Here is a 57,671-nt window from a genome sequence, read left to right on the forward strand (position 1 = left end):
CTATTAAAATATTTAAGCTTATCGGGAGCTGCCGATTCGGCGTTCCTTCATACCTAGAGTCTACTATGGATTTAACTGCTATCCGTCAGCTGGCTGACGCCGACATGCAAGCCGTCAATCAACTGATCTACAAACAACTCGAATCTGATGTTGCCCTGATCAATCAATTGGGGTTCTACATCATCAACGGTGGCGGCAAGCGTATGCGGCCGTTACTGTCGATTCTGGCGGCCAGATCACTCGACTATAGTGGTGAAGCACACCTAAAGCTGGCTGCTATTATAGAGTTTATTCATACGGCTTCGCTGCTTCACGACGATGTGGTGGATGAATCTACTCTGCGCCGTGGACGGGAAACCGCCAACGCCCTGTTTGGCAACAGTGCCAGCGTGCTGGTTGGCGACTTCCTTTATACCCGTTCTTTCCAGATGATGACAGAGCTGGAGTCGATGAAGGTACTGCAGGTGCTGGCCAACACTACTAACGTACTGGCCGAGGGTGAAGTGCTGCAGTTAATGAACTGCAACGATCCGGATACCACAGAAGCCAGCTATATGCGGGTTATTTACTGCAAGACTGCCAAGTTGTTTGAAGCAGCAACCCGTCTTGCCGGTGTGCTGGCCGGCTGCGACAGCGAAATGGAAACGGCGCTGGCCGACTATGGCAAATACCTGGGCACCGCCTTCCAGTTAACCGATGACCTGCTGGACTACACTGCCGACGCCGAAGAGCTGGGCAAGAACATAGGTGATGACCTCGCCGAAGGTAAACCCACACTGCCACTCATCTACGCCATCGCCCATGGTACAGAGCCACAGCGGCAGATGATCCGCCAGGCGATTGAACAAGGTGACGGCACCGAGCATATCGAGGCGATAATAGATGCGCTCAACACCTGCGGCGCATTGGAATATACCCAACAAAGGGCCTATGAAGAGTCTGACAAGGCCATAGAAGCCCTTTCGGTGCTGCCTGAGTCCGACTACAAGCAGGCGCTGATAAGCCTAGCCAAAATCGCCGTAGCCCGCAGTCACTGATAGGCTTAAGACGACGGATTAAAACCCATCAGTTGAATTTGTTGAACCCAAGCAAAAAAAGGAGCGCTCAAAGCGCTCCTTTTTGTTTTTGGTTTGTTGTTTATGGTGTGATTACTGCTCAAACACCAAGTTGTCGTCGCGATAGTCCACCTTGATCGGCTGCCCTGGCAGTAACTCGCCTCTAAGCAGCTTTTGCGCCAGTGGGTTTTCCACCTCTTGCTGCAGTGCCCGCTTAAGCGGCCTTGCACCATACACAGGGTCGAACCCGGCTCTGGCGATAAAGCTCAGAGCCGCATCTGTGATCTCCAGCTCGAACTCTTTTTCTGCCAGACGTTGGCGCAGCGACTCGACCTGAATCGCGGCAATACTCTTGATGTGCTCGCTCTCCAGCGGGTGGAACACCACGGTTTCGTCGATCCGGTTGAGGAACTCGGGGCGGAAGTGGTGCTGCACCACATTCATCACCTGAGCCTTCATCTCATCGTAACTTTGGTGACTGAACTGCTCCTGGATAATGTCGGAACCCAGGTTCGAGGTCATAATCACCACGGCGTTACGGAAGTCAACCGTACGACCCTGACCATCGGTCAGGCGGCCATCATCCAGTACCTGCAGCAGTATGTTGAACACATCCGGGTGTGCCTTTTCCACTTCATCGAGCAGGATCACCGAGTAGGGACGACGGCGCACCGCTTCGGTGAGGTAACCCCCTTCCTCATAACCCACATAGCCCGGAGGCGCCCCGACCAACCTGGAGACTGAGTGTTTCTCCATAAATTCGGACATATCTATCCGCACCATGGCGCTCTCTGTGTCGAACAGGAACTTGGCCAGCGACTTACACAGCTCTGTCTTACCTACCCCGGTGGGGCCGAGGAACAGGAAGGAGCCTATGGGCCGGTTAGGATCGGCCAGACCCGCGCGGCTACGACGAATGGCGTTGGCCACGGCATCGACCGCCTCATCCTGACCTATCACCCGCTCATGCAGCGCCTCTTCCATATGCAGCAGTTTTTCCCGCTCGCCTTCGAGCATCTTGGAAACCGGGATCCCGGTCGCCTTGGAAAGTACCTCGGCAATTTCAACATCCGTGACCTTGTTACGCAGCAAGGTCATATCCTGCATCTCGGCCTGAGACGCCAAATCCAGCTGTTTCTCCAGCTCTGGGATGCGGCCGTATTGCAGCTCGGACATCCGGGTCAAATCACCGGCGCGACGCGCCACATCGAGATCCAGTCTGGCTTGCTCCAGATCCGCCTTGATATGCTGAGTACCCGCCAGCGCTGCTTTTTCTGTGTGCCAAATCTCGTTGAGTTCGGCCGCCTTCTGCTCCACTTCCACCAGCTCGCTGCGCAGGTGTTCGAGACGCTTACGACTGGCCTCATCGTTTTCCTTCGCCAACGCCTGCTCTTCCAGCTTGAGCTGAATGATACGGCGCTCGAGGCGATCCAGCGGCTCCGGCTTGGAGTCTATCTGCATTCGGATGCTGGAAGCGGCTTCGTCGATAAGGTCGATGGCCTTGTCCGGCAGCTTACGATCAGACACATAACGGTGGGACATGGTCGCCGCCGCCACAATCGCCGGGTCGGTGATCTCCACATGGTGATGCAGCTCGTAGCGCTCTTTCAGACCACGCAGAATAGCGATGGTATCCTCGACACTGGGCTCATCTACCAGGACTTTCTGGAAGCGCCGCTCCAGCGCCGCATCCTTCTCAATATACTGACGATACTCGTCCAGAGTCGTGGCACCGACACAGTGCAGCTCACCGCGGGCCAGTGCCGGCTTGAGCATATTACCCGCATCCATGGCGCCATCGGATTTACCCGCGCCCACCATAGTATGCAGCTCGTCAATAAAGAGGATCACCTGGCCCTCTTCCTGAGCCAGCTCGTTGAGCACAGCCTTGAGTCTTTCTTCAAACTCACCACGGTATTTGGCACCGGCCACCAAAGCACCGAGATCCAGCGACAATACCCGTTTATTCTTGATGCCTTCGGGCACCTCGCCGTTGACGATACGCTGCGCCAGCCCTTCGACAATGGCGGTCTTACCCACACCGGGCTCACCGATAAGCACAGGGTTGTTCTTGCTGCGACGCTGCAATACCTGCACTGTGCGGCGAATTTCATCGTCACGGCCAATAACAGGATCCAGCTTGCCCTGCTCGGCACGCTCGGTCAGATCTATGGTGTATTTCTTCAGCGCCTGGCGCTGATCCTCAGCATTGGGATCGTCCACCTTCTGGCCGCCACGCACGGCTTCGATGGTTTTCTCCATCAGCTCTTTGGTGGCACCGGCCTGCTTGAGGCTCTGTGCCAGGGTGTCGTTACCTTCCAGAGCAGCCAGAATAAACAGCTCACTGGAGATATATTTGTCTTTACGCTTCTGTGCCAGCTTGTCGCACAGATTCAGCAAACGTATCAGCGCCTGGGATAACTGAACATCACCGCCTGTGCCTTCCACCTGCGGCAAGCGCTCAAGTTCCTGACTTACCAGGGAACGCAGAGTGCTGACCTGGATACCGGCTTGGGTCAACAGCGGATGAATTGAACCGCCATCCTGATTCAACAAAGCCATCATCAAATGGACAGGTTCTATGAACTGATGGTCACGGCCAAGAGCCAGAGATTGGGCATCCGAGATAGCAAGCTGAAATTTATTGGTCATACGATCGAGTCGCATACAGCCTCCTGAAACTCTCAAAATAAGGTATTACTTTGTTAGCTTAAAGATGGGGATGCTTTAACTAATTTCAAGTCAGACGAATGAAATAACCACTCAATCAGTGAGCCAAATAAGCGAGGCCATACGGCCGGTACGACCGTCTCGGCGGTAGGAAAAATAGTCTTTGTTGTTATAGGTGCAGACATCCAAGGCATATACCTGCCGAACACCCGCCTGCTGCAATCTGAGCCTGGCAAGCCCCTGCAGATCGCCGAGAAACTTGTCCCCCTTGGTCACAAAGCAGTCGTCGGCCCTGGGGTCTTTATCGCAAAAAGCGGCGCGCACTTCTCCGCCGACTTCGAAGGCAGTTTTGCCTATGGCCGGTCCGAGGCAGGCGATAAGCTCAGAGCCGGGACGAAAACGGGCTATTCCCGCTTCGATGACACCATCACACAGACCGCGCCAGCCGGCGTGCAGCGCCGCCACCTGGGTGCCTGCACTGTCACACAGAAGTACGGGCAGGCAGTCGGCGGTCATCACCACGGCCACATGCGCCTTGCTGTCGCTATAGCTGCCATCGGCAATCCTTAGGGAGTCACGCGCCAGGTCGACGACTTCAGTGCCATGTACCTGCTCCAGCCATGCCGGCTCGCAGGGCAGAGCCAGCCGCTTTGCCAATAGAGCACGGTTGGCCTGCACAGATGCGGGATCATCCCCCACATGCAGCCCCAGATTCAGGCTGTCAAACGGCGGCTGGCTGACACCGCCATGACGCTGGGTCATGGCGATTCTGACATTGGCCGGCAGCGGCCAGTGGCAGCCGTACATGTTACAGATACTCCGGCGGATGCTCTTCGGTGTCTTTACGCAGCGCCTTGGTCAGCTCGACCATATCCTCGGGGATAGGTGCCTGCCAGCTCATCAGCTCACAGGTAATGGGGTGCACCAACTCCAGTCGCACCGCATGCAGCGCCTGGCGCTTGAAGTTTTTCAGCACTTCGAAAAAGGCTTCACTGGCGGCCTTGGGGGGTTTTGGACGACCACCATAGACGGGATCGCCCACCAACACATGACCTATATAAGCCATATGCACGCGGATCTGGTGAGTCCGGCCACTTTCCAGCCTCAAGCGCAAGCGGGTATGGGCGCGGAATTTTTCCGCCACACGATAGTGAGTCACAGCCGGCTTACCGCTGTGGTGCACCGCCATATGAGTACGCTTGGTGGGGTGACGCCCGATAGGCTCATCCACTGTACCACCGGCTGTCATGGTGCCCAGCACTATGGCTTCATACTCACGGGTAATGTCGCGCGCCTGCAGCGCCGCCACCAGATGAGTCTGGGCCTCAACAGTCTTGGCTACCACCATCAGGCCTGTGGTGTCCTTATCGAGACGATGGACAATACCGGCTCTGGGCACATGTTCTATCTCAGGGCAATGATGCAGCAGGGCGTTCATCAAGGTGCCATCACTGTTACCGGCACCGGGATGCACCACTAAACCCGCCTGCTTGTTGATCACCAATATATGGTCATCTTCATAGACGATATTCAGATCGATAGCCTGAGCCTCGGCGTGCACCTCTTCTTCCAGAGTGGCTTGAACCTCTATCTCCTGAGATTCCAACACCTTCTCTCTGGGCTTGTTTACCACAGTACCATCAACGGATACTTTGCCATCGAGGATCCATTCCTTGATCCTGGTACGGGAGTAATCGGGGAACAACTCGGCCAAAGCCTGATCCAATCTCAGACCGGTTTGGGTTGCTGATATCTCGCTTTTTAGATTAATCTCTTGCGTCATAGGAACCGTCCCCAGTTAATGGGGTCAAAAACTGTGTACTTTCTGGTACACTCGGAATCGGCCATTTTATCGTGAAATGGAAAAATTCTTAACTACAACTTACTCAAGAATCGAATTCAAGTATGCATAATATTGCCAAAGGCGCTGCCATAGCCTTTTTTTCGCTGGCCATTGTGGCCTGTAGCAGCAAACCGGAAGACGACTTAATTACCAGCAAGCTGTCTCCGGACGTTCTCTACTCCCAGGCCCGCACCTCTATGGAGCTGGGTAACTATACCAAGGCTGTGCGTTCACTGGAGGCATTGGATTCCCGCTTCCCCTTTGGCCCACACAAGACTCAGGTTCAGCTGGATCTGATTTATGCCTACTATAAGTTGGATGATACCCCGTCGGCAGTCGCCAACATCGACAGATTTATCCGCCTCAACCCCACCCACCCGGATATAGACTATGTCTACTATATGCGTGGACTGGTGAATATGCAGGCCGACAACTATCTGTTCCATGACATGCTCAATATAGACAGAAGCGACAGGGATCCTCAGTTTGCCCTCGATGCCTTCAAGGACTTCGAGCGCCTGATCAAGACTTATCCCAACAGCAAGTATGCGGCCGACGCCCAGAAGAGAATGCAGCACCTGAAGAATCGTCTGGCGCTGTATTCGGTTAAAGTGGCCGAATACTACCTGAAAATGAATGCCTGGAGCGCAGCCGCCATCAGAGCCCAGTCTGTAATGGAAACCTATCCAGGCACCCCATCGATAGAGCGCGCCCTTGAGATCATGGCCACCGCTTACGATGAACTGGGTCAGGAGCAGTTAAAGCAGCACGTACTCACTGTCATGCGTGCCAACTATCCGGGGAATGACCTCCTCAAGGATTAATCCCTTAACGCCCCACTTTAACGTGGGGCGTTTTGTTTTCAGGGCAAGACCAAGCCCAGCCCCCTTAAGCCTCAGGATCCGGCTTTACAGGTCGAGTTTTCGATTTGGCTAATTCACCCCTAGCCCAGTAATGGCGCGGCTTTCGCTCAAAAGCTAAGCAATATGCGCCTTTTCGAGTAAAACTTGCTCAAACACGCGATATTTTGAAATATTTCTCAGAAAAGAGTTGACTCAAAACCGTAAAAGTCTTTTAATGCACGCCGTCGCCCGAATAGCTCAGTTGGTAGAGCAGCGGATTGAAAATCCGCGTGTCCCTGGTTCGATTCCGGGTTCGGGCACCACCTTCAACTTTAAGGTGCTCAGGCGACTGAGGAAATTGCAAGGCAGTACAGTGCAGGTGTGGTGGAATTGGTAGACACGCCAGCTTCAGGTGCTGGTGCCCTCACGGGCGTGGAAGTTCAAGTCTTCTCACCTGTACCACTTTGCAATAATAGTTAGCTGTACGTTAGACTCTAAGTGTGCAGGTGTGGTGGAATTGGTAGACACGCCAGCTTCAGGTGCTGGTGCCCTCACGGGCGTGGAAGTTCAAGTCTTCTCACCTGTACCACTTTGCAATAATAGTTAGCTGTACGTTAGACTCTAAGTGTGCAGGTGTGGTGGAATTGGTAGACACGCCAGCTTCAGGTGCTGGTGCCCTCACGGGCGTGGAAGTTCAAGTCTTCTCACCTGTACCACTTTGCAATAATAGTTAGCTGTACGTTAGACTCTAAGTGTGCAGGTGTGGTGGAATTGGTAGACACGCCAGCTTCAGGTGCTGGTGCCCTCACGGGCGTGGAAGTTCAAGTCTTCTCACCTGTACCACTTTGCAATAATAGTTAGCTGTACGTTAGACTCTAAGTGTGCAGGTGTGGTGGAATTGGTAGACACGCCAGCTTCAGGTGCTGGTGCCCTCACGGGCGTGGAAGTTCAAGTCTTCTCACCTGTACCAATTAACACATAAAGAGTCGAAATGAAAACAGTGCAGGTGTGGTGGAATTGGTAGACACGCCAGCTTCAGGTGCTGGTGCCCTCACGGGCGTGGAAGTTCAAGTCTTCTCACCTGTACCAATTAACACATAAAGAGTCGAAATGAAAACAGTGCAGGTGTGGTGGAATTGGTAGACACGCCAGCTTCAGGTGCTGGTGCCCTCACGGGCGTGGAAGTTCAAGTCTTCTCACCTGTACCAATCATTTAAACCTCGCAATGCGAGGTTTTTTTGTGCCTCAAATTTGCCCCTCTCTCGTCTCACGCGTTTCATACTTTTTTGCTATACCTTTTGTATGGCTCAACAAATTGGAATGACAGGGCCTCATCCAAGGACAAGTTCCCTTCTGGACCAAGGTTCTCAAGCATGAAGTTACAACTGAAACACAAGATGTTGCTCGGTATGGCCGTGCCTCTTCTCTTGATGCTGCTACTGTGCGGTATCGCCATCAATATCATGAACCAAATCGACTCAGGGGTAGAAAATATCTACAGCGACCGGGTTGTCCCACTCAAAGATCTCAAGAGCATAGGTGATGATTACGCCGTCTTTGTTATAGACGCGATCAACAAGGCCAATGCCGGAGACTTCAGTGCCGAACAAGCCAGTACCGCGCTCAATGAAGCTGACAGAAGCATCAAGCAGAAATGGCAGGATTACACAGCCACTCAGTTGACCGCCAGAGAATCACAACTGGTCAATGAGGCCAAGCGGCTGTTTATTCCCGCCGATGAGCAGATAAAGCGTCTGCAAAACAAATTGGCCACCCTGAGCGGTAATATTCAGGGCCAGCTCAGCCAGGAAATTATTCCTCTCTATCAGGTGATAGATCCCATCAGTGGCAAGATTGCCGAGTTGGTGACCCTGCAACTTGATGTCGCTAAACAAGAAAGAGAGCAAACCCAAAACCTCTACTCCTCTTCCGTTGTGCTGTTTATCTCCCTGGTCAGTGTCGCCATTATTGCCAGCTTACTACTCAGTGTCTGGGTCAATCGCAGCGTCATGTTACCCATAGGCGATATTCTCACTCAGTTAAAGAAGATTCGCAGCGACTCGGACCTAACTGTGCAATTCAAAACCTTCAACGCCGATGAACTGGGGCAGATATCCGATAACTTAAGAGATGTAATATCTCACCTCAGAGGGATCCTCAACAATATCGCCAATGCCGCCAATACGGTCAGCGACTCAGCGACAGAGCTCTCCAGCTTCACCCAACAAACCAACGAGCGCATGCACAGACAACAGGCTGAGACAGAGCAGACGGCTACTGCCATGAATGAAATGACCGCCACAGTCTCCGAAGTAGCCCAAAGCACCACGGCCGCTGCCGACTCCGCCCACAGCGCCGATGCCAGTGCCGCCAATGGCGATTCAATAGTGCAGGAGTCGATTGCCAGCATGGTGGCCCTCTCAGCGCAAATTCAGGGTACAGCGCAGGTGATCACCCACTTGGCCAATGAAAGCCAAAACATAGGCAGGGTATTGGATGTGATTAAGGGAATTGCCGAGCAAACCAATCTGCTGGCACTGAACGCCGCCATTGAGGCGGCCCGTGCCGGCGAGCAGGGGCGGGGCTTTGCCGTAGTGGCCGACGAGGTAAGAACCCTTGCCAGTCGTACCCACAGCTCAACCCAGGAGATTGAATCCATGATAGCCACACTGCAGACAGGTGTGCAGGAAGCGGTGACGGCGATGGAGCAAGGCATCACTCAGGTCGAACAGGCCAACAGCAAAGCCAATATGGCCGGTGAGGCCTTGAAAGAGATAGTGGTGTCGGTCGATTCCATTGCCCAGCTCAATACCCATATCGCTACCGCCGCCGAAGAGCAAAGCAGCGTGGCCGAAGATATCAATCGCAGCATTATGGCAATCAGCGACATCACCCAACAATCGGCCCAGGCAGCCAACGAGTTAACCGAGTCGGTCAGTAACTTAAGCCATCTGGCGGAAAACATGCGCGCCGAAGTGGCCCGCTTCCGTCTCTAACTCTCTGAGGGCCCTTCGGGGCCTATTTTTTATCCCTGCCAACTCCAAGCCTTTTGTGAACCCAAAAACCTTTGCCGCCATTCCTGGCAGCCCCCTCGAAAAAGCCGTCTGCACAGCAGAGCAAGAAAATGCCACAACCGCTAAAGACTACGACTGCAACTAAAACAAAACCGCGGACATGCCGCGGTTTTCGCCTGTGCCTGGAAAACTAGATTTTGAATCGACTCACCGCCTGATGCAGATAGTCGGCGCGGTGACGAACCTCATCGGATGCCGTAGCATTCTCTTCTGCCGCCTGAGCCGACTCCTCGGCAATATCGCGGATCACCACCACATTCTTGTTCACCTCGGCGGCCACCATACTCTGCTCTTCAATGGCGGCAGCTATTTGAGTGCTCATATCCATAATATTGGTGACATCAGCATTGATCTGCGCAAGCAAGGTGCCGGCACTGGCCGCCTGCCTGGCACTCTCACCGCCCTGCTTTTGGCTCTGCTCCATAATATCCACTATCGAATGAGTACGGCTCTGCAGGGTTTGAATGATACCGGCAATCTCTTCGGTCGACTCCTGAGTTCGCATCGCCAAACTGCGCACCTCATCGGCCACCACGGCAAAGCCCCGCCCCTGCTCGCCGGCACGGGCCGCTTCAATGGCGGCATTCAATGCCAACAGGTTGGTCTGTTCGGCGATACCGCGGATCACATCCAACACACTGCCTATGGTCTGGCTGTCTTTTTCAAGTTCGGCCACCACCTTGGCAGAGTCATTTAGTTGTTGCGCCAAAGACTGGATCTTATTGATAGTATCTTCAACCTCAACCTGACCATCCTGAGCATTGTGGTGGGTCTGTTCCGCCTTACCGGCAGCCAGTTCAGTATTCTTGGCAATCTCGTCTATGGTAGCGCCCATCTCGGTGATCGCCGTAGCGACCATATCGGTTTCATTCAGCTGTTTCGACACGCCTTCCGAGGCGCTGATGGCATTGCGAGACAACTCTTCACAGGAATGGCGCATGGCATCCACTGATTCGATAACCTGTTCGATCAGCTTCTGGAAACTCTCCACCATGCTGTTAAAATGACGTCCTATCATGCCCAGCTCATCGTTGGAGCCCACATCACAGCGCAGCGACAGATCTTTTTGAAGCTCGATGCGGGAAATGACATCCGTGATACGCTCGACCGGCCTCATAATACTGCGGATAATCATCACAGTACTGACCACCAACAACAAAGCAATAAGACCAAATAGTGCCAACCCCAGCATGAAGCTGTACTGCTGCTCGTTTTCCACCTTGGCTATTGCCAACTCTTTCAGCTTGGTAGATGAGCTTTCCGTGGCAAAAATCGCTTCTCGCAGCTGCCCCATCATGCCCTTGGACTCGTCGAGCCCCAACTCCTGCTCCTTGGCCACCAAACTCTTAAAGCTTTGCTGATATTTGCTCATCAGTTGCTCAATATTGCTACGAACACTGAAGTCCAGCAAACTGGCATTGAGCTCCTCATTGAAACGTTCGATATTGGTATCAAACTTATTGAGGTAGCTGAGATCCCGCCGCAACATAAAGTCTTTCTCATTACGCCTCAGTTGCAGCATCAACACCATAAGCTCAGACACATTATGCTCTGCCACCAAGCTTTCGACATTGTGCACCGCTGAGCGTAGCTCACCGTAGAGGCCACTCTTGGGGTTCAGACCTATCTCACGCTGTAATTGCACCACCCCGGTAAACAACTGCCGGTAGTTGGCAAAATCACGATTAAAGCTGTTTATCGGCGCCTCGGGGAGATCATACTCCTTGAAGATCAGTGCCAGTTCTTGCATCAACTGCGCCGTGGCCTGTGCTTCCTGCTGATGTATCTCGACATACTTGAGATCCTGGCGGCCAAAAAAATCCTTCTCATTCTTGCGCATGCTTAATACTTCTTTGTCCAGCTCAACCACTTTCTGGATGGCGATGGACAGTTCTGTCTGCACCGAGCTGGAATATTGCTGCAGTGCAAACATCAATACCAAGGCGCCAATCGAAACGGCGGCACTCAGTAACAACTTATGGCGAATAAGCATGGTGTTACCTCAATAAAAAGAGTCACTCTAAAAAAATAGTCGCAATTCTGTCCCCGTGTCAGTTGAGTTAATCCGGTAACAAAAATGTCATCTTATATTGTCAATGATTAACCTATTGAAAAACAGTCACTAGCCTTGTCGCTGTGCAAAAAAAACTAAAATTTTTTCTATTAACTGAGTCAAAAAAACCGAAAGCGCCAAGCATCTGTCGTTCAAGGAAGGTTTTAACCCTACAAACAGCAATTGCATGCGATATTCAAAAATCAAAAGTGAATCCAAGAAAGCTCTAAAGTTCCCTTCCCCTTATCACAGGTTAGTGCCGAGCTCAGATTGCCAACTAGGATAGCTATCCAGGGGGATAGCCCCGAAAAACCCAAAAAAACGGAGAGCAAACAACTGATTTCGGTGAAGCTTGCTTAAGGAATATGCGAATAACCAAATAACGAAAACATCGAGTAGATTAACAATTACTTTTCCACCACCAGATAAATTCTTGGTTTTTTTAATTCTTTTTTAAACCTTTTAAGCGGGTCAAACTATCCAATTACCATGACTCGCCCAAACCATTAAGGACAGCCCAGTGAATGCCAGCCCGCAGCTGACAGAAACCAGATACCAGCAAGAAGTGGACTTCCCGCTGGTGCAGCGTGCCCGTTTGGGGGACAAGCTTGCCTTCGCCGAGCTCTACCGCCTGCACCATGGCAGAGTCTATGCATTGTGTTTGCGCCTGGCCGGCCAGGTGCCACTGGCAGAAGATATGACCCAGGACTGCTTTATCCGTGCCTGGGAGAAGCTGGACCAATTCCGCGGTGAAAGCAAATTCAGTACCTGGCTGCACAGCCTGAGCGTCAATCAGGCATTGAGCAGTTTGAAAAAACAGCGCAGCTTCTGGGCCAGATTTCTGCCTGTGACCACAGAGGCAGACACAGAAGAGTCGACCACAACCCACACGGAGGAAACCTCTGTGTTGGAGCGCAAGATCCTCAAGTTACCCGAGCGGGCCAGAGTCGTGTTTGTGCTGTTTGCCATTGAGGGCTACAGCCATGAAGAGATAGCCGCCATGATGGGCACAAGTACCGGCACCAGCAAGGCGCAGTACCACAGGGCAAGAAACTTGCTTCAGGAGATGTTGTCATGAACAAGCAGCCAACATTGGAACAACTGATAGAACAACTGCCACGGGAAAAAACACCCGAGCGCGACCTCTGGCCTGAAATCGCCGCAAGGCTGGAACAATCTCAGCCACCCAAGGCCGCAAAATCCAGCAACGGCTGGCGCAATCTGGCTATCGCCTGCAGCCTGCTGTTGGTGTCTCTGCTCGGCTATCAGGGCTTGCAGCAAACCCAAAGCCGCGTCGACCCACAGATGCTGGCCATGCTGGAGCAGTTGCAGTATCAACACCAACAACAAGTGAAACAACTGGAAGCCAGTGTCAATTTCGGCCAATGGCAAAAGGTCAGCATGACCACGCCGCTCAGTCGCGGCATAGATGAACTCAGGGAAGCCGCCACGCAGATATTCCAGGCACTAAAACAAGACCCGACCGATCAACAACTTTGGCAACTCTGGCTTTGGGTACAGCAAAGGGAGATAGAGCTGCTCACCCGGGGTGAACAACTGCCCACTCAACTCGACCAACAAGGAATCAGCATATGAACAAGATATCACTAACCCTACTCTCCTCAGCCCTGCTGCTGAGCCCGGTATTGCAGGCGGCCGAGAAGGCCGATCAAAGCGCGGCGCTGGAGTCCGGAGCTAAATTGAATATCAAGATCCAACGGGGAGAAGTGAAGATCCGCAGTTGGGACAAGGCTGAAGTCGCCATCAAGGGCAAGCTGGATGAGCTCAGTGAAGGCCTGGTGTTTGGTCAGCAGGGCGGCAGCTTTGTTATCGAAGACAAGCTGCCAAAGAGCTATAACAGCCGGGACAAAGACGGCTCAAAGCTGGAGATCTTTCTGCCCGCCACAGTCAATATGAAGCTTAAAGGCGTTTCCGCCGATTATGACCTTCAAGGATTGGAGGGTGAGATCAGCTCGGCCAATGTCAGTGGTGATATCAAGGGCCAGGATCTCAAAGGCAATCTGCAACTGACAACGGTTTCCGGCAGTATCATCACCCAGAGGAACCAGGGTGAACTGTATCTGGAAACCGTTTCCGGCGACATTGAGGATAAACAGAGTCTGGGCAAGGTGAGTTATCGCCTGGTGAGCGGCAAACTGAACGCCGAGAGTGATGCCATAGAAGTGGAGCTGGATCAGGTCTCGGGCAAGAGTCAGTTGACCCTGAAGGCTCCCGAGTCACTCAAGGCCAGAACCGTCAGTGGCGACTTGAGTATTGCCATGCAGAGCCTGGCCGGCAATGCCAATGTCGATAGCGTCAGTGGCGATATTGAACTCAAGTTTGCCAAACTGCCGAATGCCGCCTTTGATATCAGCGGTGGCCCAGGTGGCAAGATTGACAACCAACTGACTCAGGACTCACCGAAAAAAGCCAAGTACACCAAGGCTGAATCGCTGCAGTTCCAAAGCGGTTCCGGCCAGGCCGATGTCAGTATCAACACCATCAGTGGCCGGATTAAACTGCAGCAATAATCAGCTGTATCGCACCAAGGCCTCCGGCTGGCCTTGGTGCCTTTTCTTCAGCCTACCGAGGCTATCTCGGCTTCGGTCAGATAACGCCACTCACCGGGTTCCAGTTCACTATCCAGCTCTATGGCGCCGATTGACTCACGATGCAGGGCTTCCACTTTATTGCCCACAGCGGCAAACATACGTTTCACCTGATGATATTTGCCTTCGGTAATGGTCAACAAGACTTCGGTCGGGCTAATCAGCTGCAACTGCGCCGGCCGGGTCAGCCCCTCTTCCCGGTGCAGCGCCAGGCCGGCGGCAAATTGCGGGATCAAGTCTTCAGTAACAGGGGTGGCCAGCCACACCCGGTAGCGTTTGCCGCATTCCTTCTTGGGAGAGGTTAGCTTGTGTGACCACTGGCCATCGTCGGTAATCAACACCAGACCTGTGGTATCGGCATCCAGGCGCCCGGCAATATGCAGGCTCTCGGGCTTTTCGATCTCCAGTAGACTGATGACCGAAGGATAGACCTCATCCACAGTTGAGCAGATGGTATCGACCGGCTTATGCAACATCAGATATCTGTTGCCTATCAAGCTGATAGGTTCACCGTCGAAGCACACTCTCATGCCATCACGCACCTTGAAGCTGGAGTCCTTGACGATTTCACCATCGACACTGATTTCACCGCGGTGCAGCGCCTTCTTGGCCATGGAACGGGTCAGCTCTGTAGACTCACAGATAAATTTATCTAAACGCACTTGGCTATCCAACCTCTTGAGTTATGCCGTGTCAATTGCGCGCCATTATGGAGCCTGACAAGCTAAAGGGCAAAGACTGTCAAACGCTCACTCAAATAAGCGCCTGTAACCTTTGCTTACAACTCCCGCGCCGCAGAGGCTCGCTGTCGCCGCTGCGGGACTTGTTTACATTCCCGCACTAGCCTTAACATAGGCATCACTGCGGTTTTCCCGAACAAACGGGTGTGCAGCCAATCTGATAAAAATGCCCCCTCGCGGGACAGCAAAGAACAAAGAAAAGGAAACAGCATGAGAAAAGTACTCATTGGGGGATTGTGTGCCTCACTCATCGCAGGCCTATCTGCCTGTAATGACAAAACGGCTGAGACCCAGGCTGAAACAGCCAAACAGCCGGAAGTCGCCAAAACCGCAACTGCCGCCGCCGTCAGCCAAGCCCTGGGTTCGGGGATTGAATTTGCCAACTTTGACAAGTCTGTTCGTCCTCAGGATGACTTCTATACCTATGTCAACGGCGGCTGGATCAAGAACACAGAGATCCCGGCAGATCGCACCAGCACAGGCGCATTCTATGACCTCAGGGAAAAATCCCGTGACGATGTCAAAGCCATTATTGAAGAAGTGGCGCAGAGCAAAGATCTCAAGCCCGGCAGCGACGAGCAAAAAGTGGCCGATCTTTACCGCTCCTTTATGGACAGCGATACGCTCAACCAGTTGGGGATCAAGCCACTGGAGAGCGAGCTGGCAATCATAGATGCCATCAAAGACAAGCAAGCACTGGCGGCCTACTTCGGCAAGAGCCAAATTCTCGGTGGCGGCACGCCCATGGCCTTCTATATCGATGTTGATGCCAAGGACTCCAGCCGCTATGCCACCCATATCTGGCAATACGGCCTGAGCCTGCCTGAGAAAGACTATTACTTCAACGAAGGTGAGCGTTTCGTCAACATCCGCAAGGCCTTTGTTGAGCATATCGCCAAGATGTTCACCCTGGCCGGTTTTGCCGAGCCACAACAAAGCGCCGAAGCCATCATGAAGCTGGAAACCGCTATTGCCGCCAAGCATTGGGATGTGGTTGAAAGCCGTGACAGCACCAAGACCTACAACAAATTTGAGGTCAAAGAACTGTCAACATTGGCGCCGGATATCGACTGGAACGCCTACCTGACTGCGCTTGGCGCCGACAAGCAAGCCGATATCATCATCAATCAGCCCAGCTTTATCGAAGGCCTGAACCAGATAGTCAAAGACACAGATCTGGCGACCTGGAAGACATATATGCGTTGGCAACTGTTGACCCACTTCGCCTCAGATCTGAGCGAGCCGCTGGATAAAGAAAACTTTGAGTTCTTCGCCAGGACACTCAACGGCCAGGAAGAACAGGAACCTCGTTGGAAGCGCGGTGTAGCCAAGGTCAACAGCCTGCTGGGTGAAGTCGTGGGTAAAGTATACGTCAAGCGCCACTTCGCCCCTGAAGCCAAGGAGCGGATGGAGCATTTGGTGGAAAACCTGCGCGGTGCCTACGCCGACAGCATAGATGAACTTGAGTGGATGGGTGCAGACACCAAAGTCGCCGCCAAGGAAAAACTGGCCAAGTTCAACCCGAAAATCGGCTATCCCGACAAGTGGGAAGACTACAGCAAGCTGACTATCAAGGCTGACGACCTGGTCGGTAACGAGATCCGCGCCGGTGAAGTGGAACATCAGAAGCAACTGGCCAAGTTGGGCAGCCCCATAGACAAAGGCGAATGGCACATGACGCCACAAACCGTCAACGCCTACTACAACCCGACCATGAACGAAATCGTGTTCCCGGCCGCCATCTTGCAGCCACCTTTCTTTAATATGGCTGCCGACGATGCCGTCAACTATGGTGGTATAGGTGCGGTTATCGGCCATGAGATGGGTCACGGCTTTGACGATCAGGGTGCCAAGTTCGACGGCGAAGGCAATATGCGCGACTGGTGGACCGAACAGGACCTGAAAGAGTTTGCCGCCCGCGGCAAGGCGCTAATCGCCCAATACGACGGCTACTATGTGTTTGACGACCTGCACGTTAACGGCAGTCTGACCCTGGGTGAAAACATCGGCGATCTCTCAGGTGTCACCATAGCCTACAAGGCCTACAAAAAATCCTTGGCGGGCAAAGAGGCTCCGGTAATCGACGGTCTGAGCGGTGATGAACGCTTCTTCCTCGGCTTCGCCCAAATCTGGCGCGCCAAGATCAAAGAGGAAGCGATGCGCAACCGAGTGGCCACAGATCCTCATTCACCGGCCAAGTTCCGCGCCATAGGTTCACTGTCCAATATGCCGCAGTTCTACAGCACATTTGATGTGAAGCCAGGTGACGGCATGTATATTGAGCCGGCCCAGCGCGTGAAAATCTGGTAATTTTACGCTTGCTCAGAAAGGCGCCTCAAGGCGCCTTTCTTTTTAGATGAATAAAGTTTCATTTGAGGTTCAGCAAGGGTTCAGAGCCAAGTGCTACATTGGAGTCAAAGCCACTTAGAAGTCATTCTGGATGCGAGGCCCCATGACCCGATTATTCCGCACTTTCCTGGTTTTCCTGTTATTGCTTTCGGCGCGCACCGCCTACGCTCAGCCTTCAGAATATGAAGCTGAACTGAGAGAAGACAGCAGTTACAGCCTGCGCCAAAACTCGGCCATCCCATTCAATGCCCTCAAGAAACAAAGCTTCAGCGCCCCAAGGCAGCCCGTTTCCAGCCTCAATGCCCTCTATAAGCAGGCACCTATGGCACAAAATGAATTGCACAGTCTCCTGTCACAGGTAGCCAATCAGAGCGAGACCGAGCTGCTCCTTGCCAAAGTGAAAGAGCGTCAACGGGCCGAAGCCAAGGTGGCGCACAAGCTGAATAACGACCCCGCCGCCCTGACAGATCTGGTGCGAGCCACCCTGATAGCCGACAACCTTGATGACCTGCAGCTGGCCTTTGACACCCTGAATAAACAGGCCAATGTGCTACAGGTCAAAGACAGGTTTGCCCAGCCAAAGGCCTCTGGCTATCGGGATATCAACCTGCTGCTGCAACTGCCGAAAAGTGGCCTGATTGCCGAAGTTCAGTTGCACTTAAGGGAGATTGCCGCCATCAAAAACGGCGCCGAGCACCAAGTCTATGAAGAGGTGCAGGCGATGGAACATAAGGCTGCCCGCGAGCAAAGGCCGCTGAGCGAGCTGGAACTGGCCCGGATCCAGAAGCTGCGCCAGGAATCACACAAGCTGTACCACAAGGCCTGGTTGGGTTATAAACGCCAACAAACCCAGACTCTTGGCATAGAAAATACCATAGTCGCCTGACAAAGCTTGTCAGCGGCCAACAAGCCGCTATACTCCAGCGCATTGACCCTCGGCCAAAGCGTAAAATCATGCATGAAATCATAGAGCAACTGCAGGAACTGTCAGAGCAGGTTCCTGTACCGCTGGATCTGCCCGGCTTTGACGATCTGGTGGATATCGAAGAGCAAATACTCATCCCTCTGCCTGCGGAGCTGAAAGAATATCTGCTGCATGCCAGCGATGTTATCTATGGCAGCCTGGAGCCGGTGACCGCTGCCGATCCCCAGTCCCACACCTATCTGCCGGAAGTGACCTCCTATGCCTGGTCGCTGGGAATGCCCAGAGATCTGATTGCCATCTGCCAAACCGGTGATGACTTTTACTGCATAGATCAGGAAGGTGTGGTCTACTTCTGGAACCAGGACGGCCTGGATGAAGAAGATTGCTGGGAGTCATTCTGGCAATGGGTCGAAGACGTCTGGCTGCAAAGCTGACACAGGCCGGCATGCCCTGGGCGCCACGCCATCAGACACATAGAAAAAACAGGAAGCATTATGTCCAAACAATATCCGCTCAACGCCATCGAGTTTCAGTGCCTGCGCCAATCTCTTGGCTTGGGTACCGCCCAGGCCGCCGAGTTGCTGAAAGTCGATGAAGCCGAGTTGCTCTCCTGGGAAACGGGCGAGGCGCAGGTAAGCGAACTGGCCCAGAAAAAACTGCTGGAAATCGACGATATTATCGAGATGCAGGTGCTGAACACCTGTGATGGTATCGAGGCCATGTTCAAGAAAGAACCCAAGCGCCGTTTGGCCTTTGTGGTTTATCCCACCCAGGCGATTTACACCCAGTACAACCCTGAGTTTTTAAGCTCGTTGCCACTCACTGAGCTGTACAACACCGCCGCCTGGCGGGTCAAGAAAGAGTGCAAACTGGTGCTGGAAGTGGATATCAGCCTGGTGCCATTGGATGTGGAATCCTACAAGGCCTTTAGAGAGCAGCAAGGCGGGCTGGGTGAGAGCCGCGAAAGCCGCGCCAAGTGGGCGGCCGCACAGCTCTGAAATATCACGGCCCTGAAATACCGCGGCTTTGAAACCAGAGTTTGAATTAATCAGTTAAATTGGTGCTGGCTTTGTCCAGCGCCTTTTTCATTGCCGGACGCAGGTTAAGCCTGTCTCGGTAAGCCGCCAGTTTGGGCGGGATCTGCTGCTCAAAAATGGTGGCCCAGTTCAGGGTATGGGCCAGCAGTATATCGGCCACAGTCAATTCATCACCGAGCAAAAATGGGCTATCAGGCAGCCACTGTTCGGCAATGGCCGCGGCCTTGTTGAACTCCCATACGGCAGTGGCTTGAATCGCCGCCACCCGCTGCTCCTCCGGCAAGGCAAACCTGTGCTTGCCCATGGTCCATAACGGCTGCTCCAACTCGGTTATCACAAAGCTCAACCATTGATGATGATGCCCGGAGGCTGCCGTGCCTGGCTTGGGCAACAGACGCCCCTCACCGTAACGCTCGGCCAGATAGAGCATAATGGCCGCCGATTCGGTCAATACCAGACCGTCATCCTCGAGCACGGGGATTTTGCCGCAGGGATTAAGCGCCAGGAACTCAGGAGTGCGGTTCTGCTGCTTGGCCATATCAACAAAGTGAAACTCCCAGGGCAGTTCCAGCTCTTCCAACAACCAGGAAACCCGCAGCGCCCGGCTTCGCGGCGTGCCATAGAGTCGAATCATATTACTTTCCTTAAATTGCCCTGTCGCCATAGGCAATGGCTAACGCAGGTATGGTGGCAGAAAAGGCGCCCGCAGGCGCCATGATGATAAGGTCAACAACAAGATACTCCCACTTCCTCAAGCTTGTCACTCTGTCCTTATTTCTCGGCTCTTATCTCTCACCTCTTATCTCAACTCTCCAGCATCCGACCCTTGCCAGTTTGCCATCAAGGGCCGGGTGCCTGCCTCAGAAGTTAAGACTGACCTTGGTGTAGATGAAACGGCCTCTGGGGTTATGCACAGACATCACATAGCCATAGAGATCCGCATCGCCATCGCCTATGGCAAACGGCGGCTCTTCATCCAACAGGTTGTTGACCCCGAGCGTCCACTTGAACATCTCGTTGAAACGGTAGGAAGCCTGCAAGTCCACCAGGAACTGGGCATCCACCATACGTGACTTGTTCTCGGTAAAGTCGAGGGCGCCGTCGAAGTTGATGTCCGGCGTATCTTCAAATTCGCCTATGTAGCTGACATTGAGGTTGGCGGCAAAGTCGCCCATGGTCCAGTTAGTGCTGGCCAGCCAGCGGTACTGGGGATACTCATATTCGCCGGTATAATCCAGGCCGTCCTTTTCAAACTTGTCCAGATAGCTCCACTCAAGACCAAACTTGAGATCGCCATAGCTGTCCAGTTCCAGACCGTAGTGAGCCGAGATATCCAGGCCCTGTGCCTCCTGGGAGCTTAAGTTAACAAAGCTTGAGTGAATCACATCAAGCACCCCGAGCGGCTCGCCACCGGCGGGGGGCAGGCGCACACAGATAGCACTGTTTTGATCATTACAGTTGGCGGCATAGATATCGCCCAGAGGCTGCTCGTCTATCTTGTTGTCCTGGGTGATGTTCCAGATATCGAAGCCGATATCGAACTTCTGGCTCGGCGCCCAGATCATACCTATGTTCCAGGTTTCCGACTCCTCGGCGTCCAGATCCGGGTTACCGGCAAATACCGTGTTGTAATCCAGTACCTCACAGTCGGCCTCTGAGATACCCTGAGCGGCGCAGGCATAGGTATCTTTAAAGAAGTTACTCTTTTCCGAAGGGCCCAGGCCTATCTGGGCCAACGATGGTGCCCGGAATCCCTGGGCCCAGGAGGCGCGCATGCTCAAGTCTTCTGTCATGCCCCAATGGAACGCCACCTTGGGATTGGTGGTGGAGCCAAAATCGCTGTAATGATCGTAGCGCCCCGCCAGTTGCAGCTCGAAGCTGTCGGTCACCGGAATGGAAAACTCCAGGTAGGCGGCATACTGATCGCGCTCGGCCGCGGCGGAAACCGCTTCAGTCCCGAAGATAAGCCCGCGCTGGAACTGCTCATCGGGCACATCGCTGACATCCTCTTCACGATATTCCATCCCGGCGGCTAGCATGATATCCCTGTCTGCCAGGGTAAAGGCATGCCCCGAAATGCTGGCATCATAGGCGGTAATATGTGACTTGCCCTGACGCACCAGACTGGTGGTAATGGCATCTATCACCTCGGGTGAGTTGATGGTGCCGCCAAAGGGGTTGTAGTTGCCGAGATTGATTTGCTCCTGCAGATAGTCCACCCGCACCCAGCCCTGGCTGCGATCCCCTGTCTGGGTCGACTCACTGCGCCCCTTTTGGGCCGAGACTTCCCAGTCCCACTCCTTGAAGCTGCCGCGCAGACCGGCCACTAATCTCAAGCTGTCGGACTCGATATCCCAGCGGCGGGGACCGGCATCCACTGTGCGGAAGCGACCTATGTCAATATCCTGACCAAAAGGATTGTTGGGATGTGAACCGGGAACCGTCAAACCGGCGGTTTCATCCAGCGGTGTGGCGGCGCCACCGGCCTTGGAGGTATTGTGCTGAGCCGCCAACTCCAAAAAGGCGGTCAGGGCGTCACTCAGGTGATACTCAAACTGACCTATGGCGCCTATGCGCTCGGCCTCGGGGATCACCAAGTTATAGGGGCCATAATCGAACAGGCAGCTGCCGCTCGATGTGGCGGAATCGGCCGGACAAGCCGGATCTATGGTCTTGACGCCATTGACATAGAAATACCCGGGAAAGCCCCGCGAGGAACGGAAATCCTCCCCGCCCCAGGGCGACTGATTGGCGGTACCAAACTGCCCCATCTCATCGGCGCTCAGGGTCGAGTTGCTGAAGTAATCCAGGATCACAGACGCGCTGCCCTTGTCACTCATGGTGCCCCACACCAGACTGGCGGTCTTTTCGTTGTAATTGGGGCCATCTGTGGCGCCATAGCCGAGATTGACTTCAATGCCTTCGATGTTTTTCCTCAGCACTATGTTGACCACCCCGGCGATGGCATCCGAGCCATAGATGGCCGAGGCGCCGTCCTTGAGTATATCTATCCGCTCAATGGCCGATACGGGAATGCTGTTGATATCGACAAAAGAATTGCTGACCCCTTCGGCAAAGGCGCTGATGGAAACCCGGCGACCATTGATCAGCACTAAGGTTGCATCCGGCCCCATGCCACGCAGGCTGATGGCGGCGGCACCGTTGGCGGTAGAGTCCTGGCTGTTGCCGCGGGTGGAGAAAGTGCCGGCCCCGGCCGCCGGCATTCTTTCCAGCAACTGCTGCAGGTTGTCGTAGCCCATGTTGGCAATATCTTCCTTGCCTATGGATTGAATGGGCGATGGGCCTTCCATATCGGTACGTTTAATCCGCGAGCCTGTGACTTCGATACGCTCCACAGACTCCTCGGCCGCGAAGGATTCTCCGGTAGGGGTCAAGGCAAGTGCGACGGCGCAGGCACTCAGGACAAGGTGAGGTCTGTTCATAATTATCCCTAATTTTTTCAGCTGTTTTTGTGGAAAACAACCACGACTACAAACTTCCGTGCTGTCATATTTTTTTAACATTTACCGATTCAACTTAACTCTTTAATATCTAAAGTCAATGCCTCTACCCGAGGTAAATTTGATTTTACTGATATAGGAAGTCGCCATGTCCACAGCCGCCGCGCCACTGCTTCAGGCTCGCTTTGCCGATAATATCGCCAACATAAGCGCCGAGCTGACCGAGCGTAAGCTAGTGGTGCGCCGCGGCCTACTGACCCGCACCGAAAATACTGTGCCCTTGGATAAAATCACCGACATGGCGCTTATTCAGCGGCCACTGATGCGCCTGTTCGGTCTGAAGAAACTCAAGCAGGAAACCGCCGGACAATCCGGCAATGACGCCCTGATAAGCCTGGTTGGCATAGTCGATGCCGACGGATTTCGCGCCGCCCTGCTGGCACTGGTGTTTCTCAACCTGGGTGCCGGTATCATGCATGACTCAGGAGCCTCCTTTGCCGACTCGGGAGCCCAGTTTACCGGGCAGTTGATCTCCCTCTACGCCAGCGTGCTCGGGGAGTGGAGCCGTATGCTTATCGCCTTGGTGGCGCTGTTGTGTATTTTCTCCACCACTGTCACTGTGCTCAATGGTTACAGCCGCCCCCTGGATGCCGGTTGGCGCCTGCTGCTTGAGCGCCGCCCCAGCGGTAAACGCCTGGCGGTGATCCTGCTGGTTATGTCGCTGCTGGCCTTGCTGCTGTTCCTGTTCTTCAAGGGTGCCTTGCTATCACTGTTGGAATTGGTGATGATCCAGGCCTTTATGACCACCTGCATTTTTGCCTGGTTGAATCTACGGCTGATGAGTTCCAAAACCCTGCCGACTGAGATCCGTTACGGCAAGGGCATGCAACTCTGGGGCTGGCTGGGACTCGGTTACCTGTTTGGCTTTGCGCTGCTGTTTATCTATTGGTATTGCTACATCAAATAAGGAAGTTGCATGAACTGCTCACCGCTGGCAAAGCCGCGCTTTTTAGGGCCAAACCTCTCATCGACAGTCAAAGGCATCACCATGGCCTGCATGCTGGGATTCACTTTAAGCCTGAGCGCGGCGCCAGGGCCCAAACAAGAGCCGGCACCAGGCAAGGGTTCGGCGCCATCTGCCTGCCACAGCCAAGAGCTGACACAACAGCTACAGCTGATAATCAAGCAAAACCCCCTGCCCTTCAGCGGCGTAATCGAGTTAAGGCAAGGTAAAAAGGCACTGCTGAGCCATGCGGCCGGAGAAAGCCAGGGCAAACCCATCACCTCTGATAGCCAATTTGTGCTGGGTTCACTATCAAAGCAAGTGTTTGCCGTCTTGGTGATGCGGGCGATAGAAAGAGGCGATTTCAAGCTCAATGACAGCGCCGCCGCCCTGCTCGGCAAAAAGGCCGAACTGGATCCGGCCATCACAGTCGCCATGTTGCTGAGCCACACATCCGGCATAGGCATCCAAGGACAAGCCTTGCTGTTCACCCCGGGCAGCGATTTTAAATACAGCAATGACAATTATTGGCTGCTGGCCGAGATCCTCAAGCGTAACGGCAGCAGCAGTACTCAATTGCTGCAACGCTTCTTTGATGCCGAGGGGCTTGAGCTCAAGGCCCGCACCGGCAGTATTGAAAGTATCCAGGAACAGTTACCCCATCTGGCGATAGGAAGAACCGAGACAGACAGCGGCTTTGAGAGCGTGGCCGAGCAGTTGACTCTCACAGATAAGCTGCTGGCCAGCGGCGCCCTTATTGGCTCCGCCTCTGCCTTTGCCGACTTTCAGCAGGCCCTGCATCAGGGGCAACTATTGAGCCGTGGCGGCTATCTGCAACTGCTGGCGCCAAGAGGCAAACGCCCCCATCGTTGGGGCGAGCTGAATTATGCCGCCGGAATACAACTGAGCCCTGAGTTGCCCCTGGAGTTCAGCCACAGTGGTTACATAGCGGGTTATATCAGCACGGCGATTTATTATCCGGACTCGGGCTTCAATCTGCTGGTGCTGGAAAACACCTCTTGGTCACTCAAAGATATAGGCCGGGTGTTCGCCCTTCACGACAAGCTGCGACAAGCGGTGCGCGAAACGGCCGCGAACTGTCCACTGGAAAAAGCGGCAAATCTGCCCGGCTTTTAGGTATAATGCCGCAATACTGCGGAGCCTCCGCGCCTAACGCACCTAAGTCAATCGCCAGACAGTGTTAAAACTAAGCCGGGAGTCAAACCGGCCCAGGGACATTCATGACCAACAACGATATTCTGCGCCGCTTGCGCTTTGTCTTTAATTTCAACGACTCCAAGGTATTGCGTCTCTACGCTAAAATGAAGCGTGAAATGAGTGAAGCTGAGCTGGCCGGCCTGCTCAAGAAAGAAGATGAAGAAGGGTTCCGTCCCTGTGACGATCGCACCCTGTGCCAATTTCTCGATGCCGTGATCATCGACAAACGCGGCCTGCGTCCCGGCAGTGGCATTCCGCAGCCGCTATCCAGCCTGAACAACAACATCATCTTCAAGAAACTCAGAATCGCCTTGGAACTGAAAGAAGAAGATATTATTGCCATTCTTGAACTGGCCAACTTCCGTATCGGCAAGGCTGAGCTGAGCGCCCTGTTCCGCAACCCGGAGCACAAGCATTACCGCTATTGTGGTGATCAGTTAATGCGTAACTTTATCAAGGGCTTGTCACTTAAATATCGCGGTAAGTAAGCCAACAAGCAACGACTGATTTCTCCTTTGGAACCAGGCATCCGCCTGGTTCTTTGTTTTGTGTCGTTACCCTCTTAGGCTTAGGCCAATCCGGTTTGCCGCGTTTTAAACAAAATTTTTGCTCAAGCCCTCGCCCGCAGGCAACAAAGATCACATTTCGTGGTAATCTATGCGGATTTAGATCACAGCCCGTCATCCACCAACAAAGAACATAAAAGGTTAGCCATGGACGATAATAAACGCCCCTTATATCTGCCTTTTGCCGGTCCGGCTATTCTCGAAGCGCCGTTGATCAACAAAGGTAGTGCATTTACCGAGGAAGAGCGTATTTTCTTCAACCTCGAAGGCTTGGTGCCCTACGTGATTGAAACGATCGAAGAGCAGGCCTCACGTGCCTACGATCAGTTCAAGAACTTCAGCAATGATCTGGACAAGCATATCTATTTGCGCAATATCCAGGACACCAACGAGACCCTCTTCTATCGTCTGGTTCAGAACCACATCACAGAGATGATGCCTATCATCTACACCCCAACCGTCGGGTTGGCCTGTGAACGCTTCTCCAAAGACTACCGCCGTAACCGCGGCCTGTTTATCTCCTATCCGAACAAAGATCGCATCGACGACATCCTCAACAACTCCACCCGTCACAAGGTGAAGGTGATAGTGGTTACCGATGGTGAGCGTATTTTGGGGCTCGGCGATCAAGGGATCGGCGGTATGGGGATCCCGATTGGAAAGTTGTCGCTCTACACCAGTTGCGGCGGCATCAGCCCGGCTTACACTCTGCCCATCACCTTGGATGTGGGAACAGATAATCCGCATCTGCTGGAAGATCCCATGTATATGGGTTGGCGCCACCAGCGCATAGGCGGTGAAGAATATCTGGAATTTATTGAAGCCTTTATGCAGGCGGTTCATCGCCGCTGGCCCGAGGCCTTGATCCAGTTCGAAGACTTCGCCCAGAAAAACGCCATGCCGCTGCTGGAGCGTTACAAGGATAAATACTGCTGTTTCAATGATGACATTCAGGGAACCGCCGCTATCACAGTTGGCTCACTGCTCGCCGCCTGTAAGGCCGCCGGCACTCAGTTGAGCCAGCAAAGAGTTGCCTTCCTCGGCGCCGGCAGCGCAGGTTGCGGCATCGCCGAAGCGATTATTGCGCAGATGGTTTCCGAAGGGATCAGTGATGAGCAGGCCAGACGCCAGGTGTTTATGGTCGATCGCTGGGGACTGTTGCAGGACAATATGCCCAACCTGTTGCCATTCCAGCAAAAGCTGGCGCAAAAGCGCGAAGAGCTGCAGCAATGGAGCAACTTCGGTGACAACATCTCATTGCTGGATGTGGTCAACAACGGCAAGCCGACAGTGCTTATCGGGGTTTCCGGCGCCCCTGGGCTGTTCAGCGAGGAGATCATCCGCGCCATGCACAGCCACTGCCCAAGACCGATAGTGTTCCCGCTGTCCAACCCCACCAGCCGGGTTGAAGCCACGCCCAAGGATATTCTGCACTGGACCAATGGCCAGGCGCTGGTTGCCACCGGCAGCCCCTTTGAGCCTGTGGTCATAGACAACCAGACCTATGAAATCGCCCAGTGCAACAACAGCTATATCTTCCCGGGCATAGGCCTTGGGGTATTGGCCAGTGGTGCCAAGCGGGTCTCTGATGAGATGCTGATGGCCTCCAGCCGCGCCCTGGCAGAATGCTCGCCGCTGGCACTCAACGGTAGTGGTTCCCTGCTGCCTAAGCTGGAAGAGATCCAGAAAGTCAGCAAGCACATCGCCTTTGCCGTCGGCAAGGTCGCCATCGAGCAAGGCCACGCATTGCCGACTTCCGATGAGATGTTGCAACAGGCTATCGAGAGTAATTTCTGGCAGCCTGAGTATCGTCGCTACAAGCGCACTTCATTCTAAGAGCGTCCGCCCATAAAAAACCGGCATTAAAAATAATGCCGGTTTTTTTATTTAGCCATCGGCTATCACATCTCGAATACTGTTGAGCAAGCGCCTATCGGTACGGGCCTTTTTCAACTTGCGTACACTCTCTTTGAGCGCCGACTGTGAAATACGATCATATATGCCGCTATATTCCTGCTCGGCAATAGCCTCGTCGGTATCCGCCAACTGGGCGATATCCTGGGCCATCAAACTCAGTTGCAACCAGGCCGAAGCGATAAAAAAGCCGTGAAAATCGGCTCTGGGCAACAACTTGGCGGCACTTGGCGGCAGCTTGTCCCAAGCCTGTTTGAACTCAGACTCCTTATCATCCAGCAGTTGTTCAAACAGACTGTCATAGGCTTCTTTCAGCGCCGTCGGCAACTTATCCATAGGTAATACCTGAGAACAGATATTGATAGCGGCGCTTCGCGCCTGCTGCCGGTATTGAGCATCAACTTGAGTCATTGTGTATTCCGTCTAAAAGCGATTGGCGGCGAGTATAGCACCGGCATGAAACAGCAATCCATCTCCAATTGGCACCATGAAAATACCAAAAAGTCGGCGAAATAACGGAGCCAAGCGGGCTCAAAACCAGGTAACAGGCATTGGATGAAACCCTACTTGGTGCGCAAATTTAACGATTTATTACTGGTCAGCCAATGCCCTGGTGCGTATGCTTAGTAACATAATATAAACATATCTCTATCGGTAAGCGTGAAGTCATACTTTTTGAAATCAGCCTTCGCTCTGCTACTTTTGTCCGGCATGGTTCCGCTCGCTCAGGCATTGGATAACCCCGAGGCAGATAAGTTATTCAAACTGCTTGAAAATGGGCAGGTCAATAATGTTGCCAAGGTGGAGCAAACTCTGGAGCGGATAGCCCAATTGTTGGCAGATAAAGATCTTGATCGCCAAGTAAGACTCAGGCGCGCCCGCTGTTGGAGCTATGACATCAATAATAATGCCAAGGTTGATGCTGCAATAGATTACGCCAATACCCAAGAACAGATGGCTGAAAATCAAGCTTATCCGGAAGCCCTGACCGACTTTCGCCTGTGCCATGGTTGGTACTCTCAACTCAAAGGTAATATGGAGCAGGCCAAAGCCGACTATGACCAAGCCTTACAACAAGCCTACCAACTCGAAGACCGCCGGTTAATCGCGGATGCCCGCAGTATGCGTGGTGCCATGTATTCTTTTCAGGGCAATTTTGCTCTGGCATTGGAAGATCTTCTGACCGCTCAACAGCTCTATGAACAACTCAAACTGGATTATTGGAGCCGCTACAACTTGGTTGATCTCGCTACCAGCTTTCGTCGTTTCGGCGATCCGCAGAGTGCACTCAACTATTACCGCCAATTGGAACAGGCTTATCGCCAAGGAGGCCATGAAGAACAAGCCTATATTGTCAATGGCGAGATGGCCATAGCTCTCGAGGAATTGGGAGATTTCGAAGCGGCTGTAACCAAATTCCAGCAGTCTTACAACTATCTCAAACGACAAGGAATGACTGTCGAAGCCGCAGGAGTTTCGGTCAATATGGCAGGTTCGCTGTTGAAACTCGACAGAATAGAGGATGCCAAACAGGCATTGGAGCGCGCCAAACCATTTGTGACCGAGCAACAGGGTGGCTTTTACAGCTTTATGCAACTCTACAGTGCCGATGTGCTGCTGCGCCAAGGTCAGGCGGAACAAGCTATGGTCCCCTTGGCCAAGGCAGAACAGAGTTTTCGGGATATCAGTAATGACAGGGGATTGGCCGAACTCTATCTGCTCAAAAGTGAAGTATTGGCCGCACAGGGACTTTGGCAAGAATCAACAAACGTGCTCAAATCATATATCTCCCTGCATTCTGAACTGGATAGTAAGCTTCAGTCATACCGCACCACAGAGATGCGTACCCGCTTCAATGCCGACCGCATGGCAAAAGAAAACCAACGTCTGCTGGAAAGCGAGCGTCTCAAAGAACAGGAGGTGCAGATACTGCAGCAAAACCGCCTGTTGCAGCTGGCGGTGCTGATCCTTGCCAGCATCATTATTTTCATTATGGCGATTCTGGCCTATAAACAAACCGGAAGGTCACGTCAATTTCAGAAGATAGCCCATACGGATCATCTCACTCAGTTGGCCAACCGACGCTATACCTATCAAAGGGGAGAAGCGTTATTCAATCAGGCCAAACATTCAGGCGTACCTATGTCTGTTATTCTGTTTGATGCCGATAACTTCAAGGATATCAACGACCAGTTTGGTCATGATGGCGGTGATAAGGTACTGCAACACCTGGCGAGCGTGAGCCAAACGCTTATTCGTGAGCAAGATCTACTGGGGCGGATCGGTGGTGAAGAGTTTCTGCTGCTGTTGCCGGAAACCAGTCGAGAAGAATGCCTGAAGATTGCTGAGCGTTTACGTCAAACCTTGGCAGAGTCAAGTCCAGAGGCGCTTGCAGGCGAGTCCAGAGTCACCATCAGTGCCGGGGTGGCGACTCTCAATACCGAGTTACAATTTTCAGAGCTGCTGAAACTGGCAGATAACGCTCTATACCGCGCCAAAAATAAAGGGCGTAATAGGGTAGAAAGCGCCTGAACCTCCCCCACCAATCAGTAATTCAGTGGCTATGCCATAACACTTCAGCCTCAGGCAGTGACGCCTTTGCTCCAAACCATTCAAAATACAGAGCATCAAATTCGCCACTTCGCTGCAATGCCAGCAGCGCCTTGTGCCAGGCTTCGACTCGCGCAGGATCTGTGCCACTGGAGAACGCCAGATATAACCGCAAGTGTGCCAATTCCAGCACAGGTCTCACAGCAGTCAACGGTTGATCCAATTGCCGCAAGACGCCCTGAACCGCGATCTCTGCCTGACACCAATAACGCACCCGCTTATGCAGCAACTGCCTGGCCGAATACTGAGGAAACCCCGAGATTAGCAACCGCTCATCCGCAATATCCCTCAACAACCTTTGCGCCGGAGAGTGACGATAAATCGCTATATTACCGGCCGCAGCCGCCTGTGATAGATCTGCCGGAGTGAAATCATCATCCATGCGAGCATAAAGCTGGATACGGGTTTCGGCAATCGGGCCAACAAAATCAAATTGCTGCCGTCGCTGTTTATCAATAGAAGTGGCAAATAACAGGATATTGGCATGATGAGTTGCCATATTTATGGCGCGGGCCCAAGGCAAGATCTCTATGACTGGCTCATCATCGGTGGCGGTGACTTTGTGGTTCAACGCCTTTACCAAGGCAACGGCATAACCATCAGTTTGTCCTTGGTATTCATAACTCATGGGTGGCCAGGCTTCGGTCAAAAGCCTCAGAGGCACAAGTCTGGACTCGGGAGGCTCATTCCCGGCCTGGACGAAACCAGCAAAAATGCAGCCACACACAATCAAGCAGGCCCAAAACAGAGGCTTAATTGTCGGCATATATTCATTCCCCCTCGGTTTCAGCATAGCACCGACAAAAGCCAAAATCGCCGTTTGCGGCAACTGTGAGCGATTCTGCTTTACTGATATAATCAGGTCTTTTCCCCGGTCAGCCTCTGTTCATGTCAGCTCCTCAACCACCACAATTTGATCCCTGTATGCTTGGAAAGCTCGCCCGCGACATAAAAGCCTGGGGCAAAGAGCTGGGTTTTGCTCAAGTGGGGATCACAGATACAGATCTTCGCCGCGAAGAGCCCAGGTTACAGGCCTGGCTCGATAAGGGCTATCACGGTGAAATGGGCTATATGGCCAGCCACGGCATGATGCGGGCCCGCCCGGCTGAACTGCATCCCGGCACTTTGAGAGTCATCTCAGTACGGATGGACTATCTGCCGCCAGAAGCCGGGTTTGCCCTCAATCTCAAAGATCCTAACCTTGGCTATATCTCCCGTTATGCCGGTGGCCGCGACTATCACAAGCTGATGCGTAATCGCTTGAAAAAGTTGGGCGAGCGCATAGATGAAGCGCTCAAAACCCTGCAACTTGAAGGCAGTGGCTTTCGGCCCTTCGTCGACTCGGCTCCCATTCTGGAACGGCCGCTGGCAGCAAAGGCCGGGATCGGCTGGACAGGTAAACACTCACTGATCCTCAACCATGAGGCCGGCAGTTGGTTTTTCCTCGGCGAACTGCTGGTGAACCTGCCGCTACCCTTGGATGTCGCCATAGCCGAAGGCTGCAACACCTGCGTTGCCTGCATCACAAGTTGCCCAACCGGCGCCATAGTCGAGCCTTATGTGGTCGATGGGCGCCGCTGTATCTCCTACCTCACCATAGAGCTGGCCGGCAGCATTCCGCTGGAGTTTCGACCACTGCTCGGCAATCGCATCTACGGTTGCGATGACTGTCAGCTGGTATGCCCCATCAACCGCGCCGCCCCCTTGACCGCAGAGACAGACTTTCATCTAAGGCCACAACTTAAGCAACCCAAACTGCTGGAGCTGTTCGCCTGGAGCGAGACCGAGTTTTTGAAAAACACCGAAGGCAGCGCCATTCGCCGCATAGGTCATGAACGCTGGCTACGTAATATTGCAGTGGCGCTGGGCAATGCCCCCGGCAGTGAAACCATAGTTGTCGCCCTGCAGGCGCGACTGACAGATGCCTCGGAGCTTGTCGCCGAGCACATAACGTGGGCACTGGCGCAGCAGGCAGAAAAACTCAGCGGCAAGGACACAGTGCCCATTCCCGCCCGCAAGACAGGACGCCTGATCCGGATAGTGGAAAAAGGCCTGCCAAGAGATGCCTAAATTCAAGTCTAATCCAGGGTAAAACCCACCTTGATGGTGACCTGCCAATGAGCGATGACACCGGCTTCCAGGTGGCCGCGGGTATCTATCACTTCAAACCAGCGCAGATTGTGCAGCGACTGACTGGCCGCCGCGATGGCATTCTTGACCGCTTCATCTGAGCTGATGGGGGATGAACCTGTCAGTTCTATTATCTTGTATACATGACTCATGGGGCTTCTCCTGATAGTTATCTGAGTCCGGTTGCTGACCTGAGTATAGACAGAAATGGTCAATGGCATATTTCCCTCAGTTTCTGTATATTTCTCAATTGAATAACCATCAGAAAAAATCAAGGGATTGCCATGCAATTAAAACATTCAGGTCCAGGGATAGCCTCATTTGTCACCAGCATATTGAGTGGAATCGCCCTGTTTATTACTTTTATTGTTGCCGGAACCCTGGAAACAACAACACCGGGCGGCATGGATGAAAACTCCATGGAAGCGGTTCTTGTAGGGTTAATGATCATCTTTATGATGCTGGTCTGTCTGGTGTCTTTGGGGTTGGGTATTGGTGGCCTGGTACAAAAAGAGCGGCAGAAAATCTTCGCCATTCTGGGCACAATCTTTTCAAGCTTGATCATCCTGGGCACTGTGGGCCTGATGATACTGGGAATAAGCATGAGTTGAATCTTTACCGTGTTGAAGTCAATCAACATCAGGGGCGCATTGCGCCCCTGACTATTATTAACCACAGAATTTTATCACCCGAGTCGACGTCGCAACTCCCTGGTGGCATCAACCATGTTCTTTAAAGCCGGCTCAACTTCCTCCCAATTACGGGTCTTCAAGCCGCAATCCGGGTTAACCCAGAGCTGGCGCAGAGGAATTTTCTGCGCCGCCTTTTCAATCAGGCTCACCATGGCCTCCACTGTTGGAATGTTGGGGGAGTGAATATCGTAAACCCCGGGGCCGATTTCATTGGGATAGTCAAAGTCTTCAAAGGCATTCAACAACTCCATCCGTGAGCGCGATGTTTCTATGGTGATCACATCGGCATCCATGGCGGCAATTGCGGCAATAGTGTCGTTGAATTCGCTGTAGCACATATGGGTGTGAATTTGGGTCTCGTCCCTGACACCGGCGGCGCTGAGCTTGAAGGCGGCCACAGCCCAATCGAGATAATGGGCCCAATCGCTGCGTTTGAGCGGCAAGCCTTCCCTAAAAGCCGGCTCATCAATCTGAATAATGCCTATGCCCGCCTGCTCCAATGCCACCACTTCATCGCGTATCGCCAGAGCCAACTGAGTCGCTATCTGTTCGCGGCTGATATCCTCGCGGGCAAAGGACCAATGCAATAGGGTCACAGGCCCGGTCAGCATGCCTTTCACCGGTCTATCGGTTAGACTCTGGGCATACTCGGCCCACTCGACTGTCATCGCCTTGGGACGGGTCACATCGGCATAGATCAGCGGCGGCTTAACGCAACGAGAACCATAACTCTGCACCCAGCCATGTTTGGTAAAACCTACGCCGTCGAGCTGTTCACCAAAGTATTCCACCATGTCGTTGCGCTCGGCTTCACCGTGTACCAGCACATCTATTCCCAGCTTGAGCTGACGTTCTATGGTATCCCGGGTCACCTGTTGCAGTTGCTCTGTGTATACCGTATCGTCCAACTCCCCCTTGCGCCAGCGGCTACGCAGGTTACGAATGGCCGCCGTCTGCGGGAATGAACCTATGGTAGTCGTCGGCAACAAAGGCAACTTGAACCTGGCTTGCTGAGCTTGTCTGCGCACCTCAAACTCATGGCTTCGGTCATAATCGGCCGCGATCAGGGCATCAATTCTGGCACTGAGCGGTTGATTGCGCCCCTGCGCTCTGGCCAAACGCCGCTCCCGGCAACGGGCGACCACGGCTTTGGCACTTTCAGTCTCAGGCGCCTCCAAAAGCCCCTTGAGCTCCTGCAACTCGGTGAGTTTTTGCCGGGCAAAGGCCAATAGGCTCTTGAGCTCGGGCGCCAGCGCGGTTTCCACCTCAAGATCCACCGGGGTATGCAACAGGGAGCAGGAAGTAGCGAGCCAGAGCCTGTCTCCCAGATCCCGCGCCAGTGGCGCCAACTGCTCGGCCACAAGATCCAGATCGGCGGCCCAGACATTACGGCCGTTAATCACCCCAACCGACAACACCTGCTCGGGTGCCAATGCATCAGCAAAGAGCTGCAACTGTTCGGGCGCGGTGACCAGATCCAGGTGAATACCCGCCACCGGCAGTGCCGACAACAGACTTTGATGGTGGGCGACAGTGCCGTAATAGGTTGCCAGAAACAGCTTGAGCGGCGCCGACTTGAGCACGCCGTAGGCCTGATTAAAGGCCTGCTGCCAGTTGTCATCCAGCTCAAGTGCCAGCGCAGGTTCATCCAATTGCACCCATTCAACGCCTTGGGCGGCAAATCGGGCCAGAATGGTTTGATAACATTCCAGCAGCGCCGGCAGCAGTGTCAAACGGTCGAACTCTGAACCCACTGTTTTGGACAGATACAGGAAAGTGACCGGCCCCAAGAGTACCGGCTTGGCGGTGTGACCCAACGCCTGAGCCTCGGTCACCTCTTCAAACAACTGTTCCCAGGCGATATCGAAGCGTTGATCTTCGCTGAGCTCAGGCACCAGATAATGGTAGTTGGTGTTGAAGTACTTGGTCATTTCAGACGCCGGCGCATGCTTGCCACTGGGCGCTCGGCCACGGGCAATCCGGAACAGGGTATCGAGATTGACAGCGCCGCCATCACTGTGACGCTCTGGGATAACCCCCAGAGTCGCACTCAGGGTCAGTACCTGATCATAGTAAGCAAAATCGCCAACCGGTAACAGCTCCACCCCGGCATCAGCCTGCCACTGCCAATGGGTGCGCCTAAGCTCATTGGCAACGCTTTCTAATTCGGCCACGCTGGACTCACCACGCCAATACTTCTCCAAAGCAAACTTGAGTTCACGTCGACGCCCGATACGGGGAAAGCCAAGACTGTTTAATCGCATAATGTATACCATCCTTTATAAACTGTGCAGCAAGTGACTGGCGACGCCGTAACACAACAAATCAAATCAGGCGTCTGGACGTCTAGAAGTTTATTGTGCTAGTCTCAGCACAGGCAACCGAATTGAATTCAAGGGCAACATGAGCGGCATTCATGTGGAGAGGAAATGATAGAACTGAGACACCTTCGTACTCTGATAGCACTGAAAGAAAGTGGCAGTCTGGCCGGCGCGGCGAAGAAACGTTTTGTCACTCAGTCGGCACTGTCGCACCAGATTAAAGAGTTGGAGACCCGGATTAACTCCCAGGTATTTGTCCGCAAAAGCAAACCTCTAACCTTCACGCTTGAGGGCAGTCGCCTGCTGAGCCTGGCAGAAGAGATACTGCCTCGGGTACAGGAAACCGAATTTGTGCTCAAACGCGGTCTATCTGGAAGCAGCGGCCCATTAAAGGTAGGTATTGAATGCCACAGTTGTTTTCGCTGGCTGATGCCTGTAATGGAAGCCTTTCATCAGTCTTATCCTGATGCCAACCTGGATCTCTCAAGCCGCCACCTGTTCGACTCACTCAATGCGCTGGAAACCGGTGAGCTGGATATAGTGCTAACCTCAGATCCTGTGCCCGGCCATGCCCTTGCCTACCAGCATCTATTTGATTTTGAAGTGAGACTGGTGATGGCCAAAGATCATCCTTTAGCCAGCAACAGCTATATTTTGCCGCAACAACTGGCAGGGGAAGCTATCATCAGTTATCCGGTGCCGCTGGAAAGGCTGGATATTTTCCGTCACTTCCTCGAGCCGGCCGGGGTGGTGCCCGGCCCACAAAAACGCTGCGATCTTACCAATGTATTGCTGCAACGCATCGCCTGTAAGGAAGGAGTAGCCGCTTTACCCAGTTGGTCACTGACCGAGGCCCAGGGCTTAAGCCTGACCTCTGTAAAACTGGGGCAGGAAGGCCTGAAACGGCCACTGTTCGGAGCCTACCGCCGCGACAGCAGCAATAGAGTGCAATTGCAAAGGCTGCTGGAATTAATAGCCAAAGAGGGATTACAGCGCCAGGACAGGCACTGACTGAGCGGCAGCCACAGTCACTGATAGTCGGCGACAGTCACAAAAAGATTTAGAGTGGATTTAGCAGCAAGCCGCGCTGCGACAATACCCTTCTCAGTACCAGTCCGGGTGAATGGGGATCCCGGGTCTGTCTCAAGTTATGGGCGACCATAAACTCATTTTGCAGCTCATCATCCAACCCCAGAGATTCAAAGGCTTCCACCGTCAGTGTTTGCTGCTGAGTATCTATTAATGTCTTGATAATGCCCAGCGGAAAGCACTGCTCGGCTTCGGCGTTGAGATAGGCAAACGCTGTCAGGGCTATTATCTGACCGAATACGCTGAATAGTGCCAGAGTCTGCACTTCGTCCGCGTCTATCTGTACCCCTTGCATCTGATGCAAACTGTCCACAGATTCGATCGCCACTGACTCGGTCAAACGCCAATAGCCTTGTACCAGCTTGCGATATGGCTGCGGCAATTCATCGAGCCGCTCCTTAAGATAGAAACTAAAGGCATAACGGTAGATATTGACCTGTCCAAGGCGCACCAAGGCATCCTTGAGGCTGCGGTTTGGCTGAACGGAAGGTGAGAGCGCGTTATTACTGCGCCACAGCAGATGGGCTGCCAGCGCAGGATCGGTCGCGACAATATCAATCACATTGCGGATATCGCCATCAGCAATAATGGCCTTCTTAAGCGGGATCAGGATGCCGCGGCGACCTATCACCTGCTCTTCGTTGGCTATGATGGCACGCACTTGAGTAAAAACCTGCTGCTCAAGATCTGTCATGTGATTCTTTAAACCTGCTGTTATTTATTATGAAGGCACTATTGCCATTTATTATGGCAGAGAATTTACCCACAAAATGCCCACCAGGGTCAAGTTCAATCGATAATTAGCCCAGTTTTTGCCAAATAGAATCAAAAAGTAGCATCAAAAAGCGCCCGCCTCCTGCAGCTTGGAGAAGATGACTTGCGCCAAACGCGCATAGCCCTGTTGATTGAGATGCACAGTATCAGACTTGAGCTCGTTTGAACGCAAAAGCTCAGACAGAGTCTCCTCCAACAAGATGGCGCCGTGCTTGTCGGCCAGTTCGGCATACAAAGGCAGGGGCGACAGCAATAGATTCTTTTGCGGCACAGCCAGCAGCACTACCGGAATTTGCCGGGCCTTGGCCTCAAATAACATGGCCTCAATGTTTTGCGCCAATTGCGCCTGGTTGCGGCCGCGGAGAATATCATTACCGCCTTCGAGCAAAATAAGCAGATCCGGCTTGGTTTCATCCAGCAGCGCCGGCAAACGCTCAAGCCCGGCAGCCGATTGCTCACCGGAAATCCCGGCGTTGATCACCTCACAGCGGCACAACTCAGCCAGATGACTGGGATAATCCTGCCCGGTCTTGGCTCCCACGCCTTGGGTCAGGCTGTCACCAAAGGCCAGCAGTTTGCCATTGCTGCCGATATAAGCCAACTTGGGCTCGGAACAAGCCAGCAAAAACAGCGACAACAGAGCTATGACCACGCCCCTCAAACCATATCTGAAATCAAGGTTCATATTTCGGCTCTTGCCTCCTTATCAGTGGGAGCTTTCCTGCTGAAAAAAGCCCAAGCCCTCAACTAAAACAGATCGAGATACGGGCAGCAAAAAGCCGGGGGAACCCGGCTTTCTATGAAAAGCGCCACAAGGACTTATCCGCACCTTCCTGAATCAGAAGCGATAGCTGACGCTGAACCTCAGCGCGCGGCCGCTGCCCGAGTAATAACCATCGCCCCAGGTACTGAAATAACCCGAGCTGGCGTATTGCTTGTCAAACAGGTTATCGACCCTCAGGCTGGCAAGCCAGGCATCACGGCTGTAGTTGAGGGCGATATTCCCCAGCCAGTAGCTGTCCAGTTTATCGTGCTGGTTGCCATTGTCACCTTCCATATATCTGTCGCCCAGATACTGGCCCTCGACAAACAGCTGCCAATGCTGGCCAAAGTCCACACTGGTGTAGACACGCCCGGAATGCTCGGCCACCCAGGAGAGAGATTTGCCTTTGTTGGCGCCTTCAGTAAATTCGGCATCGATATAGTTGTACTCAAGTCCCAACTGCAGCATCTCATTGAGCTGCCAGTCCCAGTCGAGGCTGGCGCCATAACGGCGGGAGGCATCGGCATTGACGTTGGCGCCGGGGAAAGCGCCGCCGATAGGCATATCGGCACTGGGGTCAAAGACAATTTCATCTTCCAGCGACAGTCGGTACAGGTTCAGACGCAGGCTCTGGTTGCTCAAGGTCCAATCCCAGCCGGCTTCAATGGAACGGCCGGTCTGCGGCTTGAGGCCGACGACTGTTGGCGGCGTATAAGCCTGCTCATCGACCTTGGCGAAACGGAAGCTCTCATCACCGCGAAGATAAAATCTGTGGCCTTCCAAGGGCCGATAGTTGAGTCCCAACTCAAGCGCATGAGCATCTTCATCCAGATCTATGCCATTGGGGTAAACCTTACCATCCTTAAGTTCATCCTTGACCTTGGCATAGCGTCCGCCCACCACATAGCTCAGGCTGTTGGTCAGCGGCACATTGGCCTGTAGATAGGTGCTGGTCATGGTTTGGGTATTGCTGCGCTGCATATAACTGAGATCGAACTCGGTTTCACCCCGTTGAATATCGGCGCCTATGACTATGCTCAGTTCACCATTGCGGGTTTGATAACGCCCCAGCGCCTTGGGATTGAATTCCAACAGCGAGCGCTCGTTCCGACCTGGGCTACCATAGCTGACGCTGGACACTAGAGTGTCACTGTAGTTAAGGTCCGCAACCAGAGCCCAGTTGGCATGCACCTGGCGCTGAATATGACCACGCCAGGCGGAAGTCATCTCATGGTTGTAATCACCCGGCGTCGATGTCGCCTGGCGAGAGTCGGCTTCAAACTGAGCTTGGGTCAGTGATCCTGGAGTCTGGCGCTTGTTATCGTAGTAACTGCCTTCGACAAAGAAGTTGGTCGACTCTGAATCATATTGCAGACGCCCCAGTACCGAACCGGTTTCGTTGGCATTATTTTTACGGTAGTTGTCGCTCTCGTTGTAAGCAGCTGTCAAATAGTAACGCCAGTTGTCATTGATGGCGCCGGACAGATCGCCACGGCCTTCGTAGGTATCGAAGCTGCCACCTGAGAGGGTCAAGTTGCCACCGCTGGCACTGGGCGCCTTGGTGATAATATTGATCACCCCACCGACAGCCTGATCACCATAGAGCACCCCGGCGCTGCCGGAAAGGATCTCTACCCTTTCAATCTGATTGACTGCAATGGCACTCAGGCTCGGGGCGGCAATATCGATATTATTGAGTCGGCGCCCATCTATCAGTATCAGGGTGTTATTCACCGCTTGGCTGGCAGAAAAGCCGCGCATCGCCAGCACAGGCCCTGAGTTATTGTCAGATATTTGAATGCCACTGCGGCCACGCAGCAACTCGCTCAGATTGCTGGCACCACTTTGCTGAATATCAGCGGCATCTATGACCACCACATTGGCAGCAATATTAAGCGGCGTATCATCCTGACGGCCAATGACTACCAGCTGTTCATCCACGGCCTGGGACGTCACGCTCGCCATGACGGGAACTGAGGTAAATGCACCGCAAAGCAGCGCGAGGTGATTTAGTTTGAAACCCATTTTCCTTTGACTCCTGAAAGGGAAACGGGGCAAGAGTGCCACGGCAGGGAGAACCCCTTGGCTGCCGCATTTCGAGATCTGCCCACCGAAATCATCGAAATACCTCCAGGGCCGGTCTCCGGACTTTGGCTATGCGGTTGACCGCGCGAGACCCGACTTTTATGACGCCACTTGGGCGCGCCTGTCTCTCACCATTTACCGTTGCGGGGGCAGTGCCGGATTCTCACCGGATTCCCGATTATCCCCGGTCTTCAATTCCGGGGCACCACGAAAGGTTGACTAAAATACTGTGCTGTCATTCTCGGCTCTGGCCGAGAGCGGGCATTATAGACGTCTATATGGATAAATGTCTAATTTTGACGCCGACTGACCGCTGCAGATTTACCCTAAAAAACAAAAAGGGAGCCGATGCTCCCTTTCCATTATCTTAGCTGTTAACCCAGCTCTTTGGGGTTACTGCCAAAGCGGTTGTCACCTACTTCGCTGTCCTGGCAGTAGAAAACCAGCAGCACGATCCAACCTATAACAGGGATTAGTCCCAACAGCTGCCACCAACCACTGCGGTCAGTGTCATGCAGACGACGTGCCGCAATAGCAATAGAGGGCAATAGCAGACCCAAAGAATAAATCAGCCCCAGCACTGTGGTACCCAGTGCATAGTCGATAGCACTGACAACCATACTGAAAATGATATAGAACAGAACAAACATCCAGTATTCTGTCCGACGAGCTCGACCGGTAAAGTCGGCGTATTTTTTGATGGCTCCGATGAAATGTTCCATGTTTTCTCCCAATAACAGATCCAAGATCCGAAAACGCCGCACCAATTATTGAATGGCTTAAGGCGACCAAAGTTTCATCAGAGTTTCTGACTCCCTGAAACAGCGAACAATTTTAACATACCTGAATGAACTGCAAAGTGACAGAAAAGAGATTTACCTTCCATTGGCCACAGAATCAGAGATATCTCACCCCATCAGTCGTCATTGTTTTACAGATATCACCAATAGATAGCGTATCGACGCTTTTTCATCTTATCTGCTCAGCGTAAAACCACGGCTGGCGGCCAGAGCCTGGATATCGGCTTCAATTTGATCCAGCTGTGCCTGGCGCTTTCGACCAATTGCTCCTGAGTTAGACTTGGATGCCAGGCTACCAAGAATATAGCGCCAATGCAGCGCTTGTTTTTTACGCTGTTTACGGCTCAAAGGATTCAGTGGCGGCTGTGCTACGAGTGCCTTGAGCAAGGCGCTCGCAGCGCTGGGCCAAACACCGGGCAGCGATTCCAGGTTATTAAAAAGCCATTCCAGGCAAACCAATCGGCTCACTTCGGTGTGGATAAATCCTTTGTCCCCCAAAGGCATTTGCCGCCCCAATAACAAGGCGTTGAATTGCTTTTGAATTTCAGCACTCCAGGGTTTGCGTTGCAGCTCGGCCAGGTGCTGGGAGAAGACCATCTTCGCCAGCTCATGCTCAGCAAACAGGCTGCGAATGCCATCGAGCAGTGCCAGGGTAAACTCAGGGTAGCGGCGACCGAGCGCCAATTGCAATGAAAGCCCAAGACCAGAAACACCCTCGCCTTTACTTGGCTGCTCCCACTTGAGACAAACGGGAACAAACCAAGCAAGAAAACGCACCTGCCATTCAGGTCTGGCGGCGATATAGCCAAGGGCCTGCCGCCCCAAATAGCTACTGGCCGGGCTGGCCCGGTTGGCTTCAAGTAATGCCAGTAACTCGGCGGGGTTATCGGCCTCCAGTAACTGCTCAACTATTGGCGACAACCGCTCCCGAGCCCGAAGAAAGCGCAAACTCTGGACGGTTTTACCCACAAACTTTCCGCCAATGGCCAACGGCAATAGCGCGATTAGAATCCCCCACAGCTCGAGCCAGGTATTTTGTTGTTCTCGATAGTACTGGATATCGGTGCGCGCTATGCCAGGTTCCTCCGGCAAATACCAAAGGCTCACAAACTCACCGACACTTTTTGAGTCACAAAGCAGGCCAGGGGGATCCCAGATCTGATGCTCACTGCCGTTCGGCAACTGATAATGCAGCAAGCAATCCCATTCATAACGGCCGATGCCCCAGCGCCCCGGTGGAACGTATTGTTGAGCACGCCGGACAATATAACCTTGGGTTTCAGCGCCTCTCTCGAGCAGGATATTCACTTCCTGCCAGGATTGGACACTCTCTTTGACAAAATAGAGTCCAAGAGCCGAGAACAGCCCACCGATCAGCGCAAACAAGCCGATAAAGGCCAGGTCTTTCCAGATTGCCCGTATCTTTCCCACCGGGTCCCCTTTGAATCAATCCTTTAAAGGCGCGGATTGTAGCAGATTTCAACAATCTGTTGAGGAACACTTCACAGTTTGCCATTGGGTTCTGCGCACGCCACAGAGTCATGCTATGCTCGGGCAAATTGCGAAAGGAGTAACAGCATGAAACGCCCTATCATTCTCGACTGCGATCCTGGCCATGATGATGCCATCGCCTTGATCCTGGCCCTGGCCAACCCTGAGCTGGATCTGCTGGCCGTGACCACCAGCGCAGGTAACCAAACCCAGGAAAAAACACTCAACAATGCCATGCGAGTACTTACTCTACTGGGCAGAACCGATATACCTGTAGCCAGCGGTGCCCCCAAGCCTTTGGCAAGGGAGCTGATCATTGCCGACAATGTTCACGGTGAATCCGGGCTCGATGGCCCTGAACTGCCGGATCCCGCCTTTGAACCTCAGCCAGTGATGGCTTGGGAACTGATGGCCGAAAAAATCCGCCAAAGCAGCCAGCCGGTGACTCTGGTGCCCACGGGCCCCTTGACCAATATCGCGATTTTCCTGAGTGCCTATCCCGAACTCAAATCCCGTATCGAACAGATAGTGCTGATGGGCGGCGCCGCCGGTATCGGCAACTGGACCCCTGCCGCCGAATTCAACATTTTTGTTGACCCGGAAGCGGCCGACATGGTGTTCAAGTCAGGGATCCCTATCGTCATGGCCGGTCTGGACGTGACCCATGAGGCGCAGATCATGGAACAGGATGTGGCCCGTTTCCGCGCGATTCCCAACAAGGTTGCCAAGTGTGTTGCCGATCTGCTGGAATTCTTTGTTATCTACCACAAGGATCCCAAGTGGGGCTTTGATGGCGCACCACTGCATGACCCCTGCACCATAGCCTGGCTGCTCAAGCCTGAGTTGTTCATCGGCCTGGACTGCCATGTGGCCATCGAAACCCAGAGCGAGCTGACTGTAGGGATGACTGTAGTCGACCGTTACCACCTGACCGGTAAACCCGCCAACGCCAAGGTGCTGATGCATCTGGATCGTGAAGGCTTTGTGGATCTGCTGGTTAATAGCCTCTACGCCTATCAGGATTAAAATATGAGCAGACTAGTGATAATCGGCAGTGCCAACGCCGATCATGTGATGGAATTCAGTCACCTGCCCGAGCCAGGGCAAACACTGATGAGCCGCAGCTACCGGTTGGAACATGGCGGCAAGGGCGCCAATCAAGCGGTCGCCACCGCCAGACTGGCACAGCCTGGCACCCGAGTGGACTTTATCTGCCATCTTGGGGACGACGCCATTGCCGATACCATGATTAAGAGTTGGTTGGACGATGGCATTCACCCACAGGGGTTGAAGAAAATGCCGGCAATGGCGACCGGCAGTGCGATGATTTTCATCGGTGATAGCGGTGAAAACTGTATCGGAGTGGCCGCAGGTGCCAACGCCAGCCTGGAGCCTGAAGATGTCCATTGTCATCAAGACCTGTTCAAAGGCGCCAGCCATCTGTTGGCACAGCTGGAAACGCCGTTGGAATCAGTCAAAGCTGCGCTGCAACTGGCCAAGCAACAGGGCACAGTGACTATCCTAAACCCGGCACCCGCCGGCCCCTTGGCTGACGATATGCTGGCCTTGGTGGATATCATCACTCCCAACGAGACCGAGGCAGAAGCCCTTAGCGGTATCAAGGTAGAAGATGAAGCCGGCGCCGCCAGAGCCGCTGCAGCGCTGCAAGCCAAAGGGGTGGGCACAGTGGTGATCACCCTCGGCAGTCGCGGCGCCTATGTGCGTCATCCCGAGTTTGAGGGCCTGGTGCCTAGTTATCCGGTCAAGGTGATTGATACTGTGGCCGCAGGAGACACTTTCAATGGTGCCCTGATGGTGGCCTTAAGTGAAGGACTGACCATAGAGCAAGCTGTGGATTTTGCCAATAAGGCCGCCTCCATAGCCGTGACCCGCCATGGTGCCCAGCGCGGTATACCCTACCGCCGCGAGCTATAATCAAGCCATTAACACCACAAAAACGGGAGTCATAGACTCCCGTTTTTTATACTGACTGCTAGTCAAATTATTCGCCTGAATGGGCTTCTCTATGAGCCTTGAGCTTATTGGCAAACTCCTGCTGCAGTTGCTCCATTTTGGGCAGCAGCCCCTGGCTCAGCGATTGGGTCATCATCATGGACTCCTGCATCACAGCCGGCATCTTGGCGACCATGGAACGCCCTGTATCACTGGAATAAAACGCCAGCATATCGGCAATTTCCTTGTCACTGTAATGCTTGACATAAATATCTGTCAGTGGCTGCTTCAGTTTGTCCCAGCCCAGTTCCTGTTTGAAGATCTGCGTGCTCTTACGGGCAAACTCTTCAAATAAAGGCTTTTCACTCTCCTTGATATTGAACTGTTGTTGCATGCCCAAAATCATCTGTTCCATCTGGGTGTATGCCGTGTCCATCATGGAGTCCATCTGCATTTCCAGCAGCAGTTGCTCCACCTGGGCCCGACGAGCGCTGTCGTCGGCCAACGCCAAAGGGCTTGTGAGCAATATGCCGCCCAGAACAAGAGATGACCAAAAACCAGGACCTTTCATGAGTGCCTCCGTGGCAAGTATTGATTCGGCTGTCAGTCTATCACAGCCCAAGCAACTGTCAGCTGCTCCTGCCACGGCTGACAGTTAAAATTCTGAGATTAATTCTCATTTAAGCTAGATACCGTTATGATTAACCCAGGCGGGAGCCTGCGGGGCTCTCGTACTGTCGAGAGAAATATCGACCCTAAAACCAGAAAAGGAATTGAAAATGAATAAGTTAACCAAGAGACTCGCGGGTATTACCCTGTTGGGAGCCGGCGCCGTTATCAGCAGTACTGCCAGCGCCGACGAATGCAGCCTGACCATCACAGCCAACGATGCGATGCAATTTGATACCAAAGAACTCAGCGTTCCCGCCAGTTGCAAGACGGTAGAACTGACATTGACTCATTCCGGCACCCTACCTGTGACAGCCATGGGCCACAACTGGGTTCTGAGCAAGAGCGCCGATATGCAGGGCATTGCCACTGATGGTATGGCAGCGGGCGCCGATGCCGCCTATGTTAAAGCCGGTGATGAGCGGGTCATTGCCCATACTCCTCTGGTTGGTGGCGGCGAATCAGTCAGCATCAGCTTCAGCACCGAAGGCATGACACAGGAAGAAAGCTATAACTTCTTCTGCTCCTTCCCCGGCCACTGGGCCGTAATGCAAGGCAGCTTCAGTATCAAAGGCTAAATCTACGCGCTTTGGGCCCTGATAAGGGCCCAAAGAAGCACTTCCCTACCGTAAGACATAAACCTCCTCTAGTCATCATTGGCCAAAGCCCACGGGGTACTGCAATGTTTGCCCGCCAACCTTGAACGCCCGGCCACAGGGGTATGTGAGCTGTTGAATCGGGCGCGCCTTCAGGCTCTGCAACTCTCAATCCCCCTGCGCTAGCTAAAAAAATCCCCGCAACTTGGCGGGGATTGTTGTTGATGGCAAAGCTTACTTAACGATTTCCATCTCTTGCAGCAGGTTGTCTGCATTATCCAGATACTTCATCACCCACAGCATGTAACGGCTGTCCACCTGAATGGAGCGGTTGATGTTATCGTCGTAGTTCCAGTCACCTATGATGCTCTCATAAACACCGTCAAACAGCAGTCCCACCAGCTCGGCGCGGCCGTTGAGGGTTGGCGAGCCTGAGTTACCGCCTGTGGTATCCAGAGTTGAGAGGAAGTTGACCGGTACCGAGTCAATATCCTTGAAGTAGAAGTCACCATATTGCTTGGCCTTGATAAGCTCCAGCTCTTTCTTGGGAGCATCGAAAGGCTCAACCCCTGTGTCTTTCTGCACTATGCCTTCCAGACGAGTGAAAGGTACGGCGTAGAGACCATCTTTGGGTGAGTAGCCCTTCACATGGCCCACTGTCACCCGCAGGCTGGAGTTGGCATCAGCATACACAGGTTTACCCTGCTCACGGTTGTAGGCAATGATGGCTTCCATGTACTGAGGACGCACCTTCATCAGCTCACCGGCCAACTCTTTCTTTTTCTGCTCCAGCTGCATACCTGTGTCATAGAAGGCCACAGCAAACTGGATCATAGGATCTTTCGAGGCCTTGAAATCGGCAACCGACTTGTCCATCCAGGCCAGACGCACATCTTTGTTATCCAGCTTGGTATTCTTGTACATCTTGTCCAGAGTCTTCTTCAGCTTGGCCTCATCGAGCTTGTTGCCTATGCCGAAGTACTTGTCCAGCGCCGGCAGCCGCTCAGACTTGGGCAGCGCTGCATAACGCTTGAGCATCTCAAACACCAGCGCCTTGTCGACACTGGCGGCATAACGGCGATCGATACGCTCCATACCGGCCTTGAAGCGGATCATGTCACGCTCCTGGAAACCCGGCTCGCGCTCCATGTCCGGCAATGCCTTTTCATTGGCCAGACGATAGAGTTCGCGGGCCGTTGGCAACATAGTGGTATACCCCAGATAACCCAGGATAATGTCACGCTGCTGATCTGCCTGGCTTTGGGCGACCAGCTTATCCAGCTGTGCCAACACCTCACCATACTGGGCCTTGCGGCTGCTGTCGGCATCGATCCAACTCTTGAGCTTGGCTTCCAGGGTACGCTTGTCTTCCAGCATGGTCGACTTACCATAGAACTCGATCATCGAGGTGAAGTTCTTGGCATAGTTGGCCAGACCGGCGATCAGGCTCTCGTACTTGATGCGCTCATCACTGCCTTCCGGGGCCGTCTCTTTAATGATCTCGATAAAGCGCTCACGCAGCTCCTTGCCTTGTGGGTAAGACCACTCAAACTGGTTTTCCACTTCATTGCCGGTGCGGTATCTGTTGGTGCGGCCCGGGTAACCGGCCACCATCACAAAGTCCCCTTCCTTGACCCCTTTGGCCGACACCTTGAGGAAGCTCTTGGGCTCGTAAGGTACGTTATCCTTGGAGAAATCGGCCGGCTTGCCATTTTTGTTGACATAGGCGCGGTAGAAGGAAAAATCGCCCGTATGGCGCGGCCACATCCAGTTGTCGACATCACCGCCGTACTTACCCACGCTGGCCGCTGGGTTATACACCAGGCGAACATCACGGATTTCCAGCTGCTTCACCAGATAGTACTCGAGACCACCGTGGAAGCTGTATACCTGACAGCGATAGCCATCTTCTTTTTCACACTGGGCAACCAGTGACTTCTCGGCCGCCTCGACGCCCTTGTAGAAAGCGTCGCCCTGCTTGTTGTCCAGGCCTTGCTTGACCTTGTCGGTCACATTGGTGACCTCTTCGGTGACATATACCCGCGAGCCCGGAGTTGCCGGCAATTCTTCGGCAAAGTTTTTCGCCAGGAAGCCATCACGCAGCAGATTCTTCTCCGGGGTGGAGTTGTACTGGATGGAGCCGTAGGCACAGTGATGGTTGGTTACCACCAGCCCCTTGGGCGAAACGAAAGACGCGGTGCAGCCGCCCAGGCTTATCACGGCGTTCATCGGGAATTCGGTCAGCTTGGAAATAGACTTGGCGTCTATTTCCAGTCCTTTGGCCTTGAGTTCATCGGCCATGGCCGGCAATTGGTAGGGCTGCCACATACCCTCATCGGCCTGAGCACCAAAACTGGTAGCTATGGCCGTTGCAAGTAACCATTTTTTCATTCTAGTAAGTCCATTCGCTGGTATCAGTTCAATTTGTTGTTTTTGTGCAACAAAAAAGCCGGGCACAAGTCCCGACTTTAACACAGACTACCAAGCGGCTACAGACTCGGAAAAATTCCCTTACAAAGGGCTTGTATTAGGTCCCCAGCGTCGCATACAGCTGGGCAGCAATAATGCCTATCCCCAGGAGGGCCATCAGCGCCATCGCCGGCTTGCCACCGGCAACTTTGTAGCCTTCCGGCGACTCACGCCGCTGTTTCAGCGCTATGGCTATCGGCAGGAAGATGATGATCACCACTAAAGGCACGGCGGCAAAGCCCAGCAGCGCCGAAAAACCTTCTGGCAGATACAGGGCGCAGGCCAGCGGCGGAATAAAGGTCAGCAACCAGGTCTGCAGGCGGCCGACAAAGTTACTCTTGGCGCGAATAAGCTCGGCGCTGAAGTCAAACAGGCTCAGGGTCACTCCAAGAAACGAGGTGATCAACGCCAAGTCGGCAAACAGCCCAATGCACTTGCTCACCAAAGGCTGCTCGCTGATCGCCTGCAAGGCACTGATGAGTTTCGACAGTGAACCGCCAAAGCCATGAATGGTATCACCGCCGACAGTACCCAGGGTCACCAACAGCCAAAGCAGATAGCAGGCCAGCGGAATGCCGGAGCCTATCAGCAGCACCTTGCGCAGGGAAACCGTGTCACCATCAAGATAGCGCACCAGAGTGGCAATACAGACATGGAAACCAAAAGAGGTAAACACCACAGGCACGGCGGCAAGCCACACCTTGGCATAGGAATCGGTCGGCGCCTGCTCCAGTAAGGTATTCATATTCACCTCAGGCAGCAAAAACAGTACCACCAGCACCAGCATGACTATCATGGCAGAAAACAGCCCGCGGGAGAGCTTATCGACCCAGCCGACTCCCAAGGCGGCAAAACTGCCCAGAGCCAAGGTAAACAGCAGCACCGCATCCTGGCCATCCAGGGTCATATCGAACCAGGCCTTGGCCTTGAGCATCAGTAGCTCGGCGCCACCGGTCAAGTAGGCGGCGGTCAGGGCAAACAGCAGGCTGAGAAAAGCGGCGCTTTGAATCAGTTGCCCCGTCTTACCCAAGGCTTTACCTGTAATGACATGCAGGTTATCCCCCACGCCGGAGCGCAGATTGACTTCCAACATCAACAGTGAGGTGTAGGCGGAAATGCCCCAAATGACCAACATCAATAGCAGTGCCGGAAGCAAGCCCATGGCAGCTGTTGCCAGTGGCAAGGCCAACATACCGGCGCCAATCGCAGTACCCGCGACTATGGCTACAGAGCCCAATATTTTTAAGTTCACTAAAATTCGTCCTGTTCTTTTGTCTTGTTATCTTTAAGGTCAGATTTACCCAAGGGGAAAGGCGAATTGTCAGCGCAGCTGGCAAGCTGTAACGTCTTGGCCGCAGATGAAATTCCGCCTTACGGAGTTTCATTGGCCCCAACAGCTCAGCAAACAGAAGAGGTATGCCACCAAGCCACTGGGGCTAACTAAATCGTGGACAGCGGAATTGGGGACTGCAAAGATGCAAACTCAACACTGAGGCTCTTTCTCAAAAATTAACTTAACCGGGACATTAACAGAGCCACAGCCCTTGGGCAAGCGGGGAAGCGCGACTATCGGCCAGTTACCTTATGCTTCTACTTGATTCCTGATGCAGGGCTATCAAACGGAAACATAAACCATTTTCTCGACCTTCAGCGGCGTAAAAATCGCGCCACACTCTTTCCCAGACAAAGAAATCTCATTTTTATCGAAATCAGAGCAGTGTTGCCATGGCGAGCTTTATGGTTATAATGGCCGCCTCTGTCTTAGGGGAGTAGCTAACCTGGGTCCCGCCCAGGGGTAAGTATCAACACACTTGGCCTCATGCCATGGTGCTTACAGCAAGTTTAGGCTTGCCAGGCAAGACCTGAGCACGGTATACCGCACAAATATAAAGGGGTGGGCGGTAGACTGTGCTTGGAATTTTGCCACCCCGAAGGAACGCCCATTTTGGAAGCACTCATCGCCTCAACTATCACTGTCGCCGTAGCCGAAATCGGTGACAAGACTCAGCTGTTGGCCCTGTTGTTGGCCGCCCGTTTCAAAAACAAGACCGCGATTATCTCAGGGATCCTTGTCGCCACCCTGCTCAACCATTTTGCCGCCGCCTGGCTGGGCCAATGGGCCATGGGTTGGCTCAGTGCCGATATCGGCCGTTACCTTGTTGCCGGCAGTTTCTTTGCCATCGCCCTCTGGGTGCTGGTGCCCGATAAGGTCGATGCCGAAGAAAGCCGCTTCTACCGTTATGGCCCCTTCGTGGCCACCTGTTTGCTGTTCTTTATCGCCGAAATGGGTGACAAGACCCAGGTCGCAACCGTGGTACTGTCGGCCAAATACGATAGCCTGCTGATGGTAGTAACAGGCACCACTGTCGGCATGCTGCTGGCGAATGTTCCCGTGGTGCTGGCCGGCCATTTCAGTGCCGACAAGCTGCCCATGATCTGGATCCACAGAGGTTGCGCCCTGCTGTTTGCTCTATTGGGGATAGCCACCCTGTTGTGGGAATAGGGAAACCGCTGACAGCGCAAAAGGGGCAGCTCAGGCTGCCCCTGTTATTTCCGGCGTGCCGCTATCAGCTGGCCAGCATCTCTTGCACCCGGCGGCCGTAGTCGGCATCGGCCTGGCTGAAGTGGCCAATCATTCGCTGCTGCACATCCTGAGTCGCTTGACTCAGAGTACCGCAGATATTGCTGATAAGCCTGGCCTTTTCCTCTTCCGGCAACAGGCGGTAAAGATTGCCTGCCTGGGTGTAGTCATCCTGGCCATAACGGCTGTATCTGTCGGCTTCACCATCCAGGCGCAGCGGTGGCTCTTTGAACTCGGTCGCATCCTGCAGGCCGCTTGGCTGCGAGTTGGGGCCATAGTTTGCCGACGCATCGCCACCTGTCTGGCTACCATGGTAAGGGCATTGAGCCCCGGCCATGGCACCGGCACGTTGATGATGATTGGCCTGAGTCGCATGGGGGCAGTTCACCGGCAACTGGTTATAGTTGGCTCCTATTCGATAGCGCTGGGCATCGGCATAGGCAAACAGGCGAGCCTGCAGCATCTTGTCCGGTGACGCGCCAACACCGGGAACCAGGTTACTCGGCGCCAGTGCCACCTGCTCTACTTCGGCGAAGTAGTTCTGAGGCAGACGATTGAGCTCCAGTACCCCAACCTCAATCAGCGGGTAGTCCTTATGTGGCCATACCTTGGTCAAATCAAACGGGTTGATATGGTAAGTATTGGCATCGGCTTCCGGCATTATCTGTACCTTGAGCTTCCAACGGGGGAAGTTGCCATCCTGGATTGCCGCCACCATGTCACGCTGAGCATGATCCGGATCGATTCCCTTCACCTTAGCGGCCTGCTCTTCAGTCAGGTTGGCTATCCCCTGCTCTGTCTTGAAGTGGAACTTGACCCAGAAGCGCTCACCCTTGGCATTCCAAAATGAGAAGGTGTGCGAGCCAAAGCCATGCATCTGCCGATAGTTGGCCGGAATGCCTCGGTCAGACATCAATACAGTCACCTGATGCAAGGACTCTGGGTTGAGCGACCAGAAGTCCCACATCGCCTGAGGATCCTTCAAATTGGTGTGCGGATTCCGCTTCTGGGTGTGAATAAAGTCAGGAAACTTGATGCCGTCACGCAGGAAAAAGGTGGGGGTGTTGTTGCCCACAATGTCGTGATTACCGCGCTTGGTGTAGAAACGAACCCCAAAGCCACGGGGATCGCGCTCGGCATCTGCGCTGCCCATCTCACCGCCTACGGTCGAGAAGCGAACAAAGGCCTCGGTCTGGGTGCCAACCCCCTGGAAATGTTCGGCTATGGTGTATTGGCTCATATCATTGGTCACTGTGAAGGTGCCGTAAACCCCCGTGCCTTTGGCATGCACTACCCGCTCAGGGATCCGCTCGCGGTTGAAGTGGGCCAACTTTTCAATCAGGTGCCAGTCCTGCAGCAACAGGGGACCACGCTCTCCGGCGGAGAGGGAATTCTGATCGTCTGCGATGGGGGCGCCGCTCTGGCTGGTGATATATTGCTTCTGACTCATCTCGTGCTCCTTAATCCTTTGTCTCGTTTAACCAGTTTTCAATCACATCAAATATGGTGGCCATAGGTGCTCCCTTGAGCAGTCGTATTGGCGATGTGGTCATCTTAGTCAGGCGACGATATTTTTAAAAACGATTAAAACTGATTATCACAATTCTATTTATAGATTAAATGGGGTTTGGGATTGAGAAATGGGGATAAAGAAATGCATAACCGAGATAGCAGTGACTGCCAGTCGAGATGAAAAACGGCTGAAGCAGAGCAAACGTACATTGTCACAAAAGCAACAAACCTTCTAGAAACCGGCGTCTGGGGCCCCCTGACACCGGGTTGTCAGCCTTGCTGATCCTCAGATTTTTCCGGGCTTGCCTGAGGGACGTCCGGCAAATCAGGCTCTGGGCTACGATAGAGTTTAACCAGGTAATAGGCATCGATAAGCACTATGAAGAAGTTCACCAAAGCCACAGGATATGCAGCAATGGCGATCCCATAGGCAACAAACAGCGCCGCTCCAAGCAGGTTCCACCAGCGCAGTCGTTTGATATTGGACATCATCAGAGAGATGGCCACCACTACCGATGCCAGATAACCGACCCACTCCCATATATTGATTGTATCCATTCAAGCTCCCCTATTTGGGATGGCTAATGGTGTCGAGATCCACCAGATCCCAACACCCCTGATTACGATAAAGGCGTTTACCCTTATAAGGATAGTCGGCCACATCATGGCTGAGGCGTTGTCCCATGACTAAATATTTGAGCGGCCTCTCGGAAGTGTTGTTCATGCCATGAGCCACACTGCCGGCCGGGAAAGCGATAAAGTCCCCGACCCCGATGGCGAAGACTTGTTGATCGATACACACCTCGCCTTCACCTTCGAGCACATAAATACACTCTTCTTCAAAATAATGAAGGTGGTATTCGGTGCTGTCACGCCCGGGCGCCAGCTCAATCAGATGCACTCCAAGATGAGCAAGACCGATGACATCACCGAGAGATTTTCTAAGTCGCACCGCATTGGGGTTGAGGAAATGCGTCCGCTCCTCACCTTTCATGGCATCTATCTCACTGGCTTTCAGCAGAAACTCCCTGGCATTCATCTCTGTCCCCTGAGTCAGAGCGCCCTTGAGTGAAGCTGTCAGCGCTTGACCACGGCCGCGGTCATACGGGAAATACAGGTCAGCTCACCGGCGCTGTTATGAATAAGCACTTCCCAGACAGAGCTGCGTTTGCCCAAATGTACGGCTCTGGCTGTTGCCTTGAGTTCACCATTGCGGGCTGCCCGCAGGTGATTGGCGTTGATCTCCTGACCTACACAATAGTAGTTTTCAAAGTCCACCGCAAAATTGGCGGCATAGCTGGCCACAGTCTCTGCCAGCGCCACATTGGCACCACCATGTACTATCCCAAGTGGGTTGTGGATAGCCGGAGACGCCGGCATGCTGGCTACCATATAGTCATCACCTATCTCAGTGATGCGGATCCCCAGGGTCTGCATCAAAGTGCCTTTGCCCCCCATACCGGCATCCAGTTTGGCACAATCTTCCAGGGTGATGGGTCGAAACCAAATACTCATCTTATTGTTATCCTTAGTACTCCAATAGGAAAATCAGTGTACTTGGCCGCCTGTATCCAAGTAAACCCGGCCAGCGCAATCCTCTGACCGGGTGGGTGTCAATCAAGACTTGAGAGCTTTAGCCGCGGCGGCGCAGCCCCAATGCTGCGAGAAACAGCAGTGACAGATACCCCAAGGCACCACCATCATGCTTGGAAGGCTCAACCTTGGCAGGATAACTGAGTGCCACTATCACAGGGTCATGATCCGAAGCCGAGAAGGCATTGTCAGACTTGGGCAATTCACCTGTGTACTTCTTGCCATACTCGAACATGTTGGATTCGACCGAGTTGATATGCCAGTCTTCAATGGCAACCAAACGCTCCGCCAGACTGGCGTTGGCCAGTGCATGGTCGAGATTTCCCAACTCACCGTTATAGCTGTAGGAGAAAGTATCGACACCATGGGCCAAGGTGTTGAGGTTGATAAGCCCATACCCCTTGTTGATTTCAGTTCCCTGGTGCTCATAGACCTTACCGTTCAGAGTGGTCCAGGAGGCGGTACGCAGAACCCGTTCTGATTGGGTGGCATCATAGTCGGTCAGCACCCGCACAGGATCTTCCAGACCATAGGCATTGAGATCGCCGATCACCAGGAGATCGCCGTCGATCTTTTGCAAGGCTTCTCCCAGAACTTTGGCTGCTGACACCCTGAAGGCGTTGCACTTGCCCTGCAGATCCTGAGGATCCCGGTTCTCATCAAAGTTCAGCCAATCCTCAAGACAACCCGAGCCCTTGGACTTGAGATGATTCACCACCAGAGTCAGGCTCTGATCTGCTATGTTGAACTTCTGTCCCAGACTGTAGCGCTGATACTTATCAAAGGCAGGGCTGGTTTCCTGCTTGCCATCGACTTCCCGGCTGGCAACCGCTTCAGCAGCATGCTGCTCTGGAGTCGCAATCACAAAAGCCTCGGCTGCCGGAGTCACCCTGGCGGGGCGATAAAGCATGCCCACGGTAATGGCATCGCCGCCGAGATACTTGCCATCTTTTTTGTCGGTATCGGCTATCTCTACAAAGGCATAGATATCCTCATCGGCTTGCTGCTCATTGAGCGCATCGACCAGATTGCGGATGGCGCTTTTCTCGCCAAAGCCGTTGTTGGCAATCTCCATCAAACCCACTATGTCGGCGTTCATGGCGGTAATGGCATTGACTATTTTAGTGCGTTGCAACAGCATCTCTTCTTCGCTGAGGGCGCCGCGGTTATCACCTGTTGGATTGGCGTCACCACCTACGGCATCGTTGAAGAAATTAAGCACATTGAAGCTGGCGACCCGGATATCCCCCTTCTCTGCAATAGCCGGTGCTTGGCTGCGATCGTCGCCGCGCAATATATCCCCAGGAGTAATACTGTTGGTTGCCACCAGACGATACTGGTTATAGCTGTATCCTATAACCCCCTCAAGGCCGGTTAACTGGTCGCCAACCCGCAGATAACCTGTCTCTGGGTTGAAGTCCGGCATCCAGGGCAGCTCGCCGTCTTTGGCCTTGAAGTCTGACTCAACAAACAATTGGTTGGCACGGTTGGCTTGCTCCAGTGCCATCGCCTCTGGCGACAGCGGCAGGTGTACCTGAGTCGGCTTCAGCAGCGGCGCCTTGTGAGACAACATAAGATTGTTGCGACGGGCATCGTAGTCAAAGCTGAAGTTACGGCTGACCTTGAGATCACTGCCGGCATCCAGTACTACCTTCATGCCTTCAAAGCGCTCCAGCGCTTGCTGCAGGGTTTCACCATCTGCCACATAAAAAGGCGCAGCCACCGGCAGTTGGGTAAACTCACCCACGGCAAATTTTTTGTCAGCCTTGATATCCAACTGAGTCAGGCCATAGTACTCCTTGACCTTACCCTGTACGCAAACCTCGACACCGGGCTGCACTGTTTCCGGCGCTGCTTCACCTAGGAATACAAAGATGCCGTCGGAGGTGAAAGGCGAGTTGTCTCCCTTGGGATCTTGCAGATAAAAGCCTTTGAACAGGCTGTCGCCACGGGCACTGACCACACCCTTGAGGGTATATTCGCTGTCGGATTCGAACTTACCCTCAGGGACCAACGGACTGCGATCTCCGCTCCCCTGCACTTCATAGATGGGTGTCAGCGTGGCGCCATCACAGCTGAATGCCGTAACTTCAGGGGCTGCAGCCTCATCCAGGCTGCCGAGTCCTTTGAAGTTATCAGTGCCCATAGGTTGCCAATCGGCGGCATTGAATTGCGTCGAGGCAGTGAGCGCCGACTTGCTGCGGGCCAAAGTGATATTCAGGCCCCAGTCGGTTGGGGTAGGCACGGCGCCGACAATATCGACGACGACGCCATCTTTCATCAGGGCTACCGCATCACCGCCATTGAAATAGAGATTGCCCTTGAGGCTGTCGACTCCAGCAGGCAAGCTTATTTCAGCATTGGGATGCAGAATCACTTTAATCCCCTTGGCCGCCATGCTTTGGCCATCCAATACCAGCATATCGGAGGCATCAGTAGCGCCATCTTTATACCGCACCAATTTATAGCCGTTTAAATCGACTTGACTATCACCAGAGTTATATAGCTCTATGGCTTTATTATTGGCGCTGCCCTCAACGTATTCGCTGATTAAAACATCGGCATTGGCCATCACTGGAATGGTGGCAGCCACGGCAATCGCAATGGCTGTCAGCTTGTTAACATTATCCATATTATCAACCCCTTTAATTGTAATAATGCCGTTAATTTCTATTAACGTGCCGCGGGATTGTCCCAGAGAAGAACGGTCAATTGAAGTGGTTTAATCACATTTAGGCAACAGTTATACCGAACGCAAATTCTATATAAATCATTAATTAACCACCATGTTCTCAACTGAGAACAAAGCAGAAAACCCTGTTTCAACCCAAGCTGTTATTTAATAAATAAATAGTTAGACAGCAAATAAAGCCTGTCTTCTATAAAATATAATAAGCCGTATGATATGGTCGATAAAATAGACAAATATTTTTACATCAAATAATCAGTAAACCTCGAAACTAATTATCTCTCCCCGTCATCAAAAATTAATTTTTGCGCGATATGACCATAAAAAAAGCGGCCGGATGGCCGCTTTCATCTATTTGGGTTATCAGAATTGAGCAACAACGGGATCAGAGCAAAGCTCGGCTCCCAGTTCACAAACCTGATAAGTCACGCTATTGGCTTCGGTATTGAAGCGGTCACGGAACTGGCCATCGTTGGCGGTGGTCGCAACCTGTTCGCCGTCGCGGAAAATCGCCACTTCATCACCCAGGGCACCATTCCAGTTAACATCAACCATGGCGCTGCCACGACGGGACTTGAGGGCGCGGCTGATATCGGCAGAGATGCTGTGGGCAAATACCTGCACTTCCATGCTGACACTGTCGCTGAGCTCGGTGGCATCGGTCGCTGTCAGGGTCACTGTGTAGGTACCGGCCTGGGCATACACATGTTGAGGGTTTGCCTCGCTGGAGACAGAGCCGTCACCGAAATCCCAGTGGTAGCTGGCGATATCATCATTGATATCAGAGCTGCTATTGCTGAAACTGACGCTCAAACCTTCGGCTTGATAGTCAAAGCCGGCATTAGGTGCAGAAGGACCGGCTTCACCCAGCGCCGTGATCACCATACCCCAGTTGTTCAGGGTGCCTGTATCACCACCGGCATGGTCAGTCACGCTGAGAGTCCAGGTACCTTGGGCAATTTCACCGTTGAAGTCGCCCAGATCCCAGCTCTTGACGATATCGTCATTGCTGCTGCCTTCGCGATTATGCAGCACCACTTCGGTGCCGGATGGCGAAGTCAGGATCACTGTCAAATCACCAATCCAGGTGTGGCTGATGTTGACGTTGGTATTGACACCAAAGATCTGCAGCGGATCGGCGATCTCAATGGTGCTGGTCACTGTGGTGTTATCAGCAATAGCCACTGGGGTATCATTGCTGTATGGGAAGTCATTCAGCCCTTGAGGGATGATTTCCAGGCTCACCACACTGCTCTTTTCAATACTGCCGTCATTACCCGATACCGTGATGGCGTAATCGCCCCACTGAGTCTCGGCGGTACTGGCTACGTTCAGGGTAAAGCTGTCACCGGCACCAACGCTGGTGGCAGACAAAGATACCCCTTCCAGAGCAGGCTCCACACTGACACTCAGCTCAACACTACCATCCCAACCGGCCACACTACCGACACTGAAGTCATAGCTGGTGCTTTCACCGGCTTCGATAGTGCGGGCA

The 57,671-nt window shown here is 53.3% G+C and carries 46 protein-coding genes, 8 tRNA genes, 2 pseudogenes and 2 riboswitches (1 of these 58 cut by a window edge); of the genes and pseudogenes, 31 read left to right on the forward strand and 25 right to left on the reverse strand.

Translation table 11 applies throughout. The annotated features are described in order from the left end of the window. The first annotated feature begins 65 nt into the window (after positions 1 to 65). Entirely contained in the window at positions 66 to 1,037 is a 972-nt protein-coding gene (ispB, locus tag CX650_RS07810; RefSeq protein ID WP_025890099.1) for an octaprenyl diphosphate synthase, read from the forward strand. 111 nt (positions 1,038 to 1,148) lie between these two features. Here ispB and clpB read toward each other — a convergent pair whose 3' ends face one another. From clpB to rluD, 3 genes are all read right to left on the reverse strand, one after another. After that, the gene (gene clpB, locus CX650_RS07815; RefSeq protein ID WP_101095504.1) at positions 1,149 to 3,722 is read right to left on the reverse strand and encodes an ATP-dependent chaperone ClpB; all 2,574 of its coding nucleotides are present in this window, start codon (positions 3,720 to 3,722) and stop codon (positions 1,149 to 1,151) included. 96 nt (positions 3,723 to 3,818) lie between these two features. Continuing rightward, on the reverse strand, positions 3,819 to 4,532 hold the full coding sequence (gene pgeF / locus CX650_RS07820) for a peptidoglycan editing factor PgeF (RefSeq protein WP_101095505.1): 714 nt from the start codon (positions 4,530 to 4,532) through the stop codon (positions 3,819 to 3,821). A 1-nt stretch (position 4,533) separates the two neighbouring features. Next, on the reverse strand, positions 4,534 to 5,508 hold the full coding sequence (gene rluD, locus CX650_RS07825; protein WP_025012060.1) for a 23S rRNA pseudouridine(1911/1915/1917) synthase RluD: 975 nt from the start codon (positions 5,506 to 5,508) through the stop codon (positions 4,534 to 4,536). Between the two features lie 122 nt (positions 5,509 to 5,630). Here rluD and CX650_RS07830 point away from each other — a divergent pair, with 122 nt between their 5' ends. The 10 genes from CX650_RS07830 (at position 5,631) to CX650_RS07875 (ending at position 9,406) form a co-directional block, all read left to right on the forward strand. Continuing rightward, positions 5,631 to 6,392: an outer membrane protein assembly factor BamD gene (locus CX650_RS07830; protein WP_025012059.1), complete on the forward strand. Its 762-nt coding sequence runs from the start codon at positions 5,631 to 5,633 to the stop codon at positions 6,390 to 6,392. Between the two features lie 265 nt (positions 6,393 to 6,657). Then, positions 6,658 to 6,733, forward strand: a tRNA-Phe gene (locus tag CX650_RS07835). A 52-nt stretch (positions 6,734 to 6,785) separates the two neighbouring features. Beyond that, positions 6,786 to 6,872: transfer RNA gene (locus CX650_RS07840), tRNA-Leu, on the forward strand. Positions 6,873 to 6,912: 40 nt separating this feature from the next. After that, positions 6,913 to 6,999: transfer RNA gene (locus CX650_RS07845), tRNA-Leu, on the forward strand. Between the two features lie 40 nt (positions 7,000 to 7,039). Then, positions 7,040 to 7,126, forward strand: a tRNA-Leu gene (locus tag CX650_RS07850). A gap of 40 nt (positions 7,127 to 7,166) precedes the next feature. Further along, positions 7,167 to 7,253, forward strand: a tRNA-Leu gene (locus CX650_RS07855). A 40-nt stretch (positions 7,254 to 7,293) separates the two neighbouring features. After that, positions 7,294 to 7,380, forward strand: a tRNA-Leu gene (locus CX650_RS07860). A 32-nt stretch (positions 7,381 to 7,412) separates the two neighbouring features. Continuing rightward, positions 7,413 to 7,499: transfer RNA gene (locus CX650_RS07865), tRNA-Leu, on the forward strand. A gap of 32 nt (positions 7,500 to 7,531) precedes the next feature. Continuing rightward, a tRNA-Leu gene (locus tag CX650_RS07870) sits at positions 7,532 to 7,618 on the forward strand. A 165-nt stretch (positions 7,619 to 7,783) separates the two neighbouring features. Further along, positions 7,784 to 9,406: a methyl-accepting chemotaxis protein gene (locus CX650_RS07875; RefSeq protein ID WP_071476719.1), complete on the forward strand. Its 1,623-nt coding sequence runs from the start codon at positions 7,784 to 7,786 to the stop codon at positions 9,404 to 9,406. Between the two features lie 208 nt (positions 9,407 to 9,614). On the opposite strand, the gene CX650_RS07880 is transcribed toward CX650_RS07875, so the two are convergent. Continuing rightward, positions 9,615 to 11,477, reverse strand: a complete 1,863-nt coding sequence (locus CX650_RS07880) for a methyl-accepting chemotaxis protein (protein ID WP_101095506.1) — start codon at positions 11,475 to 11,477, stop codon at positions 9,615 to 9,617. Positions 11,478 to 12,057: 580 nt separating this feature from the next. Here CX650_RS07880 and CX650_RS07885 point away from each other — a divergent pair. The 3 genes from CX650_RS07885 to CX650_RS07895 are packed head-to-tail and all read left to right on the forward strand — an operon-like array spanning position 12,058 to position 14,068. Further along, the gene (locus CX650_RS07885) at positions 12,058 to 12,615 is read left to right on the forward strand and encodes an RNA polymerase sigma factor (RefSeq protein WP_373297489.1); all 558 of its coding nucleotides are present in this window, start codon (positions 12,058 to 12,060) and stop codon (positions 12,613 to 12,615) included. Then, entirely contained in the window at positions 12,612 to 13,133 is a 522-nt protein-coding gene (locus tag CX650_RS07890; RefSeq protein ID WP_025009055.1) for a hypothetical protein, read from the forward strand. Before CX650_RS07885 ends, CX650_RS07890 begins: the two co-directional genes overlap by 4 nt. After that, complete coding sequence (locus CX650_RS07895) at positions 13,130 to 14,068, forward strand: DUF4097 family beta strand repeat-containing protein (protein WP_101095507.1); 939 nt, start codon at positions 13,130 to 13,132, stop codon at positions 14,066 to 14,068. Before CX650_RS07890 ends, CX650_RS07895 begins: the two co-directional genes overlap by 4 nt. A gap of 47 nt (positions 14,069 to 14,115) precedes the next feature. Here CX650_RS07895 and rsuA read toward each other — a convergent pair whose 3' ends face one another. After that, positions 14,116 to 14,808, reverse strand: coding sequence for a 16S rRNA pseudouridine(516) synthase RsuA (gene rsuA, locus CX650_RS07900; RefSeq protein ID WP_025888802.1), 693 nt, complete (start codon positions 14,806 to 14,808; stop codon positions 14,116 to 14,118). 288 nt (positions 14,809 to 15,096) lie between these two features. Between rsuA and CX650_RS07905 the strand changes: the two genes are divergently transcribed. The 4 genes from CX650_RS07905 to CX650_RS07920 all read left to right on the forward strand — a co-directional run bounded on the left by CX650_RS07905 (position 15,097) and on the right by CX650_RS07920 (position 19,158). Continuing rightward, entirely contained in the window at positions 15,097 to 17,196 is a 2,100-nt protein-coding gene (locus CX650_RS07905) for a M13 family metallopeptidase (RefSeq protein ID WP_093982182.1), read from the forward strand. Between the two features lie 142 nt (positions 17,197 to 17,338). Further along, positions 17,339 to 18,121: a RelA/SpoT domain-containing protein gene (locus CX650_RS07910; protein ID WP_101095508.1), complete on the forward strand. Its 783-nt coding sequence runs from the start codon at positions 17,339 to 17,341 to the stop codon at positions 18,119 to 18,121. Between the two features lie 68 nt (positions 18,122 to 18,189). Then, positions 18,190 to 18,594, forward strand: a complete 405-nt coding sequence (locus CX650_RS07915) for an SMI1/KNR4 family protein (protein WP_039035558.1) — start codon at positions 18,190 to 18,192, stop codon at positions 18,592 to 18,594. A gap of 60 nt (positions 18,595 to 18,654) precedes the next feature. Continuing rightward, positions 18,655 to 19,158 carry a DUF4447 family protein gene (locus tag CX650_RS07920; protein ID WP_101095509.1) on the forward strand — a complete coding sequence of 168 codons (504 nt, stop codon included), beginning with the start codon at positions 18,655 to 18,657 and terminating at the stop codon, positions 19,156 to 19,158. A gap of 46 nt (positions 19,159 to 19,204) precedes the next feature. Here the strand turns inward: CX650_RS07920 and CX650_RS07925 are convergent, their stop codons facing one another. Beyond that, complete coding sequence (locus tag CX650_RS07925) at positions 19,205 to 19,831, reverse strand: glutathione S-transferase family protein (protein WP_101095510.1); 627 nt, start codon at positions 19,829 to 19,831, stop codon at positions 19,205 to 19,207. 226 nt (positions 19,832 to 20,057) lie between these two features. Then, a complete protein-coding gene (locus tag CX650_RS07930; protein WP_101095511.1) occupies positions 20,058 to 22,640 on the reverse strand; it encodes a TonB-dependent receptor in 2,583 nt (860 codons plus the stop codon). Positions 22,641 to 22,854: 214 nt separating this feature from the next. Between CX650_RS07930 and CX650_RS20140 the strand changes: the two are divergent. The 5 genes and pseudogenes from CX650_RS20140 to CX650_RS07950 form a co-directional block, all read left to right on the forward strand. After that, positions 22,855 to 23,097, forward strand: a pseudogene (locus CX650_RS20140) (PH domain-containing protein); the annotation flags it as partial. After that, positions 23,089 to 23,625: pseudogene (locus CX650_RS20615) on the forward strand (divalent metal cation transporter); the annotation flags it as partial. The pseudogenes CX650_RS20140 and CX650_RS20615, both read left to right, overlap by 9 nt. A 9-nt stretch (positions 23,626 to 23,634) precedes the next feature. Next, the gene (locus CX650_RS07940) at positions 23,635 to 24,798 is read left to right on the forward strand and encodes a serine hydrolase domain-containing protein (RefSeq protein WP_101095513.1); all 1,164 of its coding nucleotides are present in this window, start codon (positions 23,635 to 23,637) and stop codon (positions 24,796 to 24,798) included. 104 nt (positions 24,799 to 24,902) lie between these two features. Next, a complete protein-coding gene (locus CX650_RS07945; RefSeq protein ID WP_039035562.1) occupies positions 24,903 to 25,367 on the forward strand; it encodes a YehS family protein in 465 nt (154 codons plus the stop codon). 225 nt (positions 25,368 to 25,592) lie between these two features. Beyond that, positions 25,593 to 27,281 carry an NAD-dependent malic enzyme gene (locus CX650_RS07950; protein WP_039035563.1) on the forward strand — a complete coding sequence of 563 codons (1,689 nt, stop codon included), beginning with the start codon at positions 25,593 to 25,595 and terminating at the stop codon, positions 27,279 to 27,281. A 51-nt stretch (positions 27,282 to 27,332) separates the two neighbouring features. Here CX650_RS07950 and CX650_RS07955 read toward each other — a convergent pair whose 3' ends face one another. After that, positions 27,333 to 27,770 carry a DUF3069 domain-containing protein gene (locus tag CX650_RS07955; RefSeq protein ID WP_101095514.1) on the reverse strand — a complete coding sequence of 146 codons (438 nt, stop codon included), beginning with the start codon at positions 27,768 to 27,770 and terminating at the stop codon, positions 27,333 to 27,335. A gap of 264 nt (positions 27,771 to 28,034) precedes the next feature. Here CX650_RS07955 and CX650_RS07960 point away from each other — a divergent pair, with 264 nt between their 5' ends. Then, complete coding sequence (locus CX650_RS07960; RefSeq protein ID WP_152608456.1) at positions 28,035 to 29,891, forward strand: tetratricopeptide repeat-containing diguanylate cyclase; 1,857 nt, start codon at positions 28,035 to 28,037, stop codon at positions 29,889 to 29,891. A gap of 22 nt (positions 29,892 to 29,913) precedes the next feature. Here CX650_RS07960 and CX650_RS07965 read toward each other — a convergent pair whose 3' ends face one another. Next, entirely contained in the window at positions 29,914 to 30,735 is an 822-nt protein-coding gene (locus CX650_RS07965; RefSeq protein WP_083399901.1) for a substrate-binding periplasmic protein, read from the reverse strand. A gap of 158 nt (positions 30,736 to 30,893) precedes the next feature. Here CX650_RS07965 and queG point away from each other — a divergent pair, with 158 nt between their 5' ends. Then, positions 30,894 to 32,039: a tRNA epoxyqueuosine(34) reductase QueG gene (gene queG, locus CX650_RS07970; protein WP_226684136.1), complete on the forward strand. Its 1,146-nt coding sequence runs from the start codon at positions 30,894 to 30,896 to the stop codon at positions 32,037 to 32,039. An 8-nt stretch (positions 32,040 to 32,047) separates the two neighbouring features. Here the strand turns inward: queG and CX650_RS07975 are convergent, their stop codons facing one another. After that, the gene (locus tag CX650_RS07975) at positions 32,048 to 32,251 is read right to left on the reverse strand and encodes a dodecin (protein WP_025009040.1); all 204 of its coding nucleotides are present in this window, start codon (positions 32,249 to 32,251) and stop codon (positions 32,048 to 32,050) included. Positions 32,252 to 32,383: 132 nt separating this feature from the next. Here CX650_RS07975 and CX650_RS07980 point away from each other — a divergent pair, with 132 nt between their 5' ends. Then, positions 32,384 to 32,710, forward strand: coding sequence for a hypothetical protein (locus CX650_RS07980; protein WP_096140927.1), 327 nt, complete (start codon positions 32,384 to 32,386; stop codon positions 32,708 to 32,710). A gap of 74 nt (positions 32,711 to 32,784) precedes the next feature. On the opposite strand, the gene metE is transcribed toward CX650_RS07980, so the two are convergent. After that, complete coding sequence (gene metE / locus CX650_RS07985; protein ID WP_101095517.1) at positions 32,785 to 35,055, reverse strand: 5-methyltetrahydropteroyltriglutamate--homocysteine S-methyltransferase; 2,271 nt, start codon at positions 35,053 to 35,055, stop codon at positions 32,785 to 32,787. A 165-nt stretch (positions 35,056 to 35,220) separates the two neighbouring features. Between metE and CX650_RS07990 the strand changes: the two genes are divergently transcribed. After that, positions 35,221 to 36,123, forward strand: coding sequence for a LysR family transcriptional regulator (locus CX650_RS07990; protein ID WP_101056875.1), 903 nt, complete (start codon positions 35,221 to 35,223; stop codon positions 36,121 to 36,123). Between the two features lie 49 nt (positions 36,124 to 36,172). Here the strand turns inward: CX650_RS07990 and CX650_RS07995 are convergent, their stop codons facing one another. From CX650_RS07995 to CX650_RS08015, 5 genes are all read right to left on the reverse strand, one after another. Beyond that, a complete protein-coding gene (locus tag CX650_RS07995; RefSeq protein WP_101056874.1) occupies positions 36,173 to 36,895 on the reverse strand; it encodes an HDOD domain-containing protein in 723 nt (240 codons plus the stop codon). 144 nt (positions 36,896 to 37,039) lie between these two features. Beyond that, entirely contained in the window at positions 37,040 to 37,660 is a 621-nt protein-coding gene (locus CX650_RS08000) for a GDSL-type esterase/lipase family protein (protein WP_101095518.1), read from the reverse strand. Between the two features lie 153 nt (positions 37,661 to 37,813). After that, positions 37,814 to 39,763 carry a TonB-dependent receptor gene (locus tag CX650_RS08005; protein WP_101095519.1) on the reverse strand — a complete coding sequence of 650 codons (1,950 nt, stop codon included), beginning with the start codon at positions 39,761 to 39,763 and terminating at the stop codon, positions 37,814 to 37,816. Positions 39,764 to 39,855: 92 nt separating this feature from the next. Then, positions 39,856 to 40,048: riboswitch (cobalamin riboswitch) on the reverse strand. 149 nt (positions 40,049 to 40,197) lie between these two features. Beyond that, positions 40,198 to 40,545 carry a DUF805 domain-containing protein gene (locus tag CX650_RS08010; protein ID WP_039035572.1) on the reverse strand — a complete coding sequence of 116 codons (348 nt, stop codon included), beginning with the start codon at positions 40,543 to 40,545 and terminating at the stop codon, positions 40,198 to 40,200. 252 nt (positions 40,546 to 40,797) lie between these two features. Then, positions 40,798 to 42,054: a DUF3592 domain-containing protein gene (locus CX650_RS08015; protein ID WP_101095520.1), complete on the reverse strand. Its 1,257-nt coding sequence runs from the start codon at positions 42,052 to 42,054 to the stop codon at positions 40,798 to 40,800. 147 nt (positions 42,055 to 42,201) lie between these two features. Here CX650_RS08015 and rihA point away from each other — a divergent pair, with 147 nt between their 5' ends. After that, entirely contained in the window at positions 42,202 to 43,140 is a 939-nt protein-coding gene (rihA, locus tag CX650_RS08020) for a pyrimidine-specific ribonucleoside hydrolase RihA (protein ID WP_071237068.1), read from the forward strand. 3 nt (positions 43,141 to 43,143) lie between these two features. Then, the gene (gene rbsK, locus CX650_RS08025; protein ID WP_101056869.1) at positions 43,144 to 44,049 is read left to right on the forward strand and encodes a ribokinase; all 906 of its coding nucleotides are present in this window, start codon (positions 43,144 to 43,146) and stop codon (positions 44,047 to 44,049) included. A 67-nt stretch (positions 44,050 to 44,116) separates the two neighbouring features. On the opposite strand, the gene CX650_RS08030 is transcribed toward rbsK, so the two are convergent. After that, entirely contained in the window at positions 44,117 to 44,638 is a 522-nt protein-coding gene (locus CX650_RS08030) for a DUF2059 domain-containing protein (protein WP_198552061.1), read from the reverse strand. 208 nt (positions 44,639 to 44,846) lie between these two features. On the opposite strand from CX650_RS08030, the gene azu reads away from it, so the two are divergent. Further along, the gene (azu, locus tag CX650_RS08035) at positions 44,847 to 45,314 is read left to right on the forward strand and encodes an azurin (protein WP_101056868.1); all 468 of its coding nucleotides are present in this window, start codon (positions 44,847 to 44,849) and stop codon (positions 45,312 to 45,314) included. 252 nt (positions 45,315 to 45,566) lie between these two features. Here the strand turns inward: azu and CX650_RS08040 are convergent, their stop codons facing one another. Both CX650_RS08040 and CX650_RS08045 read right to left on the reverse strand, forming a co-directional pair. After that, positions 45,567 to 47,723, reverse strand: a complete 2,157-nt coding sequence (locus CX650_RS08040; protein ID WP_101095521.1) for a S46 family peptidase — start codon at positions 47,721 to 47,723, stop codon at positions 45,567 to 45,569. Positions 47,724 to 47,859: 136 nt separating this feature from the next. Beyond that, positions 47,860 to 49,053 carry an aromatic amino acid transport family protein gene (locus tag CX650_RS08045; protein WP_101095522.1) on the reverse strand — a complete coding sequence of 398 codons (1,194 nt, stop codon included), beginning with the start codon at positions 49,051 to 49,053 and terminating at the stop codon, positions 47,860 to 47,862. A gap of 498 nt (positions 49,054 to 49,551) precedes the next feature. After that, positions 49,552 to 49,654, forward strand: a riboswitch (yybP-ykoY riboswitch). A gap of 92 nt (positions 49,655 to 49,746) precedes the next feature. Here CX650_RS08045 and CX650_RS08050 point away from each other — a divergent pair. After that, the gene (locus CX650_RS08050; protein ID WP_054744531.1) at positions 49,747 to 50,304 is read left to right on the forward strand and encodes a TMEM165/GDT1 family protein; all 558 of its coding nucleotides are present in this window, start codon (positions 49,747 to 49,749) and stop codon (positions 50,302 to 50,304) included. Between the two features lie 64 nt (positions 50,305 to 50,368). Here CX650_RS08050 and katB read toward each other — a convergent pair whose 3' ends face one another. The 6 genes from katB to CX650_RS08080 form a co-directional block, all read right to left on the reverse strand. Continuing rightward, on the reverse strand, positions 50,369 to 51,832 hold the full coding sequence (katB, locus tag CX650_RS08055; protein ID WP_028779401.1) for a catalase KatB: 1,464 nt from the start codon (positions 51,830 to 51,832) through the stop codon (positions 50,369 to 50,371). 332 nt (positions 51,833 to 52,164) lie between these two features. Beyond that, positions 52,165 to 52,452: a YgjV family protein gene (locus CX650_RS08060; RefSeq protein ID WP_101095523.1), complete on the reverse strand. Its 288-nt coding sequence runs from the start codon at positions 52,450 to 52,452 to the stop codon at positions 52,165 to 52,167. Positions 52,453 to 52,462: 10 nt separating this feature from the next. Beyond that, complete coding sequence (locus CX650_RS08065) at positions 52,463 to 52,933, reverse strand: cupin domain-containing protein (protein WP_025889350.1); 471 nt, start codon at positions 52,931 to 52,933, stop codon at positions 52,463 to 52,465. Between the two features lie 38 nt (positions 52,934 to 52,971). Next, positions 52,972 to 53,409: a PaaI family thioesterase gene (locus tag CX650_RS08070; protein ID WP_025008982.1), complete on the reverse strand. Its 438-nt coding sequence runs from the start codon at positions 53,407 to 53,409 to the stop codon at positions 52,972 to 52,974. A 118-nt stretch (positions 53,410 to 53,527) separates the two neighbouring features. Further along, positions 53,528 to 56,119 carry an extracellular exonuclease ExeM gene (gene exeM, locus CX650_RS08075; protein ID WP_101095524.1) on the reverse strand — a complete coding sequence of 864 codons (2,592 nt, stop codon included), beginning with the start codon at positions 56,117 to 56,119 and terminating at the stop codon, positions 53,528 to 53,530. A gap of 420 nt (positions 56,120 to 56,539) precedes the next feature. Further along, positions 56,540 to 57,671: the end of a S8 family serine peptidase gene (locus CX650_RS08080; protein WP_101095525.1), read on the reverse strand. 1,370 nt of this gene lie beyond the right edge of the window; the window shows 1,132 of its 2,502 coding nt (coding positions 1,371-2,502); its start codon lies beyond the right edge, outside the window; the stop codon is at positions 56,540 to 56,542.

Source organism: Shewanella indica (genome assembly GCF_002836975.1).
Classification (GTDB): domain Bacteria; phylum Pseudomonadota; class Gammaproteobacteria; order Enterobacterales; family Shewanellaceae; genus Shewanella; species Shewanella indica.

Excerpts from the sequence above, each read along its gene's own strand:
- ispB (WP_025890099.1), top strand. The coding sequence starts at position 66 with ATGGATTTAACTGCTATCCGTCAGCTGGCTGACGCCGACATGCAAGCC.
- clpB (WP_101095504.1), bottom strand. The coding sequence starts at position 3,722 with ATGCGACTCGATCGTATGACCAATAAATTTCAGCTTGCTATCTCGGAT.
- pgeF (WP_101095505.1), bottom strand. The coding sequence starts at position 4,532 with ATGTACGGCTGCCACTGGCCGCTGCCGGCCAATGTCAGAATCGCCATG.
- rluD (WP_025012060.1), bottom strand. The coding sequence starts at position 5,508 with ATGACGCAAGAGATTAATCTAAAAAGCGAGATATCAGCAACCCAAACC.
- CX650_RS07830 (WP_025012059.1), top strand. The coding sequence starts at position 5,631 with ATGCATAATATTGCCAAAGGCGCTGCCATAGCCTTTTTTTCGCTGGCC.
- CX650_RS07875 (WP_071476719.1), top strand. The coding sequence starts at position 7,784 with ATGAAGTTACAACTGAAACACAAGATGTTGCTCGGTATGGCCGTGCCT.
- CX650_RS07880 (WP_101095506.1), bottom strand. The coding sequence starts at position 11,477 with ATGCTTATTCGCCATAAGTTGTTACTGAGTGCCGCCGTTTCGATTGGC.
- CX650_RS07890 (WP_025009055.1), top strand. The coding sequence starts at position 12,612 with ATGAACAAGCAGCCAACATTGGAACAACTGATAGAACAACTGCCACGG.
- CX650_RS07895 (WP_101095507.1), top strand. The coding sequence starts at position 13,130 with ATGAACAAGATATCACTAACCCTACTCTCCTCAGCCCTGCTGCTGAGC.
- CX650_RS07905 (WP_093982182.1), top strand. The coding sequence starts at position 15,097 with ATGAGAAAAGTACTCATTGGGGGATTGTGTGCCTCACTCATCGCAGGC.
- CX650_RS07910 (WP_101095508.1), top strand. The coding sequence starts at position 17,339 with ATGACCCGATTATTCCGCACTTTCCTGGTTTTCCTGTTATTGCTTTCG.
- CX650_RS07915 (WP_039035558.1), top strand. The coding sequence starts at position 18,190 with ATGCATGAAATCATAGAGCAACTGCAGGAACTGTCAGAGCAGGTTCCT.
- CX650_RS07920 (WP_101095509.1), top strand. The coding sequence starts at position 18,655 with ATGTCCAAACAATATCCGCTCAACGCCATCGAGTTTCAGTGCCTGCGC.
- CX650_RS07925 (WP_101095510.1), bottom strand. The coding sequence starts at position 19,831 with ATGATTCGACTCTATGGCACGCCGCGAAGCCGGGCGCTGCGGGTTTCC.
- CX650_RS07930 (WP_101095511.1), bottom strand. The coding sequence starts at position 22,640 with ATGAACAGACCTCACCTTGTCCTGAGTGCCTGCGCCGTCGCACTTGCC.
- CX650_RS07940 (WP_101095513.1), top strand. The coding sequence starts at position 23,635 with ATGAACTGCTCACCGCTGGCAAAGCCGCGCTTTTTAGGGCCAAACCTC.
- CX650_RS07945 (WP_039035562.1), top strand. The coding sequence starts at position 24,903 with ATGACCAACAACGATATTCTGCGCCGCTTGCGCTTTGTCTTTAATTTC.
- CX650_RS07950 (WP_039035563.1), top strand. The coding sequence starts at position 25,593 with ATGGACGATAATAAACGCCCCTTATATCTGCCTTTTGCCGGTCCGGCT.
- CX650_RS07955 (WP_101095514.1), bottom strand. The coding sequence starts at position 27,770 with ATGACTCAAGTTGATGCTCAATACCGGCAGCAGGCGCGAAGCGCCGCT.
- CX650_RS07965 (WP_083399901.1), bottom strand. The coding sequence starts at position 30,735 with ATGCCGACAATTAAGCCTCTGTTTTGGGCCTGCTTGATTGTGTGTGGC.
- queG (WP_226684136.1), top strand. The coding sequence starts at position 30,894 with ATGCTTGGAAAGCTCGCCCGCGACATAAAAGCCTGGGGCAAAGAGCTG.
- CX650_RS07975 (WP_025009040.1), bottom strand. The coding sequence starts at position 32,251 with ATGAGTCATGTATACAAGATAATAGAACTGACAGGTTCATCCCCCATC.
- CX650_RS07980 (WP_096140927.1), top strand. The coding sequence starts at position 32,384 with ATGCAATTAAAACATTCAGGTCCAGGGATAGCCTCATTTGTCACCAGC.
- metE (WP_101095517.1), bottom strand. The coding sequence starts at position 35,055 with ATGCGATTAAACAGTCTTGGCTTTCCCCGTATCGGGCGTCGACGTGAA.
- CX650_RS07990 (WP_101056875.1), top strand. The coding sequence starts at position 35,221 with ATGATAGAACTGAGACACCTTCGTACTCTGATAGCACTGAAAGAAAGT.
- CX650_RS07995 (WP_101056874.1), bottom strand. The coding sequence starts at position 36,895 with ATGACAGATCTTGAGCAGCAGGTTTTTACTCAAGTGCGTGCCATCATA.
- CX650_RS08000 (WP_101095518.1), bottom strand. The coding sequence starts at position 37,660 with ATGAACCTTGATTTCAGATATGGTTTGAGGGGCGTGGTCATAGCTCTG.
- CX650_RS08005 (WP_101095519.1), bottom strand. The coding sequence starts at position 39,763 with ATGGGTTTCAAACTAAATCACCTCGCGCTGCTTTGCGGTGCATTTACC.
- CX650_RS08010 (WP_039035572.1), bottom strand. The coding sequence starts at position 40,545 with ATGGAACATTTCATCGGAGCCATCAAAAAATACGCCGACTTTACCGGT.
- rihA (WP_071237068.1), top strand. The coding sequence starts at position 42,202 with ATGAAACGCCCTATCATTCTCGACTGCGATCCTGGCCATGATGATGCC.
- rbsK (WP_101056869.1), top strand. The coding sequence starts at position 43,144 with ATGAGCAGACTAGTGATAATCGGCAGTGCCAACGCCGATCATGTGATG.
- CX650_RS08030 (WP_198552061.1), bottom strand. The coding sequence starts at position 44,638 with ATGAAAGGTCCTGGTTTTTGGTCATCTCTTGTTCTGGGCGGCATATTG.
- azu (WP_101056868.1), top strand. The coding sequence starts at position 44,847 with ATGAATAAGTTAACCAAGAGACTCGCGGGTATTACCCTGTTGGGAGCC.
- CX650_RS08040 (WP_101095521.1), bottom strand. The coding sequence starts at position 47,723 with ATGAAAAAATGGTTACTTGCAACGGCCATAGCTACCAGTTTTGGTGCT.
- katB (WP_028779401.1), bottom strand. The coding sequence starts at position 51,832 with ATGAGTCAGAAGCAATATATCACCAGCCAGAGCGGCGCCCCCATCGCA.
- CX650_RS08060 (WP_101095523.1), bottom strand. The coding sequence starts at position 52,452 with ATGGATACAATCAATATATGGGAGTGGGTCGGTTATCTGGCATCGGTA.
- CX650_RS08065 (WP_025889350.1), bottom strand. The coding sequence starts at position 52,933 with ATGAATGCCAGGGAGTTTCTGCTGAAAGCCAGTGAGATAGATGCCATG.
- CX650_RS08070 (WP_025008982.1), bottom strand. The coding sequence starts at position 53,409 with ATGAGTATTTGGTTTCGACCCATCACCCTGGAAGATTGTGCCAAACTG.
- exeM (WP_101095524.1), bottom strand. The coding sequence starts at position 56,119 with ATGGATAATGTTAACAAGCTGACAGCCATTGCGATTGCCGTGGCTGCC.